This is a genomic window from Streptomyces sp. DH41 (genome assembly GCF_029813785.1).
Taxonomy (GTDB): Bacteria; Actinomycetota; Actinomycetes; order Streptomycetales; family Streptomycetaceae; genus Streptomyces.
The window spans coordinates 1-57,671 of sequence record NZ_JARVKY010000002.1 but is presented as its reverse complement, the minus strand read 5'-3'; the positions used below and the strand labels follow the sequence as shown (position 1 = coordinate 57,671).

At 72.7% G+C, this 57,671-nt stretch carries 49 protein-coding genes and 1 pseudogene (1 of these 50 running past the window's edge); 21 read left to right on the top strand and 29 right to left on the bottom strand.

The window, feature by feature from the left end:
• From QC283_RS03410 to fxsT, 7 genes are all read left to right on the top strand, one after another.
• Window positions 1-79, top strand: the final stretch of a protein-coding gene (locus QC283_RS03410; RefSeq protein ID WP_279559820.1) for a CU044_2847 family protein. Its footprint begins 281 nt before the window's first position; the window shows 79 of its 360 coding nt (coding positions 282-360); its start codon lies off the left edge, out of view; it ends in the stop codon at window positions 77-79.
• Window positions 72-2,030, top strand: coding sequence for a VMAP-C domain-containing protein (locus QC283_RS03405; protein ID WP_279559819.1), 1,959 nt, complete (start codon window positions 72-74; stop codon window positions 2,028-2,030). The genes QC283_RS03410 and QC283_RS03405 overlap by 8 nt, the downstream gene beginning before the upstream one ends.
• A gap of 280 nt (window positions 2,031-2,310) precedes the next feature.
• On the top strand, window positions 2,311-3,309 hold the full coding sequence (locus QC283_RS03400; RefSeq protein WP_279559818.1) for a MoxR family ATPase: 999 nt from the start codon (window positions 2,311-2,313) through the stop codon (window positions 3,307-3,309).
• A 3-nt stretch (window positions 3,310-3,312) separates the two neighbouring features.
• Window positions 3,313-6,696 (top strand): SAV_2336 N-terminal domain-related protein, encoded by a 3,384-nt coding sequence (locus tag QC283_RS03395; protein ID WP_279559817.1) that lies wholly within the window; start codon window positions 3,313-3,315, stop codon window positions 6,694-6,696.
• Window positions 6,693-6,845 carry a hypothetical protein gene (locus QC283_RS03390; protein ID WP_279559816.1) on the top strand — a complete coding sequence of 51 codons (153 nt, stop codon included), beginning with the start codon at window positions 6,693-6,695 and terminating at the stop codon, window positions 6,843-6,845. Before QC283_RS03395 ends, QC283_RS03390 begins: the two co-directional genes overlap by 4 nt.
• Window positions 6,842-8,059, top strand: a complete 1,218-nt coding sequence (locus QC283_RS03385; protein WP_383528915.1) for an FxsB family cyclophane-forming radical SAM/SPASM peptide maturase — start codon at window positions 6,842-6,844, stop codon at window positions 8,057-8,059. Before QC283_RS03390 ends, QC283_RS03385 begins: the two co-directional genes overlap by 4 nt.
• Before the next feature lie 100 nt (window positions 8,060-8,159).
• Window positions 8,160-11,120, top strand: coding sequence for an FxSxx-COOH system tetratricopeptide repeat protein (gene fxsT / locus QC283_RS03380; protein ID WP_279559815.1), 2,961 nt, complete (start codon window positions 8,160-8,162; stop codon window positions 11,118-11,120).
• 75 nt (window positions 11,121-11,195) lie between these two features.
• Here the strand turns inward: fxsT and QC283_RS03375 are convergent, their stop codons facing one another.
• From QC283_RS03375 to QC283_RS03360, 4 genes are all read right to left on the bottom strand, one after another.
• Complete coding sequence (locus tag QC283_RS03375; protein WP_279559814.1) at window positions 11,196-15,041, bottom strand: multifunctional oxoglutarate decarboxylase/oxoglutarate dehydrogenase thiamine pyrophosphate-binding subunit/dihydrolipoyllysine-residue succinyltransferase subunit; 3,846 nt, start codon at window positions 15,039-15,041, stop codon at window positions 11,196-11,198.
• A 284-nt stretch (window positions 15,042-15,325) separates the two neighbouring features.
• Window positions 15,326-16,540 (bottom strand): sensor histidine kinase, encoded by a 1,215-nt coding sequence (locus tag QC283_RS03370; RefSeq protein WP_279559813.1) that lies wholly within the window; start codon window positions 16,538-16,540, stop codon window positions 15,326-15,328.
• Window positions 16,537-17,277, bottom strand: a complete 741-nt coding sequence (locus QC283_RS03365; RefSeq protein WP_279559812.1) for a response regulator transcription factor — start codon at window positions 17,275-17,277, stop codon at window positions 16,537-16,539. Before QC283_RS03365 ends, QC283_RS03370 begins: the two co-directional genes overlap by 4 nt.
• A gap of 122 nt (window positions 17,278-17,399) precedes the next feature.
• Window positions 17,400-18,104: a spermidine synthase gene (locus tag QC283_RS03360; protein ID WP_279559811.1), complete on the bottom strand. Its 705-nt coding sequence runs from the start codon at window positions 18,102-18,104 to the stop codon at window positions 17,400-17,402.
• A gap of 214 nt (window positions 18,105-18,318) precedes the next feature.
• Between QC283_RS03360 and lon the strand changes: the two genes are divergently transcribed.
• Window positions 18,319-20,742 (top strand): endopeptidase La, encoded by a 2,424-nt coding sequence (gene lon, locus QC283_RS03355; RefSeq protein WP_279559810.1) that lies wholly within the window; start codon window positions 18,319-18,321, stop codon window positions 20,740-20,742.
• A 96-nt stretch (window positions 20,743-20,838) separates the two neighbouring features.
• Here lon and QC283_RS03350 read toward each other — a convergent pair whose 3' ends face one another.
• The gene (locus QC283_RS03350; protein WP_279559809.1) at window positions 20,839-21,666 is read right to left on the bottom strand and encodes a lysozyme; all 828 of its coding nucleotides are present in this window, start codon (window positions 21,664-21,666) and stop codon (window positions 20,839-20,841) included.
• Between the two features lie 238 nt (window positions 21,667-21,904).
• Between QC283_RS03350 and QC283_RS03345 the strand changes: the two genes are divergently transcribed.
• The gene (locus QC283_RS03345) at window positions 21,905-22,399 is read left to right on the top strand and encodes a MarR family winged helix-turn-helix transcriptional regulator (RefSeq protein WP_279559808.1); all 495 of its coding nucleotides are present in this window, start codon (window positions 21,905-21,907) and stop codon (window positions 22,397-22,399) included.
• Window positions 22,400-22,487: 88 nt separating this feature from the next.
• On the opposite strand, the gene QC283_RS03340 is transcribed toward QC283_RS03345, so the two are convergent.
• Entirely contained in the window at window positions 22,488-23,279 is a 792-nt protein-coding gene (locus tag QC283_RS03340; protein ID WP_279559807.1) for a protein phosphatase 2C domain-containing protein, read from the bottom strand.
• 451 nt (window positions 23,280-23,730) lie between these two features.
• Between QC283_RS03340 and QC283_RS03335 the strand changes: the two genes are divergently transcribed.
• The 5 genes from QC283_RS03335 to QC283_RS03315 are packed head-to-tail and all read left to right on the top strand — an operon-like array spanning window position 23,731 to window position 29,578.
• The gene (locus QC283_RS03335; protein WP_279559806.1) at window positions 23,731-26,721 is read left to right on the top strand and encodes a sensor histidine kinase; all 2,991 of its coding nucleotides are present in this window, start codon (window positions 23,731-23,733) and stop codon (window positions 26,719-26,721) included.
• The gene (locus QC283_RS03330; RefSeq protein WP_279559805.1) at window positions 26,718-27,227 is read left to right on the top strand and encodes a roadblock/LC7 domain-containing protein; all 510 of its coding nucleotides are present in this window, start codon (window positions 26,718-26,720) and stop codon (window positions 27,225-27,227) included. Before QC283_RS03335 ends, QC283_RS03330 begins: the two co-directional genes overlap by 4 nt.
• The gene (locus QC283_RS03325; RefSeq protein ID WP_279559804.1) at window positions 27,224-27,664 is read left to right on the top strand and encodes a DUF742 domain-containing protein; all 441 of its coding nucleotides are present in this window, start codon (window positions 27,224-27,226) and stop codon (window positions 27,662-27,664) included. Before QC283_RS03330 ends, QC283_RS03325 begins: the two co-directional genes overlap by 4 nt.
• Window positions 27,645-28,286 (top strand): GTP-binding protein, encoded by a 642-nt coding sequence (locus QC283_RS03320; protein ID WP_279559803.1) that lies wholly within the window; start codon window positions 27,645-27,647, stop codon window positions 28,284-28,286. Before QC283_RS03325 ends, QC283_RS03320 begins: the two co-directional genes overlap by 20 nt.
• A 29-nt stretch (window positions 28,287-28,315) precedes the next feature.
• Window positions 28,316-29,578 carry a styrene monooxygenase/indole monooxygenase family protein gene (locus tag QC283_RS03315; RefSeq protein WP_279559802.1) on the top strand — a complete coding sequence of 421 codons (1,263 nt, stop codon included), beginning with the start codon at window positions 28,316-28,318 and terminating at the stop codon, window positions 29,576-29,578.
• Here the strand turns inward: QC283_RS03315 and QC283_RS03310 are convergent.
• From QC283_RS03310 to QC283_RS03295, 4 genes are all read right to left on the bottom strand, one after another.
• Window positions 29,542-30,702, bottom strand: coding sequence for a C40 family peptidase (locus tag QC283_RS03310; RefSeq protein ID WP_279559801.1), 1,161 nt, complete (start codon window positions 30,700-30,702; stop codon window positions 29,542-29,544). The genes QC283_RS03315 and QC283_RS03310 overlap by 37 nt on opposite strands.
• A 103-nt stretch (window positions 30,703-30,805) precedes the next feature.
• The gene (locus tag QC283_RS03305; protein WP_279559800.1) at window positions 30,806-31,177 is read right to left on the bottom strand and encodes a hypothetical protein; all 372 of its coding nucleotides are present in this window, start codon (window positions 31,175-31,177) and stop codon (window positions 30,806-30,808) included.
• A gap of 73 nt (window positions 31,178-31,250) precedes the next feature.
• Window positions 31,251-31,904: a TetR/AcrR family transcriptional regulator gene (locus tag QC283_RS03300; RefSeq protein WP_279559799.1), complete on the bottom strand. Its 654-nt coding sequence runs from the start codon at window positions 31,902-31,904 to the stop codon at window positions 31,251-31,253.
• Between the two features lie 36 nt (window positions 31,905-31,940).
• On the bottom strand, window positions 31,941-32,879 hold the full coding sequence (locus tag QC283_RS03295) for an AurF N-oxygenase family protein (protein WP_279559798.1): 939 nt from the start codon (window positions 32,877-32,879) through the stop codon (window positions 31,941-31,943).
• 235 nt (window positions 32,880-33,114) lie between these two features.
• Between QC283_RS03295 and QC283_RS03290 the strand changes: the two are divergent.
• Window positions 33,115-33,607, top strand: a pseudogene (locus tag QC283_RS03290) (Uma2 family endonuclease).
• Between the two features lie 159 nt (window positions 33,608-33,766).
• Here the strand turns inward: QC283_RS03290 and QC283_RS03285 are convergent.
• The 6 genes from QC283_RS03285 to QC283_RS03260 form a co-directional block, all read right to left on the bottom strand.
• On the bottom strand, window positions 33,767-35,224 hold the full coding sequence (locus QC283_RS03285) for a penicillin-binding transpeptidase domain-containing protein (RefSeq protein WP_279559797.1): 1,458 nt from the start codon (window positions 35,222-35,224) through the stop codon (window positions 33,767-33,769).
• Between the two features lie 16 nt (window positions 35,225-35,240).
• Window positions 35,241-36,623 (bottom strand): FtsW/RodA/SpoVE family cell cycle protein, encoded by a 1,383-nt coding sequence (locus QC283_RS03280; protein ID WP_279559796.1) that lies wholly within the window; start codon window positions 36,621-36,623, stop codon window positions 35,241-35,243.
• Between the two features lie 43 nt (window positions 36,624-36,666).
• Window positions 36,667-37,143, bottom strand: coding sequence for an SH3 domain-containing protein (locus tag QC283_RS03275; RefSeq protein ID WP_279559795.1), 477 nt, complete (start codon window positions 37,141-37,143; stop codon window positions 36,667-36,669).
• Window positions 37,144-37,297: 154 nt separating this feature from the next.
• The gene (locus tag QC283_RS03270) at window positions 37,298-38,542 is read right to left on the bottom strand and encodes an ATP-binding protein (protein ID WP_279559794.1); all 1,245 of its coding nucleotides are present in this window, start codon (window positions 38,540-38,542) and stop codon (window positions 37,298-37,300) included.
• Window positions 38,539-39,363 carry a hypothetical protein gene (locus QC283_RS03265; protein ID WP_279559793.1) on the bottom strand — a complete coding sequence of 275 codons (825 nt, stop codon included), beginning with the start codon at window positions 39,361-39,363 and terminating at the stop codon, window positions 38,539-38,541. The genes QC283_RS03270 and QC283_RS03265 overlap by 4 nt, the downstream gene beginning before the upstream one ends.
• 109 nt (window positions 39,364-39,472) lie before the next feature.
• Window positions 39,473-39,979, bottom strand: a complete 507-nt coding sequence (locus tag QC283_RS03260; RefSeq protein ID WP_279559792.1) for a protein-tyrosine phosphatase family protein — start codon at window positions 39,977-39,979, stop codon at window positions 39,473-39,475.
• A gap of 107 nt (window positions 39,980-40,086) precedes the next feature.
• Here QC283_RS03260 and QC283_RS03255 point away from each other — a divergent pair, with 107 nt between their 5' ends.
• Entirely contained in the window at window positions 40,087-40,893 is an 807-nt protein-coding gene (locus QC283_RS03255) for an NERD domain-containing protein (protein WP_279559791.1), read from the top strand.
• 77 nt (window positions 40,894-40,970) lie between these two features.
• On the opposite strand, the gene ligD is transcribed toward QC283_RS03255, so the two are convergent.
• Entirely contained in the window at window positions 40,971-41,852 is an 882-nt protein-coding gene (ligD, locus tag QC283_RS03250; protein WP_279559790.1) for a non-homologous end-joining DNA ligase, read from the bottom strand.
• A gap of 78 nt (window positions 41,853-41,930) precedes the next feature.
• Here ligD and ku point away from each other — a divergent pair, with 78 nt between their 5' ends.
• Window positions 41,931-43,088 carry a non-homologous end joining protein Ku gene (ku, locus tag QC283_RS03245; RefSeq protein ID WP_279559789.1) on the top strand — a complete coding sequence of 386 codons (1,158 nt, stop codon included), beginning with the start codon at window positions 41,931-41,933 and terminating at the stop codon, window positions 43,086-43,088.
• A 42-nt stretch (window positions 43,089-43,130) separates the two neighbouring features.
• On the opposite strand, the gene QC283_RS03240 is transcribed toward ku, so the two are convergent.
• A complete protein-coding gene (locus QC283_RS03240; protein ID WP_279559788.1) occupies window positions 43,131-43,730 on the bottom strand; it encodes a hypothetical protein in 600 nt (199 codons plus the stop codon).
• A 433-nt stretch (window positions 43,731-44,163) separates the two neighbouring features.
• Between QC283_RS03240 and QC283_RS03235 the strand changes: the two genes are divergently transcribed.
• Window positions 44,164-44,700, top strand: coding sequence for a MarR family winged helix-turn-helix transcriptional regulator (locus tag QC283_RS03235; RefSeq protein ID WP_279559787.1), 537 nt, complete (start codon window positions 44,164-44,166; stop codon window positions 44,698-44,700).
• Window positions 44,701-44,722: 22 nt separating this feature from the next.
• On the opposite strand, the gene QC283_RS03230 is transcribed toward QC283_RS03235, so the two are convergent.
• From QC283_RS03230 to QC283_RS03185, 10 genes are all read right to left on the bottom strand, one after another.
• Window positions 44,723-45,469 (bottom strand): DUF4142 domain-containing protein, encoded by a 747-nt coding sequence (locus QC283_RS03230; RefSeq protein WP_279559786.1) that lies wholly within the window; start codon window positions 45,467-45,469, stop codon window positions 44,723-44,725.
• A gap of 127 nt (window positions 45,470-45,596) precedes the next feature.
• A complete protein-coding gene (locus tag QC283_RS03225) occupies window positions 45,597-46,031 on the bottom strand; it encodes a PPOX class F420-dependent oxidoreductase (protein ID WP_279559785.1) in 435 nt (144 codons plus the stop codon).
• 91 nt (window positions 46,032-46,122) lie between these two features.
• Window positions 46,123-46,959: a DUF3152 domain-containing protein gene (locus QC283_RS03220; protein WP_279559784.1), complete on the bottom strand. Its 837-nt coding sequence runs from the start codon at window positions 46,957-46,959 to the stop codon at window positions 46,123-46,125.
• A 331-nt stretch (window positions 46,960-47,290) separates the two neighbouring features.
• Window positions 47,291-47,626, bottom strand: a complete 336-nt coding sequence (locus QC283_RS03215) for a TcmI family type II polyketide cyclase (RefSeq protein WP_279559783.1) — start codon at window positions 47,624-47,626, stop codon at window positions 47,291-47,293.
• Between the two features lie 37 nt (window positions 47,627-47,663).
• On the bottom strand, window positions 47,664-48,143 hold the full coding sequence (locus QC283_RS03210; RefSeq protein ID WP_279559782.1) for an SRPBCC family protein: 480 nt from the start codon (window positions 48,141-48,143) through the stop codon (window positions 47,664-47,666).
• Between the two features lies 1 nt (window position 48,144).
• Window positions 48,145-48,414, bottom strand: coding sequence for an acyl carrier protein (locus QC283_RS03205; RefSeq protein ID WP_279559781.1), 270 nt, complete (start codon window positions 48,412-48,414; stop codon window positions 48,145-48,147).
• A 112-nt stretch (window positions 48,415-48,526) separates the two neighbouring features.
• The gene (locus tag QC283_RS03200; protein ID WP_279559780.1) at window positions 48,527-49,882 is read right to left on the bottom strand and encodes a ketosynthase chain-length factor; all 1,356 of its coding nucleotides are present in this window, start codon (window positions 49,880-49,882) and stop codon (window positions 48,527-48,529) included.
• Window positions 49,879-51,150 (bottom strand): beta-ketoacyl-[acyl-carrier-protein] synthase family protein, encoded by a 1,272-nt coding sequence (locus QC283_RS03195; RefSeq protein ID WP_279559779.1) that lies wholly within the window; start codon window positions 51,148-51,150, stop codon window positions 49,879-49,881. The genes QC283_RS03200 and QC283_RS03195 overlap by 4 nt, the downstream gene beginning before the upstream one ends.
• Window positions 51,147-51,620 (bottom strand): cupin domain-containing protein, encoded by a 474-nt coding sequence (locus QC283_RS03190; protein WP_279559778.1) that lies wholly within the window; start codon window positions 51,618-51,620, stop codon window positions 51,147-51,149. Before QC283_RS03190 ends, QC283_RS03195 begins: the two co-directional genes overlap by 4 nt.
• A gap of 178 nt (window positions 51,621-51,798) precedes the next feature.
• Entirely contained in the window at window positions 51,799-53,034 is a 1,236-nt protein-coding gene (locus QC283_RS03185; RefSeq protein ID WP_279559777.1) for a SchA/CurD-like domain-containing protein, read from the bottom strand.
• A gap of 332 nt (window positions 53,035-53,366) precedes the next feature.
• On the opposite strand from QC283_RS03185, the gene QC283_RS03180 reads away from it, so the two are divergent.
• Window positions 53,367-55,259: an FAD-dependent oxidoreductase gene (locus tag QC283_RS03180; RefSeq protein WP_279559776.1), complete on the top strand. Its 1,893-nt coding sequence runs from the start codon at window positions 53,367-53,369 to the stop codon at window positions 55,257-55,259.
• 304 nt (window positions 55,260-55,563) lie between these two features.
• Here the strand turns inward: QC283_RS03180 and QC283_RS03175 are convergent, their stop codons facing one another.
• Window positions 55,564-56,433: a helix-turn-helix domain-containing protein gene (locus QC283_RS03175; RefSeq protein ID WP_279559775.1), complete on the bottom strand. Its 870-nt coding sequence runs from the start codon at window positions 56,431-56,433 to the stop codon at window positions 55,564-55,566.
• A 294-nt stretch (window positions 56,434-56,727) separates the two neighbouring features.
• Here QC283_RS03175 and QC283_RS03170 point away from each other — a divergent pair, with 294 nt between their 5' ends.
• Window positions 56,728-57,117: a hypothetical protein gene (locus QC283_RS03170; protein ID WP_279559774.1), complete on the top strand. Its 390-nt coding sequence runs from the start codon at window positions 56,728-56,730 to the stop codon at window positions 57,115-57,117.
• A gap of 70 nt (window positions 57,118-57,187) precedes the next feature.
• Window positions 57,188-57,637, top strand: coding sequence for a hypothetical protein (locus QC283_RS03165; protein WP_279559773.1), 450 nt, complete (start codon window positions 57,188-57,190; stop codon window positions 57,635-57,637).
• The last annotated feature ends 34 nt before the right edge of the window (window positions 57,638-57,671 follow it).

Genomic DNA, 57,671 nt, shown 5'->3' with positions numbered 1-57,671 from the left:
GCTGGAGGTCACGCTCACCTGGCGGTTCGACCGGCCCGACGGGCAGGTGGACACGCGGGTACCGGCCGCGCATGAGTGAGGGGAACGACCGCCTCTACGAACTCGCCCGCGCCGCCACCGTCCACCTGCTGCCCGCCCGGGGCGACGGCGCGCCGCTGTGGGGGAGCGGCTTCTTCGTCGCGCCCGGATGGGTGCTCACCGCCGCCCACGTGCTGCGCCCGCACCTCGCGGCGGGCCCCCGCACCGTCTTCCGGGTGCGCGGCGAGGGGGTCGACGCCGAGGCCCGTCTGGAGCAGTGGCTGCTCACCGACCCGCGCCGCCAGGCCGTACCCCTGGAGGAGGACCTGGCCCTGGTGCGCCTGGCGGGGGAGCCCGAGGAGCAGCAGCACGAGTGCGTCTGGCTCGCCGACCGGGCCGTGAGCCACTCCGGCGCCCTCAAGGTGTGCGGCTACTACCCCGGACCGTCCGAGACGTACTTCCGGATCGTCGATGCCGAGATCAACGGACACGAGGACCGGCACGGACTGATCATCAAGCCCGACATCGACCTTCCCAGCGGGGTGTCCGGCGGCCCGCTCCTCGACCCGGAGACGGGAGCCGTGGTCGGGCTGGTCAAGTCGCGCCGCAAGCAGCAGGACGGCGGCAAGGCCGTCGCCATCTCGGCGCTGCGGCGCTTCGGGCGGACGTACCGCACGGTGGTGGCCGCCCACGACCGCTGGCACGGCGGCGAGCCGCAGTCCCCGACCGGGGACAACTGGATAGACCTCCAGGGCGGACCCCCGGCCGGCGCCGGCGAGCAGTGGACCCCCACCGACCGCCGGGACGCGCTGCGGCTGCTCGCCGAGCTGCCCCCACCGCCGGACGCGCCCACCGTCGAACTGCTCGCGAAGCGGGCGCGCAGCCACAACACATGGCCGGGCGGCACCCCCGAGCTGCTCACCTGGCGGGACGGCACGGGACTGCTCTACGAGGGCGCGCGCCCGCTGGAGGCACTGACCTTCCTGCGCTACCTGAGGTTCGTCGAGCTGTACACGGCCGCCCGGGGCGGCGACGCGACCGCTCTCGGCCGGTGGATCGGCACCCGGCTGCGCCGGGAACCGCGCCGGGCCTTCCACGACCTCGTCCGCGACGTGAGCCTCCCCGAGGCGCTGCGCCCGGCCCCCGACGCCGTGCCGGAGCGCATCGTGATCCCCTACCCGGGGCCGGGCGAGGGGGCGACCGTCGCCGTCCTGCTCGACCCGGTGATAGGCGCGCGGCCCGCCCGGTTCTTCTGGCAGATCTGGTACGACGACGGTCACGGCGAGCCCGAACTGCACGAGGTGGACGGCTCCGTCCACGGACACGACCCCGCCGGACTCGTCCAGGCCCTGCGCGGGCCGCTGGGCCGGCTGCTGCGGGCCAAGGACCAGGAGGGCCGGCCCGTGCCCCTCGAGGTCGCCCTCCCGGTGGAGCACTTCGACACGGCCGTGCACCGCTGGCGGTTCGACGACATAGCCGAACTCAACGACGCCGGTCACCTGGGCGTGCGCCGCCGGGTGGTGCTGCGCGCCCTGGAGCGCCGGGGAGATCCGGACAAAGTCTGGGCCGAGCGCTGGCAGGCCATGGCGGACCAGCGGCGCTTCAGTGGCTGGCGCACCCCGGGCCAGGGCGACTTCCCCGGCGCCCGCGGCTACCGCGACGCCGCCTGCGACCTCATCCCGGTCATGTGCCGGCCGGCCGGGCGCGACCCCGGCCGCACCGCCATGAGGCTCGCCCTGGAGGGCGGCCACGGAGTCGCCCTCTGGCACGTCGACGGACACTCCTCCCGTGTCTGTCCCGAGTCGTGCGACATCCTCTACGCCAAGGCGGAGGAACTCCTCCAGACGCTCGGCTCCCTCGCCGAGCTGCCGGACCGGATACGCCATGTGCGCCAGGAGATCAGCGAGCTGCGGGCCGACCGGGCCTGGGCCGAGCCGATGGCCCTCCTCTACGACGATCCGCGCCGGCCCCTGCCCTCCGAAGAGGGCGGAACGCTGGACGCGCCCCTGTGAACGCCGGACGCGCGCATGTAAGCGCTCGACGGGCCCCTACGAGCGCCAGTCGCGCGCCCCTCCGCCCGCCGGACCCACGCCGTGACGGACACCGCGGCACACGTCGTGACGGACACCGCGACACACGCCATGGCGGACACCGCGACGGACGCCGCGACTGGCCGGAAAGCACCGTTCCCGGGGTAGGGCGCGGGTACATTCTCAGGGGCCCGTTGTGGGTGCGCGACGCCCTCGTCGGCCAGGCCGTGGACAGCCACCGACCGTCGACGAGGAGCACGGTATGAGCGAGTGGTTCATCTACCGGGGCACCGGGCAACCGGCTCCCGAGCGGATCGGACAGCTGCCCGCCCCGCCCCCGTGGCGGGACTTCGACACCCCGGCCGTGGACTACGACGTACCGGACCTCGGATCCTCCACCCGGCGCAGGCTCGGCGCGCGCACCGTCCCGCTGCCCATCCAGGACCCCGGCACCCTCGAACTGGTCAACGCGGCCCTCTACCTGCGCCGCCCCCTGCTCGTCACCGGCGAACCGGGCGTCGGCAAGTCGACGCTGGCGCACTCCATCGCCCACGAACTCGGCCTCGGCCGGGTCCTGGAGTGGCCGGTCGTCAGCCGCAGCGAACTGCGGGACGGGCTCTACACGTACGACGCCATCGGCCGCCTCCAGGACGCCCAGCTGCCCGACGGCCAGGGCGCCCCGGACATCGGCCGCTACATCAAGCTCGGCCCGCTCGGCACCGCACTGCTCGCCGCCGACCGGCCCCGCGTACTGCTCATCGACGAGCTGGACAAGAGCGACATCGACCTGCCCAACGACCTGCTGAACGTGCTGGAGGAAGGCTCGTTCGCCATCCCCGAACTGGAGCGGATCGCCGACCGCACCCCGGTCGTGGAGGTCCTCACCGACGACGGCAGGCGGGTCGCGGTGCAGGACGGACAGGTGCGGTGCCGCGCCTTCCCGTTCGTCGTCATGACCAGCAACCGTGAGCGCGAGTTCCCCGCCCCGCTGCTGCGCCGCTGCATCCCGCTCGACCTCAGGGCCCCGCGCGACGAACGCCTCGCCGCGCTGGTGCAGGCCCATTTCGGCCAAGGGGCATACGATGACAACCGCGACATCGTGGACCAGTTCGCCCGCGCCGAGACGGACGGGGCGCTGCGGCCCACCGACCAGTTGCTCAACGCGATCTTCCTCGCCCAGTACGCCGCCCGCGACGCCGCCCACCGGCGCGAGGAGATCTCGGACCTCCTGATGCAGCCCCTGGACCGTGGGTTGCGGTAGTCGATGGCCGCCCAGGAACCCCCGACCCCGACCGACGGCGCGGCGCCCGTGCTCGCCGCGCTGGTCGCGCGTATGCGGGACGCGGGGATCGGGCCGGGCGTCGAGGAACTGGCGGACGCGCTGTGGCTGGCCCGCTGGCTGCCCGCCCCCGTGTCCTCGGCGGCCGGCGACACCTCCGGCGCGGACGGCGCCCCCGCGGTACCGCCCGGTGGACACCACCACGCCGCGTCACCGCCGCCACCGGGGTCGTCCAGGCCGCCCGCGGGCCAGGAGGAGGCCTCGCCCCCCGACGGCGCCTGGCTGTTCGCCCCCGGCGGTGACGGTCCCGCGAGCGGCGAGGGCGGTACCGGCGACGGGCCGGCGCCCGTGCGGGTCCCGGCCGCACCCTCCCTGCCGGAACCCCTCGCCCTGCAGCGCGGCCTCCGCCCGCTCCAGCGCTACCGCGCCCCCGTACGTCCGGTCCCGCGAACCCTGGACGAACGGGCCACCGCCGAACGGGCCGCGGAGTCCGGACTGGTGCTGCCCGTGCTGCGCACCGACCGGCGTCGTGAGGCCCGGCTGCTGCTCCTGATGGACGTGTCGACCTCCACCGTGGTCTGGCAGCAGGCCCTGGACGAACTGCGCCAGGTCTGCGCCCGGGCCGGCGCGTTCCGCGAGCTCCAGGTGCAGTACCTGCACGAAGGTCCCGGTGGCCGGCCCGGCTGCTCCTCCCGCCCGGAGACGGGCGGCCCGCTGCACGCGCCCGAGCAGCTCAGCGACCCGACCGGCCGCCGCGTGACCCTGGTCCTCAGCGACTGCGCCGGACCGATGTGGCGCAGCGGCCGGGTGCAGCGTCTGCTGCACCGCTGGGCGGCGACGGCACCGGTCGCGGTCGCGCAGCCGCTGCCGCAGCGGATGTGGGCCCGTACCCATCTGCCGGCCCGGCGCGGGATACTGCACCGGCGCGAGGGCCCGGCCGGCGCGCTGGAGTTCCGCCCCGACCGGGGTGCGGCCGAGCGCGGGGCGCTGCCGGTGCCCGTCCTGGCGCTGCGCCGCCCGTCGGTGGAGGGCTGGGCGCGGCTCGTGTCCGGTGCCACCGGGCAGTCCCTGGCCGCCGCAGCGGGCTGGGTGCGCGCCGACCACCCCGCCTCCGCCGCGCCGGTGCGCGCGGCCGAGGACGTCGGCGGAGCCGAGCGGGTCCGGGCCTTCTGGCGTCCCGCGTCCCCGGAGGCCCGCCGCCTCGCCGTGTACCTGTCCGCCGTGCCGCTCCAGCTGCCGGTGATGCAGCTGGTCCAGCACGCGATGCTCGCCGGGAGCGGACCCGACGTCCTGTCCGAGGTGCTCCTCGGCGGGCTGCTGCGCCGCCAGCCGGACACCGACGACCCCCAGGCCGTGCGGTACCGCTTCCTGCCCGGCGTCGCCACGGAACTGCGGGCCCGGCTGACCGTCGAGGACGTCCAGCTCCTGTTCAAGCACTGCTCCGAGTACGTGGAGCGCCGCTTCGGCCGCAGTGTGCGCAACTTCCCCGCCCTCGCCGGGGCGTTCCTGCGCGGCGCGGTCACCCCGGGTGAGCGGCTCGTTCCGGTGACCGGCCCCGCGACCGCCTACGCGACCGGCCCCGGCGCGGCCGAACCAGCCGGCCTGCGCGCGTTCGCCGAGGTGTCGGCGGACGTGCTGCGAGAGCTCGGCGCCCGGATGCCGAGGACGGCCACCGTCCTCGGGTTCGGCGCGGAGGAGCTGCTGGAACGGGGACGGGAGGCGTACGCCCGCTTCCGGACGGAGGGGCTGACCCGCGAACTCGACGCGGCCGTCGACAGCCTGCGCCAGGCGCTCACCGTGGCCCGCCCGGGCGAGCGGCGCGTGCAGGTCGCGGAGTCGCTCGCGGAATGCCTGCTCGACCGGTGGCGCGTGGGCGCGGACGGCGATGACCTGCGGGAGGCATGGGAGGCGGTCGCGGACCCGCGAGGCCTCACCGGACACGGGAGGTTCGTCCGCGGCGTCATCTGCTCGGACCAGGCCTACGCGGTGCACGACGAGGGCATCGGCTTCCCCGGGATTCCGGACGATCTGCGGGACTGGGCCGCCGACGCCGCCGCGCACAGCGAGCACGACCCCGCGGAGTTCGCCCGCGCGGTCCTGCTGTACCTGGCCGACAGTGACTTCGCCGCCGTCCTGGCCGCGGAGAGCGAGAGCGCCGACCGGCGCCGGGCCGCCGGCCTCGTACTGCTGAACCTGCGCGGCGTCATCGCGCTGGTGGGCGCGGACCGGCACGGGACCGACGGCCCCTACTCGGCGGGCGACAGCCCCGAGGAGTGGTACGTCGCCCACCTGTACCGAGCCCTCGACGCCGCCACCACCACGGCCGAGCTGTCCGGCTCGGGCCGGCCCCGTGCCGAGCGGGGCCGGCTCTGGCTGGAGCTCGCGCGGCAGTTCGCCGGGCAGGGACCTGTCGCCTCCTCCACCGACGAGGCGGACCGGGCGCGCGACGCGGCGGCCTCGGCCACCGAGGACTTCATGGCGGTGCTGAGCCGGGAGAACACCCTGCCGGACAGCGAACGCTGCCGGGTCTGGCTGGACGTGGCGTCCGCCGTGAGCCTCGCCGGGACCGGCGACGAGGACGACGGCGGGCACGCCCTGCTGACGCACGCGCTGGAGCGTGCCCAGGAGGCGGCCGGGGCCGACGAGGAACTGCGTGTCGAGTGCCGCACCCGCGCCGCGAGCGCCCACTGGGAGAGGTACGAGCGCACCGGTGACCCGACGTCGCTGGACCTGGCCGTCGGCGCGTGGGAGTCGGTCGTACGACTGCTGCACGAGGACGACCCCCGGCTGCCCGCCGTACTCACCGACTGCGGCGCGGCCCTGCGTGAGCGCGCCGGCCACCACGACTCGCCGCAGGACACCCACCGGGCCGTCGACCTGCTGCGGCGGGCCGTCGACGAGACCCCTCCCGACGACCCCGCCCTGCCCCACCGGCGGTCCCTGCTGGCCGACGCACACGTCGGGCGCTTCCACCGCGAGCACGTGCTGTCCGACCTGTACGAGGCCGACTGGCTGCTGGGGGAGGCGGTCCGTGGCTCCGAGGAGCCGCGGCACCAGGCGCTGTACCTGATGCGACGCGGCATCGTGGCCCTGCACCTGCACACGAGACTGGGCACCGCCGACCACGCCGACAAGGCCGTGGAGCACTACACCCAGGGCGCCGAGCACGCCCGGGAGGCGGGCCCCGAGGGCCCGGCGGTCCTGGCCCTGGCCCTGCGCGGCCGGGCCCACGCCCGCGAACGGCTCGGCCGTGCCCGCTCCGCCCTGGCCGACTACCGCGAGGCCCTCCGCCTCACCACCGACCCCGAGCTGGCCGAGCTGCTCCGTTCGGACATCGCCCGCCTCACCTCCGGAACGGCCGACGCGTGACCCACCCCACCGACGAGGCGGAGATACCCCTGCCCGAACTCACCCGGCCCGCCCGCTCCGACCATCCGGTGCTCGCCGCGGTCCTCGCCGAACTCCACGTCCGCGACGGGGAGGCCACCGTCGTCGCCTACTACGAGGACGCCCCGTGACGGCCGGCCCCCGGCCGCCCGCACCCCCGTGCCGGCCCGCCGCGCGCCCCGACGCCCAGGGGCACGTCCCCACGCCCCTGCGACAGTTCGTCCTCAAGGTCCACGGACGCTGCAACCTCGACTGCACCTACTGCTACCTCTACCGAGGCCAGGACAGCGGCTGGCGGGACCGCCCGGCCCGCGTCGGCGACCGCGTCATGGAGCACACCGCGGCCCGGGTCGCCGAGCACGTCGGCGCCCACGGCCTCGACCACGTCCGGATCGAACTGCACGGCGGCGAACCCCTCCTGGCCGGTCCCGCACCCGTCCTGGACTACGTCCGTGCCGTCCGCCGTACCGTCCCCGACAGCTGCCGGATCACCGCCACCGTGCAGACCAACGGCACCCGCCTCACCGACCGCGGCCTGGAGCAGCTCACCGAGGACGGCGTCCGGGTCGGCCTCAGCCTCGACGGCGGACGCGCGGCCCACAACGCACGCCGGGTCGACCACGCGGGCCGGCCCGCCTGGCCCGCCGCCCTCGCCGCCGCCCGCAGGCTCGCCGCGCGTCCACAGGCGTACGCCGGGATCCTGTGCACCGTCGACCTGGACGCCGACCCGCTGGACGTCTACCACTCGCTGCTGGAGCTGGGCCCGCCGCGGCTGGACCTTCTGCTCCCGCACGCCAACTGGGGCCGGCCGCCACCCGGTCTGCCCGGTGGCCGGCCCGGCAGGCACCGGCCAGGGGCCACGCCCTACGGGGACTGGCTGGCCACCGTCTTCGACGCCTGGTGGGACGCGGGACGACTGCGCACCCGCGTAAGGCTCTTCCAGGAGATCGTCGCCCTGCTGCTGGGGGCACCCAGCAGGGCCGAGGCCGTGGGCCTGTCGCCGGTGGCCGCCGTCGTCGTCGAGACGGACGGCGCGATCGAACAGGTCGACTCGCTCAGGTCCGCCTACCGGGGCGCCGCAGAGACCGGATACGACGTGTTCCGGCACTCCTTCGACACGGTCCTGCGCCACCCGGGCATCGTGGCACGCCAGTCGGGCGAGCGGGCCCTGGGCGCGGACTGCCGTGCCTGCCCGGTGGGCCGGGTGTGCGGGGGCGGCAACTACGTGCACCGGTACACGCCCGGCTCCGGCTTCCACCACCCGAGTGTGTACTGCGCCGACCTGGAGCGGCTGATCCGGCATGTCGCGCACCGGCTGGAACACACCGTCCGTACCACCACATGATCCGGGCGTCATGTCCAACTCCGCGCGCGACACGTCGCATTGACGCACAATTGACTAACCTGTGCACAGTCGTGACCGGTTCGGCCGAGGGGACAGCGAGATGGTGACGGAGCTGGGCCACGTCACGGTGGTCTTCGCCGGGCAGAGCGAGTCCTGGGCCAAGTGGATCGACCACCAGATCCGCGCCGCCGGCCGGACCACCACCCTGGTGCGGTGGAACCCGCTGCGCCGGCCACCGGCCGCGCACGCCCTGACCGATCTGCTCGGCGCGCCGGGCCGCATCCTGCTCGTCATCGACGACTGGTACGAGCGGCTGGGGCCAGAGCGGTTCCACGCCTGGGCGGAGGTACTGCGGGAGGTGCTGCCCGGGTTCCGTGAACGCCTCGCCGCCGTGAGCGTCACCGCGCAGCCGCTGCCGGCGGAGGTCGCCCCGCTCGCACCCGTCGAGCTGCGCGGCCTGCGCCCCGAGGTGGCCCGCGTCCGCGTCCTGGAGTGCGCGGCCGTCCCCGCACCCGGCCGACTGGTCGACCTGCGCCGCGGCCCGCGTTTCCCGGACGACCCCCCGGAGGTCTGGCGTGTCCCGCGCCGCAACCGCCGGTTCATCGGGCGCACCGACCTCCTGGAGCAGATGTACGGGACCCTCGCCGGCGCCGGGACCGACGGAGCCACCCTCGCCCTGCGGGGCCCCGGAGGCGTGGGCAAGACACAGCTGGCGCTGGAGTACGCCCACCGGTTCGCCGGCGAGTACGACATCGTCTGGTGGATCACCGCCGCGCAGCGCGTCACGGCCCGCCAGCAGTTCGCCGACCTGGCGCCCGAACTGGGCCTCAGGGGCGGCGGGGACCTGGCGGCCACCATCAAGGCCGTACGCCGGGAGCTCGACGGCACCGCCCGCCCCTGGCTGCTGGTGCTGGACGGCGCGGGCGACCCGGAGAAGGTGACCGACCTCGTCCCCGAGGGACGCGGACACGTCCTGGTCACCACACACCGCGGCGAGTGGGCGGCGCAGGGGGAGACCCTCCGGGTCGCGGGCTTCGAACGCCAGGAGAGCATCGCGTTCGTGGGCCGGCGCACCGAGCGGCTCGACGCCGGCCAGGCCGACCGGCTCGCCGACGCCGTCGAGGACATGCCGCTGCTGCTCGACCAGACGGCCGCCTGGCTCGACACGAATCCGGCCATGTCCGTCGACGCGTACGTGCGGGACATCCGCGACGGCCGTCCCGACCGCTTCGGCGTGATGCCGTCCCGGGACTATCCGGAGAGCTTCCAGGTCGCCTGGGCCAAGCTCCTCAACACCCTGCGCGAGGGCTTCGAACCCGCCTGGCACCTGCTCAACCTGCTGGTCTGCTTCTCGCCCGAGGTGGTCCCGGTACGGCTGCTGCAGACCGCCCGGCACACCGACCTGCCGCCCGAGCTGGTGGACCTGGTCGCCGAGCCCAGCAGCTGGAACTCCGCCCTGCGCAAGCTCTCCGAGACCACCTCGATGCGCATCGAGTACGAACAGGGACCGCGGCTGGACACCCAGACCGTCGGCACACTGCGCATGCACCGGCTCTTCCACCGCTTCGTGCGCTACGTCCAGTCGCCCGAGGACGCCGAACGCCACTTCGCCGCCGCCCGCCGGCTGCTGGTCTCCGCCGACCCCCGCGACTCCTCCTCCCCGGGCAACTGGGCCCGCTACGCCGCGCTCATCCCGCACCTGGAGCCCTCCGGGGCCCTCGACTCGGACGACGAGGACGTCCGGGACCTCGTCCTGAACTGCATCGAGTACCTGCGGATGCGCGGCGAGTACGACGAGGGCCGGCGGCTGAGCCGGCGAGCCGTGGACCGCTGGCGCGAGACCTCCGAGGACACCGACCGGGCCGTCCTGGTCGCCGTCCACCAGCTCGCCAACATGCAGCGCAGGCTGGGCCGGTACGCGGAGGCGGAGTCGACCGGACGCGAGACGATCCGGCGGCTGAGGGCCGCCGGCGACGTACGTCCCATCGAGCTGATCCGCGCCAAGGACGGGCTGGGCGGCACGCTCATGGCCCTCGGCCGGTACGCGGAGGCCCGTGCCCTGTTCGAGGAGGCGGCCGAGACCGCTGCGGTCGAGCTGGGCGGCGAACAGGTCCCGCGCACCCTCACCGTCCGCAGCAACCTGGCCATGGCCCTCGGCCTCCAGGGCCACTACACCGAGTCCCTCGCCCTGCACCGCAGGATCTTCGAGGCGCGGGTCGAGCTCCTCGGCGGCAAGGACGCGCTGACCCTCAACTCGGCACTGCGTACCGCCTGGATGCTGCGACTGCTCGGCAACTACCGCGAGGCGCTGGACATCCAGGGCCACAACTCCCGCCTGCACAGCCAGGTCCTCGACCGCGACCACGGCCAGACCCTGCACGCCGAACACAACCTCGCCCTGTGCTCCCGCCGGGTCGGCGACCTGCAGTTCGCGCACGCCATGATGCGCGGCGTCCGACGGAAGCTGCTGCGCCGCCGCGGCACCCTGCACCCCGAGACGCTCCTGGTCTCCTGCGACTACGCGATGCTGCTGCGCCAGCTCGGAGAGACCGAGGAGGCCCGGAGCCTGGCCGAGGCCACCGCCGTTCACTACGCCGCGCAGCTCGGCGAGGACCACCCGTACACCGTCGGAGCCCGGGACAACGTGGCCGTGATCATGCGCGACTGCGGTGAGACGCAGGGCTCCCTGGAGCTGTCCCGGCAGTGCACGGCGCAGATGGAGAAGGCGGTGGGCCGGGACCATCCGTGGTCCGTCGGCTGTGCCAAGAACGAGGTGGCCGCGCTGGCCGGCGCCGGTGAGAAGGAAGCCGCGGCCACCCTGGGCCGGGACGCCTGCGCCCGCTCCGCCCGCGCCCTGGGGGAGAACCACATCCTCACCGTCGGCCTCCGCGCCGGACTGGCGCTGGACCTCGCCGACACGGGCGAACGCGAGGAGGCCGAGGCCTTGAGACGGGATGTGGGCGCCCGGCTCACCGGGCTGCTCGGCGCGGGCCACCCGCAGATCCGGGAGATCCAGGAACGGCGGAATCCCTACTGGGACTTCGAACCCCAGCCGATCTGACCCGGCCCGCCCGGACGCCGAAGGGGCCGGCCCCGATACCGGGACCGGCCCCTTCCGTCAGGCCTGTGCCAAGGCTCAGGCCTCGAACACCTCACGCACCAGCTGCTCCTGCTCCGCCTGGTGCCGCTTGGCGGAACCGACGGCCGGGGACGAACCGTGCGGGCGCGAGATGCGCCGCAGACGCTCGCCGTGCGGGACGTCGGCGCCGACCGCCAGGTCCAGGTGGTCGATCAGGTTGAGCGCGATGAACGGCCAGAAACCCTGGTTCGCCGGCTCCTCCTGGGTCCACAGGTACTTCTCGGCGTTCGGGTACTTGGCGATCTCCGCCTGGAGCTCGGCACCCGGCAGCGGGTACAGGCGCTCGATGCGGAGGATGGCCGTGTCCGTGATGCCGCGCTTCTTCCGCTCGGCGTCGAGGTCGTAGTAGACCTTGCCGGCGCAGAAGACGACCTTCTTGACCGCGGCCGGGTCGACCGAGTCGTCGCCGATGACCGGACGGAACTGGCCCGTCGTGAACTCCTCCGCCTTCGACGCCGCGGCCTTCAGGCGCAGCATCGACTTCGGGGTGAAGACGACCAGCGGCTTGTGGTGCGGGTTGTGCACCTGCCACCGCAGGAGGTGGAAGTAGTTCGACGGCAGGGTCGGCATCGCGACCGTCATGTTGTTCTGCGCGCAGAGCTGCAGGAACCGCTCCGGGCGGGCCGAGGAGTGGTCCGGGCCCTGGCCCTCGTAGCCGTGCGGCAGCAGGAGGGTGACGCCGGAGGTCTGGTTCCACTTCTGCTCGGCCGACGAGATGAACTCGTCCACGACCGTCTGCGCGCCGTTGACGAAGTCGCCGAACTGCGCCTCCCACATCACCAGCGCGTCGGGGCGGGCCAGCGAGTAGCCGTACTCGAAGCCCATCACCGCGTACTCGGAGAGCAGGGAGTTGTAGACGTTGTACCGGGCCTGGTCCTCGGACAGGTACAGCAGCGGCGTGAACTCGTCGCCGGTCTCGCGGTTGATGAGCACCGCGTGCCGCTGGCCGAAGGTGCCGCGCTGCGAGTCCTGGCCGGACAGCCGGACCGGGACGCCCTCGAGGAGCAGCGAGCCGACGGCGAGGGTCTCGCCCATGCCCCAGTCGATCGTGCCGTCCTCGACCATCGCCGCCCGGCGCTGCAGCTGCGGCAGCAGCCGCGGGTGCACGGTGACGTGGTCGGGGATGTTGACCTGGGACTCCGCGATCCGCTTCACGGTCTCGGCGGTGACCGCGGTGTTCACGGCCACCGGGAACTCGGCCTGCGGGTCCGAGGGCTCCGCGGCGGCCGGCTGGGAGGCCGCCTCGCGGACCTCGGTGAAGACCTTCTCCAGCTGGCCCTGGTAGTCCTGGAGCGCCTGCTCGGCCTCTTCCAGGGTGATGTCGCCGCGACCGATGAGGGACTCGGTGTACAGCTTGCGCACCGAGCGCTTCTTGTCGATCAGGTCGTACATCAGCGGCTGGGTGAAGGCCGGGTTGTCGGTCTCGTTGTGACCGCGGCGGCGGTAGCAGATGAGGTCGATCACCACGTCCTTGTTGAACGCCTGGCGGAACTCGAAGGCCAGCCGCGCCACGCGGACGCAGGCCTCCGGGTCGTCGCCGTTCACGTGGAAGATCGGGGCCTCGATCATGCGGGCCACGTCCGTCGCGTACATCGAGGAACGCGACGACTCCGGGGCGGCGGTGAAGCCGACCTGGTTGTTGATGACGACGTGGACGGTGCCGCCGGTGCGGTAGCCGCGCAGCTGCGACATGTTCAGGGTCTCGGCCACCACGCCCTGGCCCGCGAAGGCCGCGTCGCCGTGGACCGCGATGGGCAGGACCGTGAAGTCCGTGCCGCCCTTGTTGATGATGTCCTGCTTGGCGCGGGCGACGCCCTCGACGATCGGGTCGACCGCCTCCAGGTGCGACGGGTTGGCCACCAGCGAGACCTTGATCTGCTCGCCGTCCAGGCCGGTGAAGGTGCCCTCGGCGCCCAGGTGGTACTTCACGTCACCGGAGCCGTGCATCGACTTCGGGTCGAGGTTGCCCTCGAACTCGCGGAAGATCTGCGCGTACGACTTGCCGACGACGTTGGCCAGCACGTTCAGCCGGCCGCGGTGGGCCATGCCGATGACGACCTCGTCCAGGCGGGACTCGGCCGCCGAGTCGATGACCGCGTCCAGCAGCGGGATGACGGACTCGCCGCCCTCCAGGGAGAACCGCTTCTGGCCGACGTACTTGGTCTGCAGGAACGTCTCGAACGCCTCGGCGGCGTTCAGGCGGCGCAGGATGCGCAGCTGCTCCTCGCGCTCCGGCTTGGTGTGCGAGCGCTCGATGCGGTCCTGGATCCACTTGCGCTGCTTCGGGTCCTGGATGTGCATGAACTCGACGCCGGTGGTGCGGCAGTACGAGTCGCGCAGCACGCCGAGGATGTCGCGCAGCTTCATCAGGGACTTGCCGGCGAAGCCGCCGACCGCGAACTCGCGCTCCAGGTCCCACAGGGTGAGCCCGTGCTCGGTGATGTCCAGGTCGGGGTGCTTGCGCTGCTGGTACTCCAGCGGGTCGGTGTCGGCCATGACGTGGCCGCGGACCCGGTAGGAGTGGATCAGCTCGAAGACGCGGGCGGCCTTGGTGACGTCGTCGTCGTGCGAGGCGTCGATGTCCTTGAGCCAGCGGACCGGCTCGTAGGGGATGCGCAGTGCCTCGAAGATCTCGTCGTAGAAGCCGTTCTCGCCGAGGAGCAGGCCCGCGACCTGGCGCAGGAACTCGCCGGAGGCGGCGCCCTGGATGACCCGGTGGTCGTAGGTCGACGTGAGCGTCATGACCTTCGAGATGCCGAGCTTGTTCAGGGTGTCCTGGCTGGTGCCCTGGAACTCCGCCGGGTAGTCCATCGAGCCGACGCCCATGATGACGGCCTGGCCGGGCATCAGGCGCGGCACCGAGTGGACGGTGCCGAGACCGCCGGGGTTGGTCAGGGAGACCGTGACGCCGGAGAAGTCGTCCATCGTCAGCTTGCCGTCGCGGGCGCGGCGGACGATGTCCTCGTAGGCCTGCCAGAACTCGAAGAAGTTCATGGTCTCGGCCTTCTTGATCGCCGCGACGACCAGCTGGCGGTCGCCGTTGGGCTTGACCAGGTCGATGGCGAGGCCGAGGTTGACGTGCGCCGGCTTGATGAGCGTCGGCTTGCCGTCCTTCTCACCGAACGCGTAGTTCATCGTCGGCATGGCCTTGATGGCCTGCACCATCGCGTAGCCGATCAGGTGCGTGAAGGAGATCTTCCCGCCCCGGGCGCGCTTGAGGTGGTTGTTGATGACGATGCGGTTGTCGAACAGCAGCTTCACCGGGACCGCGCGCACGGACGTGGCCGTGGGCAGCTCCAGCGAGGCGTTCATGTTCTTCGCGACCGCGGCGGCGGGACCGCGCAGGGTCACCAGCTCGGGACCGTCCGGGGAGGCGGTGGCCTCCTTGGCGGGCGCGGCGGCCTTGGCCTGCGGCTTGGCGGCGGGCTTGGCCGGGGCCGGCTTCGCGGCCGGGGCCGCCGGAGCAGCCGGGGCCGCCGGAGCGGCGGCGGGCTGCGTGGCCGGCTTCGCGGTCGCGGCGGCCGGCTGGGCAGCCGGCTTGGCCGGGGTCGGAGCGGGAGCCTGCGCCTGGGCCTGCGGTGCGGGGGCGGCCTGGGGCGCGCTCCCGGAGTCCGTGCTCACGGCACCGGAGGCGGACTGGGCCGCGGCCGCTCCTGGCTTGTAGTCGGCGAAGAAGTCCCACCAGGCTCGGTCCACGGAGTTCGGGTCCTGGAGGTACTGCTGATAGATCTCGTCGACGAGCCACTCATTGGCACCGAACGCGGCCGCGGGGTTCTTGCCCGCGTTGCCCGCTTGGTCGGTGTCGGTCGAGATGCTCGAGTTACTGGGGGACTGTGGCGACACGGCGAGAACCGCCCTCTTCCGCTTCTTCACAAGATGGTGGACAGCGGGAATCAAGGCTACGCCTCCCGGACCCGGAAGGTCAGACCGGGATCGTTCATCGTCGCGTAAGTCACATCACAGACCGCGTTTCGGCGCTGGAAATGGCGGGAAACAAGCGAGGTTCTGCTGCGTGTGGGAAGGGGAGACCTGGACCCGGCGCCGAGAAGACGCGGGCCTGTGCCTGATCACACGTGTCCGCCGGCGCGGACGTCAGTGGATCTTGACGCTCCGCTTCGAACCCTACGTCAACCGGGTGCCGACGGCAGACCTGGAAGAGTGATGAGAATCCGGCAGCCCCGCTCGGATTCGGCCACCCCGATCCGGCCGCCGTGCAGATCCACCGCCCAGCGCGCGATCGCCAGGCCGAGCCCGGTGCCGCCGTCGCTGCCCGGACCGTGCGGCCGGGACACCGAACCCCGGTTGAACCGCTCGAACACCCGGCGCCACTCCGAGCGCGGAATGCCGGGGCCTTCGTCGAGAACCTCCAGCTCCAGCGATTCCGGAAGGTCCCCGCGCCGCGCCCTGACCGTCACCCGGCCGTGCGGCGGGCTGTGCTTGACCGCGTTGTCGATGAGGTTGGCGACGACCTGGTGGATGCGCTCGGGGTCGGCGTGCGCGGTCAGCTCCGGCGGGAAGACGTCCAGGGCCAGATGCACGTCGGTGCGGCTGTGACTGCCGGACCCGGACGCGATGCCCGCGCGTGCCGAGGCGACCATGTTGGCCTCCTTCAGCACGCCGGAGAGGTACGGCCACACCTCGAAGCGCCGTTTGCGCAGCGGTATGACGCCGTTGTCCAGGCGGGAGAGGTCCAGCAGGGTCTCCACGAGACGGCCGAGCCGCTCCGTCTGTCCGAGCGCCGTCCGCATGGTCTCCGGATCGGCCTCGGTGATCCCGTCGACGATGTTCTCCAGCACCGCCCGCAGGCCCGCGATGGGGGTGCGCAGCTCGTGCGAGACGTTCGCCACCAGCTCCTTGCGCTGGAGGTCCTGGGCCTCCAGGTCGTCGGCCATGCGGTTGATGGTGACGGCCAGGTCGCCCAGCTCGTCGCGGCGGTTCTCGCGGACCCGGCGCGTGTAGTCACCGTGCGAGATGGACCGGGCCACGGCGTTCATCTCGTCCAGTGGCGCGGTCAGCGAGTGCGCCACGAACTGGGTGATCAGCAGTGTGGCGATCATCGAGAAGACCGTGATGAAGCGCAACTCCGTCTTGGTGTGCACCGCGATCACCGAGAGACCGGTGGTGATCAGCACCGACGTGACGACCAGCGCGCCCAGTTTGGTCTTGATCGAGAACGGGCGTACGCCGCCCCACGGCTCCCCGGTGCTTCGGGAGCCGTTCTTCCGGGAGCCGGGGCACCGAGAACCAGAGGTCCGAGAACCAGGGGTCCGAGAATCAGGGGCCTGAGAACCAGGGGCCCGAGAGCCGGAGCCCCGCCGCGCGGCGTCCCGTCCTCGGCTCATGGCGTCGGCGTCTCCAGCGCGTAGCCCACGCCGTGCACCGTGCGGATGCGCTCGGCGCCGATCTTGCGGCGCAGCGCCTTGATGTGGCTGTCCACGGTCCGGGTGCCGGAGGCGTCCGCCCAGTCCCACACCTCGGCCAGCAGCTGCTCACGGGAGAGCACCGCGCGCGGGGTGTTCGCGAGACATACCAGCAGGTCGAACTCGGTGGGGGTGAGGTGGACGTCCTCGCTGCGCACCCGCACCCGGCGCTGCGCGTGGTCGATCTCCAGCTCGCCGAGGCGCAGGATGCCGCTGCGCGGCGTCGAGGCGGCCACGACGGCCCGCTCCACCCTGCGCAGCAGTACGTGCACGCGCGCGGCCAGCTCGCGCATCGAGAACGGCTTGGTCATGTAGTCGTCGGCGCCCACGCCGAGCCCGACCAGCATGTCCGTCTCGTCGTCCCGCGCGGTGAGCATCAGCACCGGCACCGGCCGGGCGGCCTGCACGCGCCGGCAGACCTCCAGACCGTCGAAGCCGGGCAGCATGATGTCGAGGATCAGCAGATCGGGCTGCCAGGCCTCGGCCGTGTCGACGGCGGCCGGACCGTCGCCCGCCGTTTGCACCAGGAACCCTTCGGCGCGCAGGCGGGTCGCGATGGCGTCCACGATCGTCTGGTCGTCCTCGACCACCAGCACCCGTCGCTGCGCGCCCGGAGTAGCCGTCGCCGTGCCGTTGTGGGAGGTCTGTGTCTGCTCCATCGCCCGCCCCTGAGGTGTGCTTACCGGAATCAGTGGGGTGATCCCTCGTCTGCGCATGACTGCGATTGACGCTTGAATAACCGCGTCAGGGCAGCAGCGTACGGGGAGTCACCGTCCCTTTGCTATCCAGGCCCGACGGCGAGGTGGACGACGTCCGGAACGCCCCGGGCAACGGGGATCTCTTCGGTACGCACCTGCTGGAACCCGGCATTACGCAAGGTTTCTTCGAATTCCGGGGAGGGCTGGGCAGACCATACGGCAAGCACCCCGCCCGCCCTCAACACCCGGGCGCAGCCCGCCAGTCCGGCCGGTGCGTACAGCCCGTCGTTGCCCTCCGTGACGGTCCAGCCGGGGCCGTTGTCGATGTCGAGGCAGAGCGCGTCGTATGTGTCGGAAGTCTCATTGACGTACCGCACGAGATCCGCTTCCACGATCTCCGTTCGCGGATCGGCCAGCGCCTCGGCGGACAGGGTCGCCAGCGGTCCTTCCCGGTGCCAGTCGATGACGGCGCGCTCGCGCTCGACGACCGCGATCCGCCCCCAGCGGGGATCGGCGGCGGCGTGTGCGAGCGAGAAGCCGACGCCGAGCCCGCCGATGAGGAGGTGCGGCGCCCGCCGCCCGCCGTGGGCGGCGAGCGCGTCGGCCGCCGCGTCGACCAGCCGCCGCTCCGAACGCCCGTCGGAGGTGTCCATCAGGAAGCAGCCGTTCGCGATGATCTGCAGCAGCGCCCCGTGCCGGCGCAGGACGACCTCACCGTGCGGGCCCTCGCGGCGGTCCAGCACTTCGGGGATGTCGTAGTCGTGGGAGTCATGGGAAGTGATGGGCATCGACCCATCCTGGCAGCGGGAATGCCGGACTGTCCGGCCGTGCTGGCACCCACGGGGCATCACGCGCGGTGCGCGTCCGCGCGTCGTGCGCCCGCAGCACCGGACGCGAGGCGCTCGGCCCTTGATCGCTCACAGCGAACACCCGTTGGGGAACAATCCGTGACTCCCTTTCATTGAGTCGATGTAACTCAACTTGACTGCCGAAGGGGAGATCATGGCTACTGAGTCCGAAGCCTTCACACCGCTCACCCTGCCCGTGCTGCCGCTCGACGACGAGGTGGTGCTGCCCGGGATGGTCGTCCCCCTGGACCTGAGCGACGCCGAGGTACGGGCCGCGGTGGAGGCCGCCCAGGCCGCCGCGAGCGCCGAACCCGGCAAGCCGCGGGTCCTGCTCGTCCCGCGCATCGACGGCACCTACGCCCGGACCGGCGTCCTCGGCACGGTCGAGCAGGTCGGCAGGCTGGCCGACGGCGACCCGGGCGCCCTGATCCGAGGCCTCGGCCGCGTGCGGATCGGCGCCGGGACCACCGGCCCGGGGGCAGCGCTGTGGGTCGAGGGCACCCGCGTCGACGAGGCCGTGCCCGAGCCGCTGCCCGGCCAGGTCACCGAACTGGTGAAGGAGTACAAGGCGCTGGCCACCGCATGGCTGCGCAAGCGCGGCGCCTGGCAGGTCGTGGACCGCGTCCAGGCCATCGACGACGTCTCCGCGCTCGCCGACAACTCGGGCTACTCGCCCTTCCTCACCACCGGACAGAAGGTCGGGCTCCTGGAGACCACCGACCCGGTCGCCCGCCTCAGGCTCGCCACCCAGCAGCTGCGCGACCACCTCGCCGAACAGGACGTCGCCGAGACCATCGCCAAGGACGTCCAGGAGGGCGTCGACAAGCAGCAGCGGGAGTTCCTGCTGCGCCGCCAGCTCGAGGCCGTGCGCAAGGAGCTGCGCGAGATCAACGGCGAGCGGGAGGGCGAGGAGTCCGACGACTACCGCGCCCGCGTCGAGGCCGCCGACCTGCCCGGCAAGGTCCGCGAGGCCGCGCTCAAGGAGGTCGACAAGCTGGAGCGGTCCTCCGACCAGTCGCCCGAGGGCTCCTGGATCCGCACCTGGCTCGACACCGTCCTCGAACTGCCGTGGACCGTCCGCACCGAGGACGCCTACGACATCCAGGGCGCCCGCGCCGTCCTCGACGCCGAACACGCGGGCCTGGACGACGTCAAGGAGCGGATCACCGAGTACCTGGCGGTGCGCAAGCGGCGCGGCGACCGGGGACTCGGCGTCGTCGGCGGCCGGCGCGGCGGTGCCGTCCTGGCGCTGGTCGGCCCGCCCGGCGTGGGCAAGACCAGCCTCGGCGAGTCCGTCGCCCACGCGATGGGCCGCGAGTTCGTCCGCGTCGCCCTCGGCGGCGTCCGCGACGAGGCCGAGATCCGCGGCCACCGGCGTACGTACGTCGGAGCGCTGCCCGGCCGGATCGTGCGCGCGATCAAGGAGGCCGGGTCGATGAACCCGGTCGTGCTCCTCGACGAGATCGACAAGGTCGGCTCGGACTTCCGGGGCGACCCGGCCGCCGCCCTGCTCGAAGTCCTCGACCCCGCCCAGAACCACACCTTCCGGGACCACTACCTGGAGGTCGAGCTCGACCTGTCCGACGTCGTGTTCCTCGCGACCGCCAACGTCCTGGAAGCCATCCCGGAGGCCCTGCTCGACCGCATGGAGCTGGTCCGCCTCGACGGCTACACCGAGGACGAGAAGATCGTCATCGCCCGCGACCACCTGCTCCCGCGCCAGCTGGAGCGGGCCGGCCTGGACCCGGACGAGGTCACGGTCGACGAGGGCGCGCTGCGCAAGCTGGCCGGCGAGTACACCCGTGAGGCGGGTGTGCGCACCCTGGAGCGGTCGATCGCCCGGCTGCTGCGCAAGGTGGCGGCCCAGCACGAACTGGGCGAGCGGGAGCTTCCCCGCACGGTCACCGACGGCGACCTGCGCGACCTGATCGGACGGCCGCACCACGTGCCCGAGTCGGCCCAGGACCCGGCCGAGCGGCGTACCTCGGTGCCGGGCGTGGCCACGGGCCTCGCGGTGACCGGCGCGGGCGGCGACGTCCTGTACGTCGAGGCGTCGCTGGCCGACCCGGAGACGGGCGCGGCGGGCCTGACGCTGACCGGTCAGCTGGGCGACGTGATGAAGGAGTCGGCGCAGATCGCGCTGAGCTTCCTGCGCAGCCGCGGCGCCGAGCTGGAGCTGCCGGTGGCCGACCTGAAGGACCGGGGCGTGCACATCCACTTCCCGGCGGGCGCGGTCCCCAAGGACGGCCCGAGCGCCGGCATCACGATGACGACGGCGCTGGCCTCGCTGCTCTCCGGCCGGCTGGTCCGCACCGACGTGGCGATGACCGGGGAGGTCTCGCTGACCGGCCGGGTGCTGCCGATCGGCGGGGTCAAGCAGAAGCTGCTCGCGGCGCACCGGTCGGGCGTCACCACGGTGATCATCCCCAAGCGCAACGAGCCCGACCTGGACGACGTCCCGGCCCAGGTGCTGGACCGGCTCGACGTCCACGCCGTGTCCGACGTCCGCCAGGTCCTGGAACTGGCGCTCGCACCGGCGACGAACGGCGCGGGGGCGAAGGTTCCGGTCGCGGCGTGACGGACGCGACGTGACGGACGCGGCGTGACGAACGGCCGGAAGGCAGGGCACGGGGCTCCCGGCGAGGAGGCCCGTGCCCTGCCCCCGCGAGCCGGCTCAGCCGTTGGCGAGCGCCCGGACGCGGTCCAGCGCCCCGTTGAACTTGTTGTGGTCCCCGACCGTCGGCCCGGACGAGGTGTACTGCCACATCGTGTAGAAGCCCCAGCCCGCCGGCAGCGTCCCCACCGTCGAGGCGTACCGGGCGACCCACAGCGGGTTGTTGGCCGCGAAGCCGCTGTAGTTGCCGGTGCACTGGGTCCACCAGCTGGTGGCCGTGTAGATCACGGCGTCGCGGCCGGTGCGAGCCTTGTAGGTGTTCAGGAAGTCGCGGATCCAGGAGACCATCTGGCTCTGCGACTTGCCGTAGCAGGTGGCCCCGTACGGGTTCCACTCGATGTCCAGCGCGCCCGGCAGCGTCCTGCCGTCGCGGGACCAGCCGCCGCCGTTGTCGACGAAGAAGTTGGCCTGGGCGGCGCCGCTCGTGGTGTCCGGGGTGGCGAAGTGGTAGGCGCCGCGGATCATGCCGACGTTGTACGAGCCGTTGTACTGCTGGGCGAAGTAGGGGTTGGTGTAGTAGGTCCCCTCGGTGGCCTTGACGTAGGCCCACTTGACCCCGCTGTTCCACAGGGTCGACCAGGCGACGTTGCCCTGGTGGCTGGAGACGTCGACACCCTCCGTCTGGGTGGCGCGGCCGGGGACCGGCGTGCCGTGCTGTCCGTCGTGCTCCACGACGCCCATGCCCATGTGGGCGGAGCCGCGGGGCGGGGTGTCGGCGGCCGACGAGGAGTGCGCGGGGAGGGTGAATACGAGGGACAACGCGGCGAGCAGGGTCCCCGTGACGGCGAAGCGCCGTCCGCGGGCCGATCCGGATCTGTGCACGAGCATGACGTGCCTCCGATGGCTCGGTGGTGCTCGGTGGGGGATGCGCGGGTGGGGAGAACCCGTGGCTGGCGTGCGCATGCCACTCGGGGGTCCGGTGAAGACGCTACGCACGTAGAACGGGGGTGGGAAGAGGGACCAGTAGCTTCCGTTGGTCTAAGCCTGCGAAATACTTGCCGAGCTGCGGTGATGACGGCCCGTGGCGGAAACTTTCAGGACCGGGAAAATCGAGGCAGGGGCTGACGTGCACGAAGGCGGGAACGGCGGCGGTCGCGGAGTCGAATGCGAGGCGTCCGGCAGTGGTGTGAACCAACCGGAGTTCCTGGCACTGGAGCGGGAGCTGACGGTCCTGCTCCGACGGGCCCGGGCCAGCCAGGGCGAGATGGCCCGGGAGGTCCACCCCGACCTGGAATCGTCCGCGTACGGCCTTCTCGTGCGGCTCGGCCAGTGCGGAGGGCAGCGGGCCACCGAGCTCGCGGCCTACATCGGCGTCGGCAAGGCAACGATGTCCCGTCAACTGCGCGCCCTGGAGGAACTCGGCCTCGTGACCCGGGAACCCGACCCCGCCGACGGCCGCGCCTGGCTGATCACCCTGACCCCGGAAGGCCAGGCGCGCGTCAGCCGGGTGCGGGACGCCCGCCGCGCGCGGTACGCGGGCCGGCTCGCCGACTGGGACCCGCGCGAGGTGACGGAACTGGCCCGGCTGCTGCAGCAGCTGAACCGGGGGATGGAGAGGTAGGGCAGGGCCCGCCTCTCCACGGCGCTCCCGCCCGGCGCTTCCGTTTGGCTTCCGCCCGGCACTCTCTCCCGGCGTCCCCTCCCGGCGTTCAGAGCTCCGCGTACACCACGGTCGCGTCGTCGTGCGCCTTGCCGCGCCCCAGGAACTCCCGGGCCCCCGCCGCGTCGGCGCGCTCCAGCTCCCGTACGCGGTCCACCAGCGCCTGCGCGCCCTGTTTGCGCACCAGCGCGAGGCAGTCCGTCCAGTCGCCCTCCCGGAACGTCTCCACCCACCGCGCGGCACCGTCCGTCAGCGCCGCCAGCGTCCGCACCTCCCCGCGCGGCAGCACCCCCGTCACCGCACGCGCCGCCACGGCCGGGTCGGCCGCGGCCGTGTAGAAGCCGCCCTCCTTGTTGCGGTAGCCCGCGTCGACCAGCGCGTCCGTGGCGAGAGCCGATCGGGGCAGCCGGGCCAGCCGGTCGTCCAGGACCGCCGTGACCGTGCCGTCGGGGGCCTCCACCAGCAGCGCCGAGTCGGACAGGACCAGGTACTCGACCGCCGCGGGGGACCACCGGGCCAGGACCACGGTTGCCTGCGGAGTCCGCGGGTGAGAAAGGTCACAGGTTTCCGCGTGCGCTGCCGAGGTACGAGCGATGGCGCGGGACAGGGCTTCGGCGAGAGGAACATCCGGGAGTGAAACGGTCAGTTCGGTCAGAGCACCGCCGAGGCGCGCGGTGAACCAGGGTACGGAATGCAGACAGCCCGTCCCGCTCCGCGGCGGTGTCACACCGTCCAGCACGACGAGCGAACCACCCTGTCCCGAGGCCGGTAGTCCGACGCTCGCGAAGTCCTCGTTGGGGTGGTCGGCGAGGCCGGGTTCCGAGACGAGTTCCGTACGCATCCAGCCAGTCTGCACGACCCCTTCACAGGGTCCGCAAGAGGCCGGCAACTTCCCGGGATCGACGCGGCGGCGCAGGTCAGGCGCCGGATTTGAGGTGGAATCGCGCACTCCGGCAACGCGCGGCGGCACATAGTGCCACCGCCCGTCGCAGACGTCCAACCGGCGCGCCGCACAGGCCCGCCGCACGAGCCGGGGGAACTTGCCCACCAACTCCCGTCCGGGGTTCACTCCTTCGGGTGGCGGGTCGGACGATGCACGCCCACCGCCCACCGGCACTGGAAGGGTCGGGAGCCGGTGGGGGGCCTGCCCTGCTCACGAGGTCGCCCCGTCCGAAGCGCAGCCGGCGGCAGGGAAGCAGCCCAGAGCGTGGCGGAAAGTGCACGCGCCGACCGGCCAGTTGACGGAGCGCCACCCGGGCCCACGGGTACACGAGTCAGGAATGCGAGCACCGGTGCAGAAGACGCGGCCTCGTCGCACAGGCAAGCAGACGGCCCCCGCGGGGAGCGCGGAGCACACCCCCGGCACCTCCACCCCGGCGCCGCCGGCGCCCCCCGTCGGCAAGGGCCGTCCGACCCACGTACGCAACCGCCTCATCGTCGCTGTGACGGTCGTGGCCGCCGCCATCGCCGCGGCCGGAGCCCCGTCGGTCGTCGCCGCCTCCGGGCAACTGCACGACGCCCAGGAACTGGTGACGCTCGCCGAGCGGACCCAGAGCGCGCTGACCCTCGCCCACTCCCTCGCCGACGAGCGCGACGAGGTCACCCCGTACATCGCCGCCGGCCGCCCCAAGACCAAGGCGCCCTCCGAGCAGCGCAGCGCACGGGTCGACCGGCAGGTGGAGGAACTGCGTGCCGACACCGACACGCCCGCCTCCCTGCGCGAGGACCTCGACGCCGTCGCGGCACTGCGCCGGGCGGCGCTCACCGGCAAGAGCACCGCTCTCCAGGCGCACGAGGCGTACTCGGAGGCGATCGCCGAACTGCACGCGCTGGCCGAGGAGCTGGCCGAGCTGATGCCGCCCCGCGCGGGCGCCGGCGCGTACGCCCTCGCCGAGCTGGACACCGCCGTCCAGCAGGCCGCCGCCACCCGCGGCCTGCTGCTCGCGGCCCTGAACGTGCCCAGCACCACCGAGACCGTCATCGACCCGATCACCGGCCTGCCGACCGAGACGACCACGTCCTCGGACGCCGACGCCGAGCAGCGCGACGCGCTGGCCGCCGCCGCCCAGCAGGCCCGGGTGCGCTCCGACGCCGCCCTCGCCGACTTCCGCGAGGGAGCGCCCAAGGAGGCGCGGGACAGCTTCGACTCCACGGTCGCCGGCCCGGAGGTCAACTCCGCCGAGAAGTACCTCGCCGGCCTCACGGACGAGCCGACGCTCTCCGACGACGACCTCGGCACCAGCACCAAGAGGCTGGACGCCGCGCTCTCGGCCCGCGTCGACGCCATGCGCGGCGCCGAGTCCGCCCTCTACGAGAAGCGGACCACGTCCCTGGAGCAGCTGCGCGACGACGACGTCACCGCGCTGGAGATCCGGATCGCCGCCCTCGGCGCCCTGACGCTGCTCGCCGTCGGTATCGCCACCGCCATGGCCCGCACCCTCACCCGCCCGCTCTCGGTGCTGCGCCGCGGCTCGGCCCGGCTGGCCGGCGCGGAGGACCCGACGGCCCAGGAACCGGTCGCCTTCACCGGCCGCAACGACGAGTTCGCCCAGGTCGTCCGCTCCGTCAACGCCCTGCACGCGCACGCGGCCACGCTCGCCGAGCGCGTCAACACGCTGGAGTCCGACCGCAAGCACCTCGTCGGCCAGCGGCAGAAGATGGCCGACGCCCGCGAGGAACTGCGGGCCGAACTCGCCCGGTCCGCCGCCCAGCTGGACGTCGTACGCAAGAGCATCGGCTCCACCTTCGTCAACCTCGCGCTGCGCACCCTCGGCCTGGTCGAGCGGCAGCTCGCGGTCATCGAGAGCCTGGAGGAGCGCGAGCAGGACCCGGACCGCCTCTCCACCCTGTTCAAGCTCGACCACTTCGCCACGGTCATGCGCCGGCACAGCGAGAACCTCCTCGTGCTCGCCGGCACCGAGCACATCCAGCACAGCACCGGGCCGGTGCCGCTGGTCGACGTCGTCCGGGCCGCGGTCAGCGAGATCGAGCGGTACGAGCGCGTGCGTATCGCCGCGCTGCCGCCGCACGCCCACGTGGCCGGGTTCGCCGCCGACGACCTCTCCCACCTGCTGGCCGAGCTGATGGAGAACGCCACCTCCTTCTCGCCGCCGGACCTGCCCGTCGAGGTCTCCGGCTGGCTCCTGGAGAACGGCGAGGTGATGCTCTCCGTCCAGGACGAGGGCATCGGCATGGCCACCGAGCGACTCGAGCGCCTCAACGCCCGCCTCACCGACTTCGAACCGGACACGCCCTACGACCAGGAGGGCGAGGACGGTCTCGGGCTCGGCCTGTACGTGGTGGCCCGGCTCGCCCACCGGCACGGGGCGCGCGTGCGGCTGCGGGAGCAGAAGCAGGGCGGTGTCGCGGCCGTCGTGGTCCTGCCGAACACGCTGCTCGCCGCGGCACCGCCGGCCGCGCTCGTCCCGGCCGCGCCGATGCCCGACGGCACGGGGTCCTTCTCCCTGCCGGGCGCCGACGCGGAGGCCAACTCCAACGTCCTTCAGGGGCGCGCGGAGAAGGGCACGCGGGAGGGCACGGAGAAGGACGCGGCGAAGGACGCGGACCCGCTGGTCACCTCGGCGGAACAGGCGGTACGACGCGCGGAGGCCGACCAGACCGACGGCCCGGAGCCCGCCCAGGAAGCGACACGGCCCCCCGAGGCGCAGGCCCCCGAGGCGCAGGCCCCCGAGGGGAACGCCCCCGAGGCACAGCCGGCCGGGCCCGAAACCGCCCCCGGCCGGGACCTCCCCGATGACACCACGATGGCACTCCTGCTCCCGGCCCGGACCGAAACAGAGGCCCGGACACCTGAGCCGGAGCCGGAGCCGGAGCCGGAATCGAAGGACTCCGCACCCGGTCCCTACGCCATCGGCCCCGACGCCCACGACCGCACCCCGGACGAAGGCACCGCACGGGCCGAGGAGCCCGAGCCGACCGGAGGCCCTGAGCCGACCGGAACCACCAAAGACGCCGGGCACGCCGAGACCACCGGGACCCGAGACGCCGGACCCCCCGGGCCCACCGAGACCACCGGGCCCACCGAACCGGCCGAACCCGTCACCGACAAGGGTCTGCCCAAGCGGACCCCGAAGGTCAGCGCGCCCGCGGCGGTCCCACGGCCGCGCACGACGGGTTCCGTCGACGCCGACGCACTCCGGCGCCGCCTGGGCGGATTCCGTCAGGGCGCGGAGGCCGGGCGTCGCGACGTCGAGGCGGAGATCGCCGCAGCGGACACAACCGAAGAAGCAACGGGGGGCACTGTCGAGGAGGCAAGCAGTTGACCGCTCCCAGTACCTTCGGACTCAGCAATGAAGCCCGCAACCTGCACTGGCTGCTGACCAACCTGGTCGAGGAGGTGCCCGGCATCCTCTCGGTGGCGGTGGTCTCCTCCGACGGCCTGCTCCTGCTCTCCTCCGACCAGGAGAGCTACGACGCGGCCCGCGAGGTCCGGGCCGTGCGCCGCGCCGGCCCGCGCGGTTCCGCCGCCGACCTCGCCACCGTCGTCTCCGGCGTCGGCAGCCTCACCATCGGTGCCGCCCGGCTGATGGACTTCGGCAACGTGAAGCACACGATGGTCGCCATGGACGAGGGCAGCCTGTTCGTGATGTCGATCAGCGACGGCTCGCTGCTCGGCGTGCACGGCTCCGCGGACTGCGACATGAGCGTCATCGCGTACCACATGGCCCTCTTCGTCGGCCGCGCCGGCCACGTCCTGACCCCCGAACTCCGCAGCGAGCTGCGGAAATCCCTGGAGTCCGTGTCGACCTCGACGGGGAGCACCCGATGAGCAGCAGTCCCAGGAAAACCCCGAAGAACCTCCCCGTACGCGGCGCCGACCGCAAGCCCGCCCGCGTACGCCCCTACTCGCTCACCGGCGGCCGGACCCGCTTCGGCCACGTCCTGCTCGTCGAGACGTTCGTCGGCGCCACCGCCGGCACGGCAGCGCTCGAAGCCGCCGAGGAGCGCAAGGAACTGACGAACGGTTCGCTCACCTCCCGGGTGATGCCGGAGATGCGGGCCATCGTCGAACTGTGCCGCCGTATGCGTACGGTGGCCGAGATCGCCGCGCTGCTGAAGATGCCGCTCGGCGTGGTCCGGGTGCTCCTCAGCGACCTCGCGGACCAGGGAAAGATCCGTGTGTACGGCACCGGAACCGGCCACGGCGCGGGCCGCCCGGACCGCGCTCTGCTCGAAAGGGTGCTCAGTGGACTCCGTCGTCTCTGACGCCGCCGCCTACGGCGTCTCCCCCCTCGTCGACCCCGACGAGCCCATGCGGCCCTGGCAGACGGACCGCACCCGCGCGCCCGTCGCCACGAAGATCGTCGTCGCGGGCGGCTTCGGCGTCGGCAAGACCACGCTGGTCACCGCCGTCTCGGAGATCACGCCGCTGCAGACCGAGGCGCTTATGACCGAGGCGAGCGAGGAGACCGACGACCTCACCGCCACCCCGGGCAAGCTGACCACCACCGTGGCCATGGACTTCGGCCGCATCACGCTCGACGACGACCTGGTGCTCTACCTGTTCGGCACGCCGGGCCAGCAGCGGTTCTGGTTCATGTGGGACGACCTGGTGCGCGGCGCGATCGGCGCAGTCGTGATGGCCGACACCCGCCGCCTGAAGGACTGCTGGCCGGCACTGGACTACTTCGAGAGCTGCGGACTGCCGTACGTCGTCGCGGTGAACCACTTCGACGGCAGCGAGCTGTTCGAGGCGGAGGACGTGCGGGAGGCGTTGACGATCCCCGCGCACATACCTGTAATGATCATGGACGCGCGCCGTCGGATCTCGGCCATCGAGACCCTCTTGTCCCTCGTGGGCCACGCGCTCGACGAAACACCCGAGTAGACGACCCCCGAGTAGGAGACGGAAACCGCATGCGGAAGATACTCGTCGTCGGAGCCGGCCAGTCCGGTCTCCAGCTCGCCCTCGGCCTCCAGTCGCACGGCTACGAGGTCACCCTGATGTCCAACCGGACCGCGGACGAGATCCGCACCGGGCGGGTCATGTCGACGCAGTGCATGTTCCACACGGCACTCCAGCATGAGCGCGATCTCCAGCTGAACTTCTGGGAGTCCCAGGCCCCGAAGATCGAAGGACTCGGCGTCTCGGTGGCGGCCCCCGGCTCCTTCGACCCGGGCCCCTCGCAGCGCGCGATCGACTGGGTGGGGCACCTCGACGGCTTCGCGCAGTCGGTGGACCAGCGGGTGAAGATGGCCGGCTGGATGGAGACCTTCGCCCAGCGCGGCGGCCAGCTGGTCATCCACGGCGCGGCCGTCGGCGACCTCGACTACTTCTCCCGCGCCTACGACCTCGTCCTCGTCTCGGCGGGCAAGGGTGAGCTGGTCCAGATGTTCGGCCGCGACGCCTCCCGCTCCCCGTACGCCGAGCCGCAGCGCGCGCTCGCGGTGGCCTACGTCCACGGGATGGGCCCGCGCCCGGAGCACCCGGACATGGAGGCGGTCCGCTGCAACCTGGTCCCCGGCGTCGGCGAGATGTTCATCATGCCGACGGTCACGCTCTCGGGCCGCGCCGACATCCTGTTCTGGGAGGGCATACCCGGCGGCCCGCTGGACGCCTTCAAGGACGTCAAGGACCCGGCGGAGCACCTCTCCCTGACCCTGGAACTCATGGAGAGGTTCCTCCCCTGGGAGTACGCGCGGGCCACCAAGGTCGAGCTGACCGACGCCGGCGGCACGCTGGCCGGCCGCTACGCCCCCACCGTCCGCAACCCGGTCGGCCGGCTGCCCGGCGGCGGCCTGGTCCTCGGCGTGGCCGACGTGGTCGTCGCCAACGACCCGATCACCGGGCAGGGCTCCAACTCCGCCTCCAAGTGCGCCGCCTCCTACCTCGCCTCCATCCTGGAGCAGGGCGAGAAGGAGTTCGACGAGGCCTGGATGCGGCAGACCTTCGACCGCTACTGGGAGACGGCCCAGCACGTCACCAAGTGGACGAACACCATGCTCGCCCCGCCGCCGGAGCACATCCTCAACCTGTTCGGCGCCGCCGGCGAACTCCAGCCCATCGCCGACCGCTTCGCCAACGGCTTCAACGACCCGGCCGACTTCGAGAACTTCTTCTACGACCCGGCGAAGACCGAGGGCTACCTGATGGAGGTCTCGGGCGCCGCGGGCGCGTAGGCGTCGGCGTATCCCTCGTCGGATCCGTCCGTCGTCTCCTCGGGGAGCCTCGGTGGCGCGTACCGCCGCAGTGGCTCCCCATCGGGGTCGGGCCGTACGGCGCCCAGCACCGGGTTGGCCGCGATCGGTGACACCTTGACCTCGGCGCCGGGACGCGGCGCCTGGACGACCATGCCGTCACCGAGGTACAGCGCCACATGGGTGGCCTCGGGGAAGTACACGACCAGGTCGCCGGGCCGCAGCTCGCCGAGCGGCACGCGCTCCAGCCGGGCCCACTGCTCCTGGCTGGTCCGGGGGATCGGCGACCCGGCCCGCTCCCAGGCCACGGAGGTCAGTCCCGAGCAGTCGTACGACGCCGGCCCCTCCGCCCCCCACTCGTACGGCTTGCCGAGCTGCTCCACCGCGAAGCGCACCGCCCGGTCGCCCTCCGCGGACGGCCTGCCGTCGTCACCGAGCGCGCCGGACGCCATGAACCGCTCCTGGTCCTCGGTGATCCCGTTCCTCTCGAACTCGGCCAGCGCGGCCAGCTCCTCGGGAGTCAGCGAGGCGAGCAGCTCCTCGACCGCGCGCAGCCTCTCCTCCACGTCGTCCCGCTCCACCTCCTGCCGTTCGGCGAGGGCGAGTTGCTCGTCCAGGGCCTCGCGTGCCCGCCGGGCCAGCTCCCCGGCCCTCTTCTCGTCGCCGGCCAGGCGGCCCACCGTCTCGACCCGTTCCCTGGCCAGCTGCCCGATCACATGCCCCTGGTCGAGCGCGTGCTGCGGATCGCGGGCCAGCAGCAGCCGGAGATAGGGGGAGAGGTTGCTGCTGTTCTGGTACTGCTGCCGGGCCAGCCGTCCGGCGGCGCCGCGGCTGTCGTGCAGGGACAGCCGGGTGCGGGCCAGTGCGGCGTCCAGCCGCTTCACCTCGGCGCGCTGCTTCTTCAGGCGCTCCTCGGTGGCGTTGTAGGTCTCGGTGGCCTTCTCCGCCTCCTGGTACAACCGCTGAAGGTCTGTCAGCAGCCCTGCCACGGACCGGTCGCCGCCGGCCCCGCCGGGCTCGGGTTCGGCCGTGGCGGGCACGGGCGCGAGGGCGATCCCGGCCGCCATCGCCGCCGTACACACCAGACGCAGAAGCCTTCCTGACACGCCATCACCTCCGGTGCGGGGCGGCTCGTCCGCTCCGCACGGCGAGCATGTGACGTGTTCCCGGACTCCGCGCGCCGAGTGTGCGCGGTTCGGCGCAACGGGGTCACCCGTGGGCGTCGTCCGGCTTGCCGTCCGGCGTGGCGTCTGGATCGGCGGCGCGCCTCGCGTCCGGTTCGACGCCCGGTTCGACGCCCGGAGTGGAATCCGGAGCGGCATCCGGTTTGGACCAGGGCCACTTCCGGCCGGAGCCCTTCCCGCCCTCGGGGGCGTACACGTACTTCCAGCGGGCGAACCCGAGCCCGCCCCCGGCGTCCCGGGGCACGCGCCGGTACACGAGCACGGTGGGCGGGCCGCCGTCCGGGGCCGGTACGGGGATGCGGTAGGTCTTCGGCGGGTGCCCGGTCATCCCCACCAGCACGGGCAGCGTCCGCCCGTCCATGGGGCCGCCCTCGAAGGGGGTGTCTGCGCTCTTCACCGCACCAGTGTCGGCGATCCGTGCGCCGCTGTCAGATGTCCCGGCACCGGTGCCGGATGTCCGGCGTCGGGTGTCAGACGTCCCCCGCCAGGGCCGCGACCAGCGCCTCCGTCTGCGGGTCGCGGCGGGCGGTGACCGTCAGCACGGCGAGGAACTGCTCCACGAGCCAGTCCCGCAGTTCGTCGAAGGGTGGCTCCTTGCCCTCGTCCAGCCAGATCAGCGAGGCCGCCTCCACCGCCGTGATCCACATCCGCACGGTCATCCGCAGCCGCGGGCCGGGCTCGGCGACGTCCAGGTGGCTCATGATGTGGTCGGCGGCGGCCCGGCGTACGCCGTCCACGATGGAGGAGGTCCGGGAGGTCTCGGCCACACTGCCGCCGCGCAGCAGGGCGCTGAAGCCGGTGTCGTGCTGGTCGACGAAGGTGAGGTAGCGGTCCAGGGCGCGGGAGAGCCGGGCGAGCAGCGGGCCCTCACGGGGCTCGTCGAAGCACAGCCGCAGCTCGTCGGCGGCGGACCTGAGCGCGGCCTCGTACAGCTGCTGCTTGCCGCCCGGGAAGTACCGGTACACCAGCGGCCGCGAGACCCCGGCCTGCTCGGCCACGTCGTCCAGGGAGACCTCCTCCGGCGGCCGGTGCGCGAAGAGGGCGAGCGCCGCGCCGAGCAACTGGACGCGGCGCTCCTCGACACTGAGCCGGCGGTAGGCGGGGGAGGAGGCCTGCGGGGTCATGAACCGCAGCCTAATCGGCACGGCCCCACCCGGTGCCTACGCCAGCAGCCCCGACGACCTCCACAGCCGCCGCCCGACTCCCCGCAGCACGCCGATGTCGTCCAGGAAGTCCGTCAGGCGCTTCGAGCCGGTCTGCATGATCTCGCGGCGGTGGCCGCTGGCCTTGACCTGGGCCAGGGCCTCGCGCTTGTCCAGGCCGACGTTGGTATAGACCTCGGGGTTGACGAAGGCGACGGAGAAGACGCGGGCGAACTCGCCGGAGGTGATCCGGGTGAACTCCTGCGACCACTTCGGGGCCGTCACCATCTGGCGGCGCAGCTCCTCACGGGCGTAGCGCACGTGACGGGCCTCCTCCACGACGTGGATGCGTGTGACGCCCCGGATCAGCGGCTGGATCCGCTCGTCGGGGAAGGTCAGCCGCTGCATCCAGTCCAGCACCTCCTCGCCGAGCAGCGTGGCGGTGAAGGAGCCGGGCGTGGTGGAGATCGTCTTGAACAGGCGGCCCAGGTGCTGGTGCAGGGGGCTCACCGGGTACCACGGCGTCTCGCCGCGCGATATGAGCCGGGCGAACATCTTCGAGTGCCGGCACTCGTCCTCGATCTCGGTCAGCGCGTAGCGCACGTGCGCGCTCGTCGCCGACTTGTCGTAGATGTGCCGCACCAGCAACTGCATGAGGATCAGCTCGAACCAGATGCCGAGCGAGGCGAGCGCCGCCGCCTCGTGCTGGGAGAGCGCGATGCGCTGCTCCTCGCTCATCCGCTTCCACATCGGCGTGCCGTACAGCGACACCAGCTCCGGCGGCCAGAACCACTTGCCCTCCTCGAAGGGCGCGTCCCAGTCCAGCTCCTTGTCCGGGTCGAAGGAGTGCTTGGCGGAAGAGGCGAGCAGCCGCTCGGCCACCTGCTCCCGGTCCTTGAGCAGGCCGAGAGCGTCGCGCAGACCGTCGAGCGCGTCGGCTTCCGTCAGGGTCGTCATGGCTGTCCCACCTCGTCGTACGGTTCGGGTTACCGGCGGTTACTCCCACTCGCTCCGTCTTATGAGACTGCGCGTCAGCAAGCTCGTCAATCCCTTGGGCGGGACTTGTCGACCGGGAGTGAAGGTGAGGCGGGCGTCAACGGCGCGGGGCCGGATCGCCTGGTGGAGCCAAGAGCCTGGATTCTTCCTGGGTACGCTGGCTGGGTCAGGCAGACTCCAGCGCATGGGAGCGATCATGAGCCCCGCACGTGACTACGGGCTGGACGACGACTACGAGTGGCCCCGTCCGCCGGCGGGCGGCTGGACGGCGGACGACCTCGACGAGCTTCAGTGTCAGGCTTGACCGGCGCAACCGGCCGGAACCCGACGTGCTGGTGTACCGGGCGGACGCGGACACCGGGCCTCAGCAGACCTGGCATCACTCAGACTCCGTCGTCCTCGCCATCGAAGTGGTGTCCGAGGACTCCATGGAACGTGACCGGGATGTGAAGCCCCGTAAGTACGCGGCGGCCGGCATCCTCCACTACTGGAGGGTGGAGGAAAGCGACGGGCTGCCTGTGGTTTACACCTACGAGCTGGATCGAGCCACGGACACCTACACCGTCACGGGCATCCACCACGACCGTCTGAAACTGACCGTGCCGTTCCCCCTTACGATCGACCTCGGTGCGATCAACCGCCGACCACCGGTTGCGTCGCCTTCGGAGCCGCCGCAGACGTCTGGCTGACCGCCTCCGCGAGCCGCTCGAAGAGCTCCGAAGTCCTTCAACCGCGGAGATTCCAGCGGAGCCTTGAGGTAGGCGATGTTGACCTGGGCGAGCTCGTACGCGGGGTTCAGTCATGTATCGGACATCAGGTCGGGCGGTCCGTGCCGTGGTGTCCCTGTCTCACGACGTGAGCACCGCCTCCATCACCGCCCGCGCGATCGGCGCCGCCAGTCCGCTGCCGCTGATGTCCTCGCGGTCCCTCGCCGAGCCCTCGACCACCACCGCGACCGCGACCCTAGGCTCCAGGTCGTCGTCGCCCTGCGCCCAGGAGACGAACCAGGCGTACGGGGCGCCCGAGTTGCCCACCCCGTGCTGGGCGGTGCCGGTCTTGCCGCCGACGGTGGCGCCGCGGATGGCGGCGTTCGCGCCGGTGCCGTTCTCCACCACGCCGGTCATCAGCTCCTTCAGCCGCGCGGCCGTCGACGGTCGCATCGCCTCCCGCGAGGGCCCGGGCCCCGCGGTCGCCAGCACGCTGCCGCCCGCCCGCAGAGTCCGTTCCACCAGGTACGGCGAGCGCACCTGGCCGCCGTTGGCCACCGCCGCCGCCACCATCGCCATCTGCAGCGGAGTCGCCCGCGTGTTGTACTGCCCGATCGACGACAGCCCGAGCTGCGCCCGGTCCACCGAGGTGTCGAAGGTGCTCCGCGAGACGGCGAAGGGGATGCGCAGCCGGGTGTCGTTGAAGCCGAAGGCCTCCGCCGTAGCCGCCATGTCGCGCACGCCCACGTCCACGCCGAGCTTGGCGAACACCGTGTTGCAGGACCACTCGAAGGCCTCCCGCAGCGAGGCGTCCCGGCATCCCTCGGCCTCGTTCGTCAGCCTGGTCCGCGTCCCCGGCAGGGTGTAGGGGGCGGGTGAGCGGGTCGGCGCGTCGAGGTCCCGGATCACGCCCGAGTCCAGCGCCGCCGCCGCGGTGACCACCTTGAAGGTCGAACCCGGCGGATAGGTCCGGCGCACGGCCCGGTTGAGCATCGGCCGGTCCGGGTCGTCGTTCAGCCGGTGCCAGGTCCGGGTGGCGGCCGCGCTGTTCCCGGACAGCAGCTGGGGGTCGTACGACGGGGTGGACACCAGCGCCAGGATGCGGCCGGTCGACGGCTCGATCGCGGCCACCGCCCCCTTGCGCCGGCCGAGCCCCTCGAACGCGGCCCGCTGTGCGGCCCCGTCGATCGTCGTCACGACGTCGCCGCCCGGGTTGTGGGCGCCCGTGACGTCGTTCCAGAGGGGGAGCGGGGCGAGCGTCGGGTCGGCGCCGGAGAGGAGGCCGTCCTCGGCGGCCTCCAGCAGGGTCGTCCCGTACGCCTGCGAGGCGAAGCCGGTGATCGGCGCGTACATCGGCCCGTCCTGGTACGTCCGTTCGAAGCGAAGGTGCTCGCCGGTGTCCCGGGAGCCGGTGACCGGCTCGCCGCCGACCAGGATGTCGCCGCGCGGCTGCTGGTAGCGGGCGATGTCCGGGCGGCGGTTGGCCGGGTTGTCGTCGTACTCCGGGGCCTGGACGATCTGCACCCGGGCCGCGTTCACCAGCAGGGCGACCAGCAGCAGGGCGCAGAAGACGGCGGCGTGCCGGATGTTCCGGGTCACCGGAGCTCCCCCGCTCTCACGGCGCCACCTGCCCGTCGGCCTGGCCCGCCTGGCTGCGGGCCGCGTGGCTGACCCGGATCAGCAGCGCCACGATCGCCCAGTTGGTGACGACCGAGGAGCCGCCCTGGGCCAGGAACGGCATCGCCATACCGGTCAGCGGGATCAGCCCGGTCACCCCGCCCGCGATGACGAACACCTGGAGCGCCACGATCGAGGAGAGGCCGACCGCGAGCAGCCGGCCGAAGGGGTCGCGGGCGCCCAGCCCCGCCCGGTAGCCGCGCTCCACCAGCAGCGCGTACAGCAGGAAGATCGCGGTCAGGCCGAGGAAGCCCAGCTCCTCCCCGGCGGTCGCCAGGATGAAGTCGGACTTGACGGCGAAGCCGATCAGGACGGAGTGGCCGAGGCCCAGGCCCGTGCCGGTCACCCCGCCCGCCGCGAAGGCGAACAGCGACTGGGCCAGCTGGTTGGGTCCCCGGCCCGCCTCGATCGACGCGAAGGGGTGCAGCCAGTCCTCCACCCTGCTGTGCACGTGCGGCTCCAGCCAGCCCACGGCGACCGCGCCCAGCGAGGCCAGCACCAGGCCGACGGCGATCCAGCCGGTGCGGCCGGTGGCGACGTAGAGAAGGACGACGAACAGGCCGAAGAACAGCAGCGAGGTGCCGAGATCGCGCTCCAGGACCAGGACGCCGACGCTGACCAGCCAGACGGCGACGATCGGGCCGAGAACCCGGCCGGTGGGCAGCTGGAGCCGCCACACCCGGCGGCCCGCGTATGCCAGCGCGCTGCGGTTGGCGGCCAGGTAGGCGGCGAAGAACACCGCGAGCAGGACCTTCGCGAACTCGCCGGGCTGGATGGAGAAGCCCTCGACCCGGATCCAGATGCGGGCGCCGTTCACGGCCGGGAAGAAGATCGGCACGGTGAGCAGCACGAGGGCGGCGGCGACGCTGACGTAGGCGTAGCGCTGGAGCACGCGGTGGTCGCGCAGGAGCAGCACGACCACGATGAACAGCCCGACGCCCAGCGTCGACCACACCAGCTGGGTGGGGGCCGCCCGGTCGCCCGGCGTCTCCAGATCGAGCCGGTAGATCAGCACCAGGCCGAGGCCGTTGAGCAGTACTCCGATGGGCAGCAGGAGCGGGTCGGCCCAGGGGGCGCGCAGCCGTACCGCCAGATGGGCGAGGAGCGCGAGCACGCCGAGCCCGGCGCCGTAACCGGCGGCGCCGGGCGGGAGGGTGCCGTGCTGGGCGAGGCCGACGTTGCAGTAGCCGAACACGGACAGCAGGACGGCCATGAGGATGAGCGCGAGTTCGATGCCACGGCGCCGGGGGAGGCGGGCGACGGGAGCGGGCGTGTCCGCCTGTGCCACGGTGATTCCGGTTCCGGTTCCGGCCTTGGTCATGTCCGGAACTTACCCAAATGGTGCGGTGTGGGAGTCGTTCGCATCAGCACCAGCGCGGCGCGGGCCCGACGTTGTCGATGTAACGGGCCGCGCCCCAGGCCCAGGTGCCGTCCGTCAGGAGGTACCAGAGCGGGTTGCCCTTCACCTTGTCGCCGGGGGTCTTGCAGTAGATGTGGACGGTCTCGCCGCGGTGGGCGTACCGGATGACGTCCGAGCCGCGGGCCGGCGAGGTGCGCAGGGCGAGCCGGTCGGCCGTGACGACGCCCCGGTAGCTGCCCTGCTCCTGGCGGCCGTCGTTCCCGCCCCCGTGGCCACCGCCGTTTCCGCCGCCGTTCCCGCCTCCGTTTCCGCCGGAGGGGTTGGCGGTGGCGCTGCCGGAGCCGGAGTCCCCGCCGCCCCACTCGTCGTTCGCGACGGCGGGCGTGACGGCGACGGCGGTGGCGAGCGCGCCGGCGGCGACGGCGGTGGCGAGGCCGCGCAGGAGCGGTGAGCGCGGGGACAGTACGGACAGCAGGGACATGGGAGTACCTCCCGAGGAGTGGGGAGCGAACGGGACTTCAGGTGACTGACCGCCACGTTGGGTCAACAGGTGACTAACCGCCACATTAGGAGCGCCCGCCACGGACCGCCCGCCGCACTGCGCCATCGGGGAACCGGCCGGTCCGCCGGGCCGGTCAGGGCTGCTGAGGCAGGGTCAGGGTCGCCAGTGCCCCGCCGTCCGGCGGGTTGGTGAACGCCAGCCGCGCGCCGAGCACCTCCGCCTGCCCCAGCGCGATCGTCAGCCCGAGCCCGTGCCCCTTCGACCCGCCCTCGGTGCGGAACCGCTGCGGCCCGTGGACGAGGAGGTACTCCGGATAGCCGTCCCCGTGGTCCCGCACGGTGATCACCGGCCCGTCCACGGTCAGCACCACGGGCGCCCGCCCGTGCCGGTGCGCGTTCGCCACCAGATTGCCGAGCACCCGCTCCAGCCGCCGCCGGTCCGTCTCCACCCGCGCGTCCCGTACGACGCCCACGCGCGTGTCGGTGCCGGAGGCCCGGACGACCCGCCCGGCCAGCGCGCCCAGCGCCTCCGGGTCCACCTCCAGCAGCTCCCGCCCGCTCTCCAGCCGGGAGATCTCCAGCAGGTCCTCGGTGAGCGTGCGCAGGGCAGCCACCCGGTCCCGGACCAGTTCGGTGGGGCGGCCCGGCGGCAGCAGCTCGGCCGCCGCGTGCAGGCCGGTGAGCGGAGTGCGCAGCTCGTGCGCCACGTCCGCGGTGAACCGCTGCTCTGCGAGCAGCTTGCCCTGCAGCGACGACGCCATGGAGTCCAGCGCGGCGGCGACCGACGCCACCTCGTCCTGCGGCCGCGTCGGATCCTGGGCACGGGGATCGTCGACCCGGGCGTCGAGGTCGCCCGCGCTGATCCGCCGCGCCACCCGCGCCGTGGTGTGCAGCCGCCTGGTCACCCGCGTCACGGCGAACACGCCCACCAGCAGTGTCGCGCCGATCGCCAGCGCCGACGACCACACGATCGCGCCGTCCAGACCGTCGATGGTGCGCTGTCCCTGTGTGTGGTCGACCCGCACGGCGAGTGCCCGGCCGCCCGTGGCGGGGCCCGCCGCCCACATCGTGGGGCGCCCGTCGTCCTCGGCGGCCATCGTGCCGCGCCGGCCCGAGACGGCCAGCTCACGCAGCCGCTCCGGCAGCCCCGGCGGGTCCACGCCGGCGCCCCGCCGCAGCGGGTCCCCGGCCTCGTACGCCCTGGTCGCCTCCCCGAGCCGGGCCAGGGCCGTGTCCCGGGCCTGGCCCACCGTCTGGTTGGTCACCGAGACGTGCACGAGGACGCCGAGCAGTGCGGCGAGCGCACAGCACATCACCGTGATGAAGAGGGCGGCCTTCACCGCGAGCGGGCCTGCCCCCCGGGGGAGGACGAGTCTCACGGGGCACTCGCCGACGGGGGCGCGGACCGGGACGCGGAGGCTGACGGGGACGGTGACGCGGACGGGCGCTTCGTGTGCTTCCCGCTGTCGTCCGTGCGCAGCATCTCGTCGCTCGTGAGGAGCATGGCCCGCTGGTCGGGGTCCCAGGTCCACTGCAGCCGGTACTCGTAGCCCGCGACCTCCGACGGCGACCGGACGATCACCGCCCGCCCGGCCAGCTCGACCGCGCTCACCGCGTCGTCGTAGGACATGACCCGCACGAGCCGGTCCTTCTCGACCGTGTAGACGCGCACGGCGGTCAGCTTCTCGGGCAGCAGCCGGAAGCCCAGGGTCATCTCGGGGCGTCCGTCGCCGGTCAGGTCGCGGTAGTACGGCCTGAGCACCGGGCACCGGCCGCGCTCGCCGGCCGCATCGTCGGCGCTGTCGGCGCCGTCGGCACGGTCGACACCGGCCGCGCCGCAGTCCGCCATCCGGCGGGCCGTCTCGCCGTACGGCGCCCCGTCGCCCCGGTAGTCGTCCGGACGCGCGGTGATCTCGGCCCGTACGGCGGCCACCGGATCCGCCTCGCGGATGTCGCCGCCGGGCACGGCGACGCCCTTGACGACCTCGTTGTCCACCTCGCCGATGTCGTAGGCCGGAGTCGACGCCGGTGTCAGGTCGGGCCAGAGCCGGGCCGGGCTCTGCGCGGCCGGTGTCGCGCCCGCGCTCCGCAGCCCGCCCGCGTCACCGCAGCCGGCCAGCGCTCCGGACGCCGCGGTCGCCAGGAGCAGCGCGAGGGCGGCGGGGACGCGGGCGGAGCGGCCACGGCGGCTCGGGAGCACTGCACTCCTGGGGGTTCGGTCGTCCAGTGACATCAGGTGATCGGAATCGGTGATCCGCTACACCCTATTCGGACGGAAGTCCATTTTGCCCGCGTGGCGGGGGGCCGGGCTACTCGGCCAGCTCCTCCAGCAGCCGTGCGGTGTCCAGACCGGCCCGCAGGTACTCGACGAACAGGTCGTTGTGCAGTGCCCACCGCGAGCGCCGGGCACGGATCAGCCGCACCGCCTCCTCGGCCGTACCGCCCCGGCGTACGAGCGTGTGCGCGACGACGAGGCCGGAACGGTTGTACCCGTGGTAACAGCGAACGAGGACCTTGCGGCCCCTGTCCAGCGCCTCGCCCGCGGCCTCCGCGAGCCGGATGACACCGGCGAGCTGGGTGCCGTCGAGGGGCCCGTCGGGGATCGGCCACACATGGTGCTCGACACCTTCGTCCGGCCCGTGTCCGGGCAGTCGGAGCAGGGTCTGCACGAGATCGAACTCGTCCCGTACGACGGCGAGCTCCCGCTCTCCGGCCTGCCGCTCGAACTCGTGCCCGCCCATCCACAGCCCCGGCACGATCTCGTCCCACGGCCGGCCCGGAGCCGGCACGTCCGCTCCCTTCCCACGGGTACGCACCAGCGCCTCCCCACCCCGTCCGAAGGTCTGTCCGACCGCCCTCAAAGGTAGCCGGGTTCTTGCCCCCGCAGCACCCCGCCTGTTCCCATGGTCGTGGGGTGATGGGCATGAAGGGACTGCGCGTCGTACCGACCTGGCGGCACGGTCAGGAACGGCTGTACGTCTGCCTCCCGGACGGCGGGAACGTCGCCTGGTACGACCGTGAGACCGCACGGGTCAACCTGCTCAGCGACGACCGCGAGGACGAGGTCCTCCAAGCCCTGGGCCCCTTCCTCACCGGCCCCGTCACGGTCGGCCCGCCCCCGGTCCCGACCCCCGCCGAGCTGGCCCGGCTCTCCCTCCACCCGGACGACGACCTGGCCCCCAACCGGCCCGGCGAGGCACTCCTGGTCGCCCTGGAGCGTGACCCCGGTCCGGCGCACCGGCTGCGCCGGGCCGATCCGCGTCGCCGGGCGCTGGCGGCCGAGCAGGCGGCGGGGGCGGCCCTGGACCGCCTCGACGGAGCCGGCTGGCACACCCTGCACTCCGTCCCGCTGCCCGGCGGCGACCGCGTCCACCACCTGCTGATCGGCCCCGGTGGCCTCTACGCCGTCCACGCGCTGCCCGCCCGCAGGCAGCGCGTCCAGATCACCGACCCCCTGGTCGCGCTGGGCCGCCGCGAACCGCTTCCGCTGCTGCGCCGGGTCCGCGCCGACGCCGACCGGGCCTCCTACGCCCTGACGGCCGAGGTCCACCCCGTCCTCGTCCTCGTCGGCCCGGCACACGTGGTCGTCACGGCCCCGCCCCGTTCGGTCCGCGTCCTCACGGACGAGGAACTGCCCGGCCTGGCACGCCCGGGCGGGGTGCTCAAACCGGCGGACGTGGAGGCCCTGCACGCCATGGCCCGCGACCGCGCCACCTGGACGCGCGTCTGAGAGCGGTCGCGGCTGAGGGCGGTCATGGGTCAGGACGGTCGCGGGCCAGGACGGTCGCGGGTCAGGACGGTCGCGGGTCAGGGCAGCGGTGCCGCCCGCCGCCGTTCGAACAGCGGTGCCAGCAGGTCGCCGTAGTCCCGCACCCGCGGTCCGACGTCTCCCGCCCGGAAGACGAACTGCTCCGCCCGCCGGCACCCGGCCACCTCGTCCCACGTCACCGGCGTGGAGACCGCCGGCTCGGAACGGGCCCGCATCGTGTAAGGAGTGGCCGTGGTCTTGCGGGCGGCGTTCTGGCTCCAGTCGACGAACACCTTCCCCGGCCGCAGACTGCGCGTCATCCGGTGCACCACCAGCCGCGGCAGCGCCCGCTCCGCCTCCATGGCCAGCGTCTTCGCGTACTCCGACACCCGTTCCGACGACGACCCGCGCACCCCGGCCAGCAGGTGCAGCCCCTTCGCCCCGGACGTCTTGGCGTACGCCTCGATCCCGTCCGCCGCCAGCCGCTCCCGCAGCCACAGCGCGACCTCGCAGCAGTGCACGACGGTCGCGGGCGGCCCGGGGTCGAGGTCGAACACCAACCGGTCGGCCTCGTCGGGATCGTCCGCGGTCCACTGGTGCGTGTGGAACTCGGTCACCAGGTTCGCGGCCCACATCAGGCTCGCCAGGTCCTGCACCAGCACCATCCGCGCCGGGCCCTCCGACCGGGGCACCTCGGCCGTGGTGACCCAGTCGGGCGTACCCGGCGGCACGTTCTTGGTGAAGAACACCTGGCCGTCCGGACCGTCCGGATATCTCAGGAAGGAGACCGGACGGTCCCGCAGGTGCGGCAGCAGCACCTCCGCGGTCGTCGCGTAGTAGTGCAGCAGCTCGCCCTTGGTGAGGCCGGTCGCCGGATACAGCACCTTGTCCAGGTTGCTGAGGGCGATCCGTCGCCCCTCCACCTCTGTGATAGGCGCCATACCATGAGAATCTCATGAAACGCGGACAAACCGCCCGACGGGCATCCAGCATTCGACCGACTGGAAAGGGTGCTGCACGTGCGATCCATCTGGAACGGCGCGATCTCCTTCGGTTTGGTCAGCATCCCGGTCAAGCTGATCAACGCGACGGAGAGCCACTCGGTCTCCTTCCGCCAGATCCACACGGAGGACGGCGGTCGCATCCGCTACCGCAAGGTCTGCGAGCTGGAGGACCGCGAGGTCGGCCAGGACGAGATCGGCAAGGCCTACGAGGACGCCGACGGTTCCATGATCCCGATCACCGACGAGGACCTGGCCCGGCTGCCGGTCCCGACCGCGCGGACGATCGAGATCGTGGCCTTCGTACCCGAGGAGCGCGTCGACCCGCTCCAGATGGGCTCCGCGTACTACCTGGCGGCGAGCGGCGCCCCCGCCGCCAAGCCGTACACGCTGTTGCGCGAGGCGCTGGGGCGCAGCAACCGGGTCGCCATCGCCAAGTTCGCGCTGCGGGGCCGTGAACGCCTCGGCATGCTCCGGGTCGTCGGCGATGCCATCGCGATGCACGGCCTGCTCTGGCCGGACGAGGTGCGCGCCCCCGAGGTCGTCGCCCCGGACGCCGGTGTCACCGTCCGCGACCAGGAGCTGGACCTCGCGGACGCCTTGATGGCCACGCTCGGTGAGATCGACCTGGACGACCTGCACGACGAGTACCGCGAGGCCCTGGAGGAGGTCGTCGCCGCGAAGGCCGCCGGCGAGACGCCCCCTCAGGCCCCCGAGGCGGCACCGCCCGGGAAGGTGCTCGACCTGATGGCCGCGCTGGAGAACAGCGTGCGGGTGGCCCGGGAGTCCCGCGGCGGGGAGACGTCCGGCCCTGCCGAGGAGGCCGAGGTCAGGACGCTGCCGCGGCGCGGGGCGTCGTCCCGGTGGACGCCGAAGGAAACCGGCGGCAAGAAGTCGACGTCGACGACGGCGAAGAAGACGACGGCGAAGAAGACGACGGCGAAGAAGACAGCGGCGAAGGAGGCCGACGGGAGGAAGGCGACGGAGAAGAAGCCGGTGGCGAAGAAGCCGACCGCGAAGAAGAGGGCGGCGAAGTCCGCTCAGCCCGCGGAGAGGAGTGCGGCGAGGAGCACCGCCGAAAAGGCGACGGGCGCCGGCAAGAGCACCGGCGAAAGGTCGACGGGTGCCGGCAAGAGCACCGCCAGGAAGACGGCGTCCCGCAAGCGCAGCGCCTGACGTCACCCGGCGAGGCGAGAGAGGGACGGGCTGAACAGACGCTCAGTCGAATGTCCAGGAGGAGTAGGACGCCCGGGGGATCACGGACGGGGCGGGTTCGAAGACCGCGGGGCTCGCCTCGCCGGAGGCCGTCGGGGCGAGGGAGGCGGCGGTGGGCAGGACGGGGCTCTCCTCCAGGTGTCGCCCGATCGTGTCGGCCGGTCCGCCGCCCGGGGTGCCGGTCCCGGTGGACAGCTGCGACCACGCGGTCAGGGCGAGGGCGACCGCCGCGGCCGTGCCGATCACCCGGCCGACCCGCCGGATCCGTGCGCGGCCGCCCAGCTCCCGCCAGGCCGGGCCGGTCCACGGATCCTCCGGATGCCACGGCTCGCCGACCACGTCGGACGGACGTCCCGCGGACGTCTTCGTGCCCGTGCTGCCCGTGCTGCCCGTGCCGTCAGTGCCGCCCGTACTGTCCGTGCTGTCCGGAGGCAGGGGGCGCCAGCCGGGTGTCCGGTCCCGTGCGGCCGGTTCCCTCGGGGCGGAGGCGCGGATGGCGCGCTCGTCGTCGTCCAGGAACTGCCGCCAGACGTACTCCGGCACGGACGGCGTACCGTCCGGCTCGTCGGGCGTGGCGCCGCTGTCCGGCCCGGAAGCGGTCATGGTCCCGCTCTTCCTCTCTTCTTCGGCCCGTACGGCGGCAGGTGCCGGTGTCACTCCCGGGCGCCGTACGCCACACGGTCGCGGGCCGGTCACCCATCGGATCATTGCACAGTGCAAAAAGAGATCACCAGGGTCCCCGTGCGCTTCCTTCGACCCACCGCACGCCCACCGCACGAGCAGCACGCACCGCCCATCCGACGAACGCGCGAAGGCGCCGGTCCGTTCCCGGGTGGCGGTTGCCGAACCGGACGACCGTCCTGCGCCGCTGACGCGCTTTCCGGGACGAGAACCGACTTCCGCGTCCACCTTTGTACAGGGAAGGGCGGACCGGCGGTGGTCGCCGCTCCCGTCGCGCCGGTCCGGTCACCGGGGCTGCCCCACCGACTCGCGATCAGGTGGATGAGCAGGAACTACGGCACGGTAGAAAGGACCCATGCCGGAGCGTGAGATGCCCGTCGGGGGCCTGGACGATGTCGACGCGGTCACCAGGGCCGTACTGGCCGCGTCACGACTGCTGGTGGCCGTCTCCGCGAGGTCGCTCGCCGAGGTGGAGGAGCGGGTGACGCTGCCCCAGTTCCGGATGCTGATGGTGCTCGCGACCAGGGGCGCCACCAAGCTGGTCGCGCTCGCCGACCACCTCCAGGTCGCCCCGTCCACGGCGATGCGCATGGTCGACCGGCTGATCGCGGCCGGTCTCGCCGACCGGCAGACCAATCCCGACAACCGGCGCGAGACCCTTCTCCGGCTCACCGACGAGGGCCGGCGCACCGTCGAGAACGTCAGCGCCCGGCGCCGTGCCGAGATCGCCGCGATCGTCGAACGGCTCGAGCCCCGTCAGCGGGCGGCGCTCGTCGAGGCGCTCACCGCCTTCAGCGAGGCGGGCGGCGAGCCCCTCGCCCCGGCACCGGACGACCCCCAGCCGCACCCGCTGGGCTGGGCCGCGGACGTCACAGCGGCCCGCGACGCCTGACGCGTTCAGGGGGCACGGCGCGTCAGGGGGCCGCCGGCGAGGGAGCGGGCGTCGGGGAGGCCGTGTTCACGTTCAGGTCGGGCCGGGGCTTGAGCACGAGCACCCGCTCTCCCGGCTGCGGCGGGGGCGGGGTGACCTTCTCCCTCGGCAGCTTCGCCGGACCGGTCTGCTGGAAGGTGACCTCGTCGTACTCGACCAGCCCGGTCTTCTCCAGCACCGTGATGTGGTCCAGGACGGTGTCGTTGGCCAGGTCGGCCAACTGCCGCACGAGCGTGTTCTTGGTGGTGGCCCGGATACCGGCGATCGCCGGGAAGATCTGGCCGTGGGTCACCCGCATGATGTTGACCGCCGACGAGTCGAACTCCTTGCCGCTCTTGGCGTCCACCGTCGCCACGAAACCCTCCTGCTGGGGGGAGGCCCGGTTGGGCAGCGTGATGCCCAGCTCGGGGGAGATCTCGCGGCACATCGCGTCCAGCCCGGCGTGACCGACGACCAGATGCTCGCCCGCGGTCTTCATCGCCTTCGACGTACCGCGTTCCATCACCATCTCGCCCAGCGGGTACTCCCACAGCCCGGCGGCCCGTACCTTGACCACGAAGTCGCGGTCGGCCTCCGTGAGCGGCCCGAACTCGGTGCTCGCGACGACACGGTCCTGGTCACCGTCGGGCCTCTCCAGACCGAGCATGGCCGGGAAGGCCAGAGCGGTGAGGGTCAGGGTCATCACACCGAACAGGACGACGACTCCGATCCTGTTGCGGGACAGGCGCATGGTGCCTCCAGGGGCGATGCGAGAGACTCGCCGAAGAGTCGTCCTCGTAACCGGTACTCGTGCTCGTTCGCCAGGAGGTACGTAAACGGCGGGCGTATCTATCACCGCTCGGGCACATGACTTGGCTTCAGCCGAGATCGGCCCCGTAGACGTGCTCGACCGTCATCGTGAGCAGCACCCGGCGCTCGGACACCATCGTCATCCGGTACTCGTCCCAGTCCGGGTGTTCACCGGCGGCGGCCCGGTAGTACTCCACCAGCGCCCCGACCTCCGGCCCGTGCGGGTCGAGGCCCGGACCGGTGAGGGTCACGACGCCCTCGGCGGTGGCCCAGGACCTGCCGTCCGGGGCGGTCACCTCCAGGGCGGCCCGCGGGTCCCGGCGCAGGTTCGCGGTCTTGGCCAGCCCTTCGCGGGTGGAGACGCGGATGACGCCGGCCTCCGGGTCGTAGGCGGGCATGACGGGGGAGAGCTGCGGGCGGCCGTCCGACTTGATCGTCGCGAGCACGCCGAGCCGGCTCTCCGCGAGGAGGGTGCGAGGGTCGAAGCGCGGTGTGGTGGTCATGGGCCGATCATCACCCCTCCCCCCGTCGGCTGTCCCGCCAACCTTCCGCCGGACGCCCTCGCCGGGCGGTCCGCGGAAGGCTCACAGGTGGTCAGGGGACCGAGGGCCCGGCCAGGTAGTTGCCGTCGTCGTCGTAGGGCCAGGCGTTGGCGACACACCCCTTGAGTCCCTTGATCTGCTGCATCATCGCCGGAGCCGGCAGGCCGGGTCCGGGGCAGGTCTCGTGGTTGTGTCCCAGGCGGTGGCCGACCTCGTGGTTGATGATCAGTGCCCGGTACTCGCCGATCGGGCCCTCGAACTGCGGGGAGCCCAGCACCCAGCGCTTGAGGTTCACCACGACGTCCTTCTCACCCGCGCAGTTCACCTCGCCCCCGGTGTCGAGGCCCCACTGGCCGCAGATCGCGTCGACGGTGCCCGGCGTGGCGATCTTCACCACGAAGTCGAACGAGCCGGAGCTCACCAGCCGGAAGGAGTTCGTCCCGTCCCGGGTCCAGCCCCGGCGGTGGGCGAGCACGTCCGATATCTCGGCCGCGGCCTCGCTCGCCCGGACGTCGATGCCCTCCTCGACCAGGACCTTGTAACGGCGTACGCGGCTTCCCGTGCCCACGGTCGAACCGTCGGCCTCGGCGGTGACGAAGGTGCCCGGGCCGGTCGCGGGAATGGCGATGGTGCTGGGGGAAGGTGAGGGAGAGGGCGACGGGGAGGCCTTCACCGACGGCGACGAGGAAGGCCTCGACGCTCCGGACGGTGTCCCGGCGGCGTCCAGGGCGTCGGCGACGTCGGCCACCTGGTCGTCCGTGGCCGGGGGCCGGCTGTCCCGCCAGTACGCGAAGGCCGCGCCTCCCGCGAGCAGTACGGCTCCGAAGGTCAGGACGGCCAGGATCGTCCGGCCCGTTCTGCGGCGCCGCCGCCTGCGGGCACGGGACACTCGGCCATCGCTCTCCGAGGTGTTCCTTCGGCGTGACCGGCGGGCTGTGGATCGGCCCACGTCGTGCGTCCTCTCTGCTGGTCGGCGGGGCGCACAGTGGACTCCTGTGTGCTTTTGTACCTCCAAGATCAAAGCGGAAGCTTGTGCGAAACCCTCACAGGACATGAAGTGTGGCTTGTCACACGCGAGTTCGTGCCGATCCGTACAACCATTCGACACTCTCAAGGGTCCGCGAGGCGTTCAGGTGGTTCCGTCGTGTGCGCACACGTGCGTCGGGGCTGCCCGGGATGAACCCGTGCAGCCCCGACGCGGTGCGGGAGGCGGCGGTCCGTCAGCCGGCGGCGGTCCGCTCCCAGCGGTAGAAGCAGCGCGCCATCGCGTCCTTCGGCCCGCGCCAGGTCGCCGGGTCGTACGCCGACACGTACGGTTCGAGCCGCTCGCTGACCTGGCGGAACTCCGGATGCCCGGTCAGCCTGCCGATGGCGGGGGCCGGGTCGGCGTCACTCTCGATGAGGTGCAGGTACACGCCGTCACCGAACTCGAAGAGACTGCGCCGGTTGACGCCCACCAGGTGGGGCAGCTCGCCGCTGTCGGACTCGGCGAACACCTTCGCGATGTCCGTCGCCGCGCCCGGTGCCATCCGGGCGACGATCAGGGTGTGGTGCATGGGGAGGTGCCCTCCGTGGGTGTCGGTCGACTCGGTGTCAGTCGGCGAGTACCGAGGCGGTCCGCCGCTCGCCCGCGGCCTGCTCGATCCGGTCCCGGATCAGCGCCATCTGCGTACGCGAGTTGCGGTTGATGTTGTCCGTCATCCAGGCGTCGTCCACGGGCGCGTCCGGCTTCATCGCGAAGTCCTGGATCCAGCGCATCCGGGTGCCGTCGGCGGTCTCGGCGTACTCCCAGACGATGTTCATGTACTGGAAGGGGCCGGTCTCGACCCGGTGGGCGCGGACGGTGCGGGTCGTCGGGTCGGCGACGCGCTCGGAGACCCAGCTCCACACCTTGCCGTCCGCGTCCGGGTGCATGGTGAGCCGGAACGTGACGCGGTCGCCGTCGCGGTCGAGCACGTCCACGGAGGCGTACTCGCTGAACAGCCGGGGCCAGTTGTCGATGTCGTTGGTCATGTCCCAGACCAGCTCCATCGGCGCGGCGATGGTGATCTCGTTGTCGGTGTGGCCTGCCACGTCACACTCCCGTCTTCAGAGCGCCGTTGATCAGCGCGAGGAAATCCGCGGGCGTCTTGCAGCGCTCGGCCTGCTCCGGCAGACCCAGCCCGTACCGCTTCTCCAGCTCGGCAACGATGCCCAGCAGGCCGAGGGAGTCCAGGCCGAAGGTGTCGAAACCGTCGTCGGCCTGCTGCTGGAGGGTGACGGGGTCGACGTGCACGCCGGCGGTGCGCTTCATCAGCGTCGCCAGTTCCTCGACGGTCACCTGGTAGTCCACTTGGTCGGTCATGCGGGGTGCTCCTTCAACTCGGTCGGTGCTCGCCGGGAAGCGGCGCTCACTCGGGATTGGCGTTGGTCGGGTCGGGCCGGACGCCGACGTCGGGTCCCTCATCGGTCGGCCGTCATCCGTTCGCGGACGGCGCGGTGCCGCCCTGCCGCAGGACGAGCGCCGAGTTGGAACCCATGAGCCCACGGCCGAGTACCAGGGCCGTGCGGATCTCGGCGGGCCGGGCGCGGCCGGCCACCACGTCCAGGTCGTGGCACACGTCGAACACGTGCGGGGTGGGCGGGATCAGCCCGTGCTCCATGGCGAGCACCGCGGTCGCCACGTCCAGCACCGGTGCCGCGCAGTACGCCCGCCCGGTCCCGGTCTTGGGCGCGGTGACCGGCACGCGCCGCGCGTGCGCGCCGAGCGCGTCCGCGAGCGCCAGGGCCTCGGCCCGGTCGGCCTCCGGGACGCCGAGGGCGTCCGCGAACACCACGTCCACCTCCTCGGGCCGGCACCCCGCCTCGGCCAGCGCGCCCTCGATCGCGCGGGCCAGCCCGGCCCGAGACTCCGCCCAGCGGGACGGCCCGGTGAAGGTCGCCGCGTGTCCGGCCACCGTGGCCCGCACGTCCGCCCCGCGTTCCAGGGCCGCCGCCTCGTCCTCGACCACGAGCACGGCACCGCCCTCGGCCGGCGCGAACCCGCAGGCGGCACCGGTGAACGGGCGGTAGGCACGGTCGGGTTCGGTGGCGCGGCTCAGCTCGGGGTAGCCCAGCTGGCAGACGATCGAGTACGGGGCCAACGGCGCCTCCGTCGCGCCGCAGACCACCGTGTCGGTGCCGTTCCGCACGGCGAGCGCCGCGTGCGCCAGGGCGTCCAGGCCGCCCGCCTCGTCGGCGGCCACGACCCCGCAGGGACCCTTGAAGTCGTTGCGGATGGAGACCTGGCCGGTGCTGGCCGCGTAGAACCAGGCGATCGACTGGTACGGGCCGACATACCGCGACCCCTGGCCCCACAGGTTCTGCAGCTCCCGCTGCCCGAACTCGCCGCCGCCCGATCCGGCGGCGGTGACCACGCCCACCGAGTACGGCGACTCGACGTCGGCGCGCCCGAACCGGGCGTCGGTCAGGGCGAGGTGGGTGGCGGTCAGCGCGAAGTGCGTGAACCGGTCGGTCTGGACGAGGTAGCGCTCCTCGACCGTCTCGGCCGCGTCGAAACCGCGCACCTCGCCCGCGACCCGTAGCGGCAGATGGTCGCAGCCCTCGCGGGTGACGGGCCCGAGGCTGCTGGTGCCGTCCGCGACCGCCTTCCAGAACGCCTCCACGCCGATGCCGTGCGGAGACACCACGCCGAGCCCGGTGACGACGGCACGCCTGCCACCGTCCGCGTGCCTGTCACCGTCCGCGCGCCCGCCGCCGTCGGCGTGGCTGTCACCGTCCGCATGCCTGCCGCCGTCCCGCTGACGGCGCGTGGTCCGTTGTGGTCCGCTCATCGCAGCCCTCCTTCGCAACCGCTCAGTACGACGGCGGACTGGAAGCCGCCGAAGCCGCTGCCCACCGACAGCACGTGCCGCAGCGTCCGCTCCCGTGCCTCGCGCGGCACGTAGTCCAGATCGCACTCGGGGTCGGGGGTCGTGTAGTTGGCGGTGGGCGGCACCACCTGGTGGGCCATCGCCAGTACGCACGCGGCCAGCTCTATCGAGCCGATCGCGCCCAGCGAGTGGCCCACCATGGACTTGATCGAGCTCATCGGCGTCGCGTAGGCGTGCTCGCCCAGCGAACGTTTGACGGCGGCGGTCTCGTGCCGGTCGTTCTGCTGGGTGCCGGAGCCGTGCGCGTTGACGTAGTCGATGGCGGAGCCGTCCAGTTCGGCCATGTCGAGCGCCGTGTCGATGGCCCGCGCCATCTCCAGGCCCTCCTTGGTGAGCCCGGTCATGTGGTAGGCGTTGCCGAAGGTGGCGTAGCCGGAGATCTCGCAGTACACGTCCGCCCCACGGGCCCGGGCGTGCTCCAGATCCTCCAGGACCAGCACCGCCGCGCCCTCCCCCATGACGAAGCCGTTGCGGTCGGCGTCGAAGGGCCGGGACGCGTGCGCGGGGTCGTCGTTGTTGGGCGAGGTCGCCTTGATGGCGTCGAAGCAGGCCATGGTGATCGGTGAGATCGGCGAGTCCGCCGCGCCCGCCAGGCACACGTCGACGCGTCCCTCGGCGACCGCGTGGTAGGCGTATCCCACCGCGTCCAGGCCGGACGTGCACCCGGTGGACACGGTCTGCACCGGTCCGTGCACGCCGAACTCCTCGGCCACGGCCGACGACAGCGTCGCCGGGGTGAAGGCCCGCTCCAGGTGCGGCTCGGCCCGCCGGTCGTCCACGTCCCACCGCGAGCCGCGCTCACTGACCAGGACGTAGTCGTGCTCCAGCCGGGTCGTGCCGCCGACCGCCGTGCCCAGCGTGGCGCCGGCCCGCCAGGGATCCTCCCGCTCCATGTCGAGGTTCGCGTCCCGCACCGCCTCGGCGGCGGCGACGAGCGCGAACTGCACGTACCGGTCGCACCGCTGGACCGTGGCGAGGTCCAGCCCGTGCTCGGACGGTTCGAAGTCGCACTCGGCGGCGATCCGCGAACGCAGCCCGGCCGGGTCGAACAGGGAGATGCCGCGCGTCGCCGTACGGCCGTCGGACAGCAGGCCCCAGAACTGGGGCACGCCGATCCCGCCCGGGGCGACGACGCCTATGCCCGTGACGGCGACCCGACGCCGGTTCATGACACCGCCTCGGCCGCGGTGGCGGGACGCTCGTGCCGCCCGGCGCATCCGGCGTGGTCCCCGTCGTGCGGGAGGGCGTTGCCCGCGGCGTCCTCCGTGTCGACGTGGCCGAGTTCCGGACGCGGGGCGAGCGGCCCCAGGTGGAAGACGATGCGTGCCTCGACGTCACCTACGTTGCGGAAGCGGTGGCGCATGTCCTGGGGGATCAGCAGCCCCTGCCCGGTGGACAGGGAGTGCGGCACCCCGTCCAGGTCCACCTCCAGTCCGCCGTCGGTGACGTACACGAACTCCTCGGAGTACGGGTGGTAGTGCTCGGCGATCCGGTCACCGGGCTGCACGATCGCCACGCCCATGAAACCGCTGGTCGACCCGGCGGTGGTGGGCGTGAGAAGGGCGCGGAGGTCTCCGCCGCGGCGGCGGTTCGGCGCGATGTCGCCGAGGGAGACGATGCGTACCTGCTGGTCTGTCATGTCGTTCACTCCGGGGTGACAGGAGGCGGTGGGGGAGGGGAGTGTCCACACAGACCGGCGGGCGCGCCGTTGGGCCCGGCCGGCCGCGTGGTTGGCCGCGTGGTTCGGGGCGGGGAGTGTGGGCGGGTGGGGTGTGGCCTGACCGCGTGTTCCTGGGGGCGTGCGTCGGCCGTCTGGTTCAGGAGTCGGACGAACGCCGGTCGGTCAGGGGCCTCATACGGACCCGGGCGAGCAGCAGCGACAGCGTGCGGGCCTCCGTCAGGGGCCCGTCGACACCGACGGCGGCGGTGTCCAGCAACCGCTCGGCCACGGCGATCCCGGCGATCCCGGCGGTACCGGCGGTTCCGGTGGCATCGGTGGCCCCGTGCAGGCCCAGCACGTACGCGGGCGCGTCCTCCGGGTCGCCGTCCACGTCGACGAGCCGTACGACGAGGTCGTCGCGGTGGAAGACGGTGGCGGAGCGGACCGGGTTGTCCGGGGCGTGGACGGCGGCCGCGTCCTGGCCGGCCAGCAGCCGGGCCAGTTCCAGGCCGGCGCCGGCCCGGGCCGGGTACAGCAGCGCCAGCCGCGCGTCGCGCGCGCCGGCCCGGCCGCGGGACGTCATGTGGTGGACGGCCGGCATCGCGGCCCGGGTGAAGAACCGCCGGGCGGACCGAGGATCGCGGAGGTCCCGTTCCTGCTCCAGATACGGGTTGAGGGCCTCCTCGACGGCCTGCACCCCGGGCTGCCGGGCGACATGGCGCAGCGCGGACTGCAGGTCGCCCCGCACCTCCACGGCCCTCACGACCCGGTTGCCGTGCAGGAAGACCGAGGTGCGCAGCAGCCGGCCGGAGTCGTCGACACGGGCGTCGGGCGGCGAGTAGTCGGCCAGCAGCCGGGCGACCTCGCCCTCGCTGCCGGGCCGTACGGTGAAGGTCAGAGCGTGCCGTACGACATCGTTCCCGATCCGGGGAGCGGGCCGCGGTGGCTCACCCGCCGCGGCGGACGGGGGCTGATCGCCGGTGGTCTCCCGCAGGACGCTGTAGCGCAGGGACTGGGTGTCGCGGACGTAGTCCTGAAGGGGCTCGACGGTGTCGATGTGCTCTTCGCTGCTGACCCAGGCGAGGAAGGGGGCCGCGCTCTCCCATTCGCTGGTGAGGAGCCACTGGGTGGGATTGTCCAGAGACTGGCACAGCTGGTCGCTGACGTGCCCCGGAACGGCGGCGACCCGGTCACGGATACCGTCGTAGGCGTCCAGGAACTCCTGCTGCGTTCCGTCGTGGATGTCCAGCATCAGGACGACCCGTACACGGGATCCGTCGAACGCGGATATCGACACGCCACCCGCTTCCGCGGGGGCCGATACCGCCGCGGCGTCTGTGGTCAGGGCATCCGCCGACACGGTATCCGTCGCTACGACGGGAGAGACCGTCATCCGGCCCACCTCTTCTCCGGGAACTTCCTCGTGGACTGGGGCGATCGTCGCGGCGCGCGCCATGGCTCCGGCGGGGTGCGGCGGTCGCAGTAAGCACGATCGTGAGCCGTGCCCGCGAGGACCGCGAACCAGACGGGTTAAGCGGGTGAAGCCTGAGCCACCGCGGGCCTCGTCGGGCCGCACGGGGCATGCATGAAGACCCCCGGCACACATCTGCCGCGGGGCGAGTCACGCGACGACGGTCCGACACACGGAGGGCGAACGTCCGCCACCACGGAGGACGACGTCCGTCACGACGAAGGACGACGTCTGTCACAACGGAGGACGAACAAATGAACGAAAGAGCCGACCGGTCCGGCGGAGCCGCCCCCGGGGCCCACCGAGTCCCGGTCCTCATCGTCGGCGGATCCCTGGTGGGCCTGTCGACCTCGGTCTTCCTGGGGCGGCTGGGCATCCGGCACACCCTGGTGGAGCGCCACTCCGGCACCTCCATCCACCCCCGCGGGCGCGGCAACAACGTCCGCACGATGGAGCTCTTCCGCGTGGCCGGAACCGAGCCGGACATCAGGAAGGCCGCCGCCACCCTGTCCGAGAACCACGGCATCTACCAGACGCCCACCCTGGTCTCGGACGAGGGGGAGTGGCTGCTCAAGGAGATCGACGCGGGAGGCGGACTGGCCCGCTTCAGCCCCAGCGCGTGGTGCCTGTGCAGCCAGAACGACCTGGAGCCGGAACTCCTCACCCACGCCACCAACCTCGGCGGCGACCTGCGCTTCGGCACGGAACTGCTGTCGTTCGAGGCCGACGGCGACGGCGTCACGGCCATCGTGAAGAGCCGGGAGACCGGCGAGCACACCACCATCCGCGCCGACTACCTGGTCGCCGCCGACGGCCCCCGCAGCCCCGTCCGCGAACAGCTCGGCATCGGCCAGAGCGGCCCCGGCGACCTGTTCCACAACGTCAGCGTCACCTTCCGCTCCCGCCGCCTGGCCGACGTGGTCGGCGACCGCCGCTTCATCGTCTGCTACCTGACCAACGAGGACGCCGACGGTGCCCTCCTCCCCGTCGACAACCGCGAGAACTGGGTCTTCCACGCCCCCTGGCACCCCGAACAGGGCGAAACCGTCGAGGACTTCACCGACGAGCGCTGCGCCGCCCACATCCGCCGCGCGATCGGCGACCCCGACCTCGACGTCGAGATCACCGGCAAGGCCCCCTGGCACGCCGCCCAGCGCGTCGCCCGCAGCTACCGCTCCGGCCGCGTCCTCCTCGCCGGCGACTCGGCCCACGAGATGTCCCCCACCGGCGCCTTCGGCTCCAACACCGGCATCCAGGACGCCCACAACCTCGCCTGGAAACTGGCCGCGGTCCTGGAGGGCTGGGCAGGAGACGGCCTCCTGGACACCTACGACGCCGAACGCCGCCCGGTCGCGGAGGCCACCAGCGCCCGAGCCGCGGGCCGCTCGGTGGAACACAGCCACCCGGGCTTCGCACCTCCGCCGGGGATGGGACCCGGGGGGCCGGGCGGAGCGCCCGGCGGCGCTCCTGGCGGACGCCCTGTCGGCGGTCCCGGCGCCCCGGGCGGTGGCCCCGGCGGCCCGAGCGGTGGCCCTGGCGGTCCGGGCGGTGGCCCTGGCGGCCCGGGTGGCGGCTCCGGCGGTCCGGGTGGCGGCTCCGGCGGTTCAGGCGGGGGCCCGGGTGGCCCCGGCGGTGGGGCGGCCGGAGGCCCCGGCGGCGGCCCGGGCGGCATCCTCAACGTCGCCCTCGGCTACCGCTACACCCAGGGCGCGGTGGTCGGCGCCGACCCCGGAGCACCGGTGGTCCCGGAGGGCCTGGACCTCACAGGCGCCCCCGGCAGCAGGGCCCCCCACCTCTGGCTCCGCCAGACCGGCACCACCACCCGCGTCTCCACCCTGGACCTCTACGAGGACTCCCTGGTCCTGCTCAGCGACGCCGCACAGCCCACCGGCTGGCACGAGGCGGCGACGCACCTGGCGGCCGACATGCGGGTCCCGCTGAAGTCGTACCGCGTGGGCGGCACCCCGGAGGCCGACGTGACCCCGGACGACGAGGACACCGACTGGGCGAAGTCCCACGGAGTCACCCGCGGCGGCGCGGTCCTCGTCCGCCCCGACGGCTTCGTGGCCTGGCGCTCCCCGGGCCCGGCCCCCGACCCGGAGGCGATGCTGCGCCAGGTGGTGAACACGGTCCTGTCCCGCGCCTGACACAGACCGGTCGCTGAGCACCGCGCACCGGGCGCGATGCCCTCAGGCTGGGAGGCGATGACCGTGCCGGGCCGGCCGTGCCGGACGGTGTCGCCGCAGACGGGGCCCGACTCCTCGGAGTCGGGCCCCTGACTTCTGCCCCGCGGGGTCACAGCAGTCGCTTGCGGCCCTCGGAGTGAGCGTGGTCATACGGTCACAGCCTTCTGCGCGCGATCAACGCACCCATGCCGGGGCCGAACCGGGTGAGCCCGCCCAGCCGGCACGGTAGAGGGTCATGCTCGAACGGTGAGGTCGACTCTCGACCTCACCGCGCCGACCGGATGACGAAGACCTGGCTGTCCTTCGGCCGGCACGGCTCCACCACGGCCTCGGCTCCCTCCGAGGTGTCCGCGTCGCCGATGGCCACGCAACCCCGGCCGTCGACACGCAGCGAGTACCGGAGGCTTCCGTCCGGCCCGGCCGGCGCGATCCGGAACGGGGTCGTCTTCCCGCAGTCGTCCCACGGCTCCAGCAGCCCGGAACCCGGTCCTTCGACCAGGGCCGTCAGACAGCCGGAGCCGTGATCGGGGTGGTACCAGCGGATCCGGAAGGTGTTCCCGCCGAGCGGAACCAGCGTCGTCTCCTGGGGCGCGACCTCGTCGCACGGCCGCTGCGCGGCGACCAGTGACTTGTACCGGCTGCTGTGACCGTCCGTCAGGCAGAGGCCGTTCGCCAGGGCCGGACGGATCTGCACGTGGCCCTCGGGCAACTCGGACCGTGCGTCGGCCGCGGCGAGGCCCCCGCCCCCTTCGCCCTTCGAGCCGCCGTCCTCCCGGAAGGAGACCAGAGCCCAGACGGCGGCGGCCAGGAGCGCCACCAGGACCACCGACGCCAGCAGGACGGGAGCCGTGAACACCCGCGCACCGAGGTGGACGCGGACGCCCCGCCTCGGATCCGGGCCCTTCTCCGCGGTGCCCTCCCCTCGGACGAGGCCGTCCCGGGCCGCCAGCCACTGCGCCACCCGCTCGCCGTCCCCGCAGGCTTGCACGAAGGCGGTCAGCAGTTCCGGACGCGGCAGGGTCCGGCCGCGCAGCACATCGGCCAGGGTGCTGCGCGGCAACACCCCGCCGTGCTCGGCGGCACGCTCCTCCAACTGGCGGTACGTCAGCCCCGCCCGTTCCTTGAGCTCTCGCATGGCGGCAATGAACTCACCTACGTCACACGCTTGTTGGGGACTCGCGTCCCCCCTGAACTCCATGCCGCACATCGTCGGCCCTGCTCGGACGGCCGCACAATCCCGTTTCCCGCCACGGTCCTCATGATCCGGACAAGATCCGGACAAGGCGCTGACCAGGCCGGACAGTCAGTGGGCTGTCCGGGACAGCGGCGGCTCTTGTCCCTGTCCGGCCCACCCCAGCAGGCTCGGTGCTGCCCCGGCCGGAGCACCCACCCATCCGACTCGTCGATCCCAGGGGGACACCTCATGCCCATGCGTCAGCGCATTGCCGCGACCGCGATATCGACCGTTCTCGCGGGCGGCGCCCTCGGCCTCGCTCCGGCGGCCCAGGCACACGAGATCGCGCCGGCTTCCTGCTACGGCAGCGCGAACAGCTACCTCAAGCCGGCCGGAACGTACTGGCTCCCGGCGGGCGATGTGTTCAGCACCTCAAGCGCGTGCGCCGACATCAACATCAAACCCAACACGAACCGCTACGTGAAGGTCTGCTTCGAAAGCGACGGCGCCCAGACGTGCCAGAAGAACTACACCCTCGCCCGCGCCGGGCAGTGGACCGTCATCGCGAGGAGCGGAGGGGTCGGCGAGCTGTTCGCCTTCGAGTTCCGCTCGGACGCGAAGTCCACCGGCAGCTGGGCCGCCTGACCCGCGAGCACCGGCCTCCACACCAGCACTGCCACCGACCATCAGAAAAGCCGATGAGAGGACTCGAACGATGGCAAGAAGCACCTGGCGGGCCACGGCCTCGCTGACCGGAGTGACCACGGCCCTGTTCGCCCTCGGCGTCGCGCTGCCGGCCCAGGCTCACGCCGCCGTCCGCTGCGAGACGGTGCGCGCCACCGTGGCCAACTCCCAGGGGCTGTCCGGCGGCACCGTGCGGGCGACCGTGTGCAAGCCCAGCAGCGGACACGCCTACTTCGACGACGGCTACTACAACTACGTACAGGACCACCAGGCCGACGGTGTCGCGGCCCGCGCGTATGTCGTGGACGCGAACGGCCGCTACGGCCCGCTCGGAGTGGACGACACCTCCACCTCCGGTGGGGAGCCCATTTTCTGGGAGTCCAACGGGGCGGGCAGCGGGACGGTCCGTGTGTACGTCTGCCTGGGCAAGAAGTACCCGTGGGACAGCGGGTCCCGCTGCGCCTCGGACTCCATGAGCTAGATCCGTAGGAAACGACGGGGGACGGGGGGAAGCC

Coding starts and splice junctions, on each gene's coding strand:
- QC283_RS03405 (WP_279559819.1), top strand. CDS start 72: ATGAGTGAGGGGAACGACCGCCTCTACGAACTCGCCCGCGCCGCCACC.
- QC283_RS03400 (WP_279559818.1), top strand. CDS start 2,311: ATGAGCGAGTGGTTCATCTACCGGGGCACCGGGCAACCGGCTCCCGAG.
- QC283_RS03395 (WP_279559817.1), top strand. CDS start 3,313: ATGGCCGCCCAGGAACCCCCGACCCCGACCGACGGCGCGGCGCCCGTG.
- fxsT (WP_279559815.1), top strand. CDS start 8,160: ATGGTGACGGAGCTGGGCCACGTCACGGTGGTCTTCGCCGGGCAGAGC.
- QC283_RS03370 (WP_279559813.1), bottom strand. CDS start 16,540: ATGAGCCGAGGACGGGACGCCGCGCGGCGGGGCTCCGGCTCTCGGGCC.
- QC283_RS03365 (WP_279559812.1), bottom strand. CDS start 17,277: ATGGAGCAGACACAGACCTCCCACAACGGCACGGCGACGGCTACTCCG.
- QC283_RS03360 (WP_279559811.1), bottom strand. CDS start 18,104: ATGCCCATCACTTCCCATGACTCCCACGACTACGACATCCCCGAAGTG.
- lon (WP_279559810.1), top strand. CDS start 18,319: ATGGCTACTGAGTCCGAAGCCTTCACACCGCTCACCCTGCCCGTGCTG.
- QC283_RS03350 (WP_279559809.1), bottom strand. CDS start 21,666: ATGCTCGTGCACAGATCCGGATCGGCCCGCGGACGGCGCTTCGCCGTC.
- QC283_RS03340 (WP_279559807.1), bottom strand. CDS start 23,279: ATGCGTACGGAACTCGTCTCGGAACCCGGCCTCGCCGACCACCCCAAC.
- QC283_RS03325 (WP_279559804.1), top strand. CDS start 27,224: ATGAGCAGCAGTCCCAGGAAAACCCCGAAGAACCTCCCCGTACGCGGC.
- QC283_RS03315 (WP_279559802.1), top strand. CDS start 28,316: ATGCGGAAGATACTCGTCGTCGGAGCCGGCCAGTCCGGTCTCCAGCTC.
- QC283_RS03300 (WP_279559799.1), bottom strand. CDS start 31,904: ATGACCCCGCAGGCCTCCTCCCCCGCCTACCGCCGGCTCAGTGTCGAG.
- QC283_RS03295 (WP_279559798.1), bottom strand. CDS start 32,879: ATGACGACCCTGACGGAAGCCGACGCGCTCGACGGTCTGCGCGACGCT.
- QC283_RS03280 (WP_279559796.1), bottom strand. CDS start 36,623: ATGACCAAGGCCGGAACCGGAACCGGAATCACCGTGGCACAGGCGGAC.
- QC283_RS03275 (WP_279559795.1), bottom strand. CDS start 37,143: ATGTCCCTGCTGTCCGTACTGTCCCCGCGCTCACCGCTCCTGCGCGGC.
- QC283_RS03255 (WP_279559791.1), top strand. CDS start 40,087: ATGAAGGGACTGCGCGTCGTACCGACCTGGCGGCACGGTCAGGAACGG.
- ligD (WP_279559790.1), bottom strand. CDS start 41,852: ATGGCGCCTATCACAGAGGTGGAGGGGCGACGGATCGCCCTCAGCAAC.
- QC283_RS03240 (WP_279559788.1), bottom strand. CDS start 43,730: ATGACCGCTTCCGGGCCGGACAGCGGCGCCACGCCCGACGAGCCGGAC.
- QC283_RS03235 (WP_279559787.1), top strand. CDS start 44,164: ATGCCGGAGCGTGAGATGCCCGTCGGGGGCCTGGACGATGTCGACGCG.
- QC283_RS03230 (WP_279559786.1), bottom strand. CDS start 45,469: ATGCGCCTGTCCCGCAACAGGATCGGAGTCGTCGTCCTGTTCGGTGTG.
- QC283_RS03225 (WP_279559785.1), bottom strand. CDS start 46,031: ATGACCACCACACCGCGCTTCGACCCTCGCACCCTCCTCGCGGAGAGC.
- QC283_RS03215 (WP_279559783.1), bottom strand. CDS start 47,626: ATGCACCACACCCTGATCGTCGCCCGGATGGCACCGGGCGCGGCGACG.
- QC283_RS03205 (WP_279559781.1), bottom strand. CDS start 48,414: ATGACCGACCAAGTGGACTACCAGGTGACCGTCGAGGAACTGGCGACG.
- QC283_RS03200 (WP_279559780.1), bottom strand. CDS start 49,882: ATGAGCGGACCACAACGGACCACGCGCCGTCAGCGGGACGGCGGCAGG.
- QC283_RS03195 (WP_279559779.1), bottom strand. CDS start 51,150: ATGAACCGGCGTCGGGTCGCCGTCACGGGCATAGGCGTCGTCGCCCCG.
- QC283_RS03190 (WP_279559778.1), bottom strand. CDS start 51,620: ATGACAGACCAGCAGGTACGCATCGTCTCCCTCGGCGACATCGCGCCG.
- QC283_RS03185 (WP_279559777.1), bottom strand. CDS start 53,034: ATGACGGTCTCTCCCGTCGTAGCGACGGATACCGTGTCGGCGGATGCC.
- QC283_RS03180 (WP_279559776.1), top strand. CDS start 53,367: ATGAACGAAAGAGCCGACCGGTCCGGCGGAGCCGCCCCCGGGGCCCAC.
- QC283_RS03175 (WP_279559775.1), bottom strand. CDS start 56,433: ATGCGAGAGCTCAAGGAACGGGCGGGGCTGACGTACCGCCAGTTGGAG.
- QC283_RS03170 (WP_279559774.1), top strand. CDS start 56,728: ATGCGTCAGCGCATTGCCGCGACCGCGATATCGACCGTTCTCGCGGGC.
- QC283_RS03165 (WP_279559773.1), top strand. CDS start 57,188: ATGGCAAGAAGCACCTGGCGGGCCACGGCCTCGCTGACCGGAGTGACC.